This window comes from Flavobacterium amniphilum, assembly GCF_023634845.1.
GTDB lineage: Bacteria > Bacteroidota > Bacteroidia > Flavobacteriales > Flavobacteriaceae > Flavobacterium > Flavobacterium amniphilum.
This window is the reverse complement of sequence record NZ_JAMLJL010000001.1, coordinates 115,343-173,013: the sequence shown is the minus strand read 5'-3', so window position 1 is coordinate 173,013 and position 57,671 is coordinate 115,343. Positions and strand designations below refer to the sequence as shown.

Below are 57,671 nucleotides of genomic sequence, written 5' to 3'. Positions count from 1 at the left end.
TTGAATGGAATCGTCGTTTTCATTGTATCTTGCCAATGAGCCTATCGGTGCTGTACAGCCTCCTTCTAAAGTCCGTAAGAACTGACGTTCGATATAAGTACAAATTTCGGTTTCGATATGATTCAGTTGACTTAAGGCATCCAATGCATATTCATCATTTTCCATGGCAACCACCATCATTGCGCCTTGTGCCGGAGCAGGAATCATCCAGTCTAAATCGATATAAGTTTCGGGTTTTAAATTGATGCGTTCTAATCCTGCGGCAGCAAAAACAGCTCCGTTCCAGTCATTGTCCTGTAATTTTTGCATGCGGGTATTTACGTTTCCGCGCAAGTCAACTACCGTATGGTTTGGGTATTTGTTCAGCCATTGTGCCTGACGGCGAAGACTTCCGGTTGCAATGGTTCCTCCTTTTTCAAGGAACTCAAGGTTTCCTTTGTGGACTAAAATATCAACAGTGTTTGCTCTTTCCAATACTGCTGCCTGAACAATTCCCTTAGGTAGTGCCGTTGGTACATCTTTCATGGAGTGTACTGCTATGTCCACCTGTCCTGATATCATGGCGACATCCAGTGTTTTAGTGAATATTCCGGTGATGCCCAATTCATATAAAGGCTTGTCAAGAATGATGTCACCTTGTGATTTTACGGCAATGATTTCAGTTTTGTAACCTAAATCGTTAAGTTGTTTTTCAACCGTATGAGCTTGCCATAAAGCTAATTCACTGTCACGGGTTCCAATCCGGATGGTTGTATTGTTTGAATTGTTTTTAGCCACGTATTTTTGAATGTTATGGGTTCGGTTTGAATTAACAACCGACTCTACTTTTACAATTGAAATATTTTTTGAATCCATTCCACGCTTTCATCAACCGTAGTGTTTTCATCTTTCAAATGATTTGCAAAATGATTGGTTATTTTCTGTATAATCCTGTTACTGATGATTTCAGCCTGGGCCTCATCAAAATTATCCATTTTTTTCTTCTGGTAAGTTAACTCAACTTCTTTAATAGCATTCAGTTTTGCTTTTAAAGCATGAATGGTTGGGGCATATTTTCTGCCTTTTGACCAGGTTAAAAATTCTTCCCTGATTTCTTCAATGATGGCTTCGGCAGCCGGAACTTGTTTTTTACGGTTTTCAAGGGTTTCATCTGTAATTTGCGACAAATGATCCATGTGTACCAAAGAAACACCTTCTACATCCAACACATTCTCATTGACATTTTTCGGAATGGATAAATCCAGAATCAATAATGGCTTTTTCAGGTTTAAAATCGCTTTGTCAACCGTTGGGTTTTGGGCACCGGTTGCGACAACCAGAACATCTGCCTTTTGGATTTCAACTTGTAGATCAGTATAATCCTTGACAATCAAATCCAGTTTTTTTGCCAGTTTTTCAGCTTTATCCTTGGTTCGGTTGATTAGGGTAATTTGATCATGCTTGGTATGTTTAACCAGGTTTTCACAAGTATTTCTCCCGATTTTCCCTGTACCGAAAAGTAAAATATTCTTGTCCGAAATATCCGGAACGGTTTTAAAAATATATTGTACCGAAGCAAAAGAAACCGAAGTGGCGCCTGATGAAATCTCAGTTTCGTTCTTTACTCTTTTGCTGGCTTGTATAACTGCATTGACCAAACGCTCAATATATGCATTGATTAATCCATGCTTTTTTGAAATAACAAAAGCATTCTTGATTTGGGAAATGATTTCGAAGTCTCCTAAAATCTGACTGTCCAAGCCAGTTCCCACACGAAACAAATGGGTAATTGCTTCTTTGCTTTTATAAACGTAAGCTACTTTTTGAAAATCGTCCACAGTTCCCTGACTGTTGTCACACAGTAACTTGATTAACTGGTAGGGGTGTTGTGCAAAACCGTAAATCTCGGTTCTGTTACACGTTGAAGTTACAATTAAACTTTCTATGCCTTCATTCTTGGCCTGCATCAATAAGGTTTCCTTAGCCTGTTCATCCAAGCTGAATTTTCCCCTAATCTCTGCATCAGCCTTCAAATAACTTAATCCTATAGCGTAAAAAGTAGTGGTTTTGGCTTCCAAATTGTTTGTCATTCCCTAAAATCAATTGATTTGACAAAATTAGGAGGTATGCTTTTATAAAAATAACGCTAAAAGTTCTTTTTGTGTCGCTAAACGTTTTTTTGTTCCCAAAAAAGTTTTTAAACGTTATTTCTTTTATTTTTGCAGTAAAATAAGCACTTAACAAAATAATTATATAGAATCATTCTAAATAAAGAACTTCTTCTGTTTTTGTTCTGGCTTTAAAAAAGTATCGCTATGAGTACCCGGGAAACTTCTAATTTATCAGAAGAAATAAAAATCGATGATGAGTTTATTTTAATTCGTTTTCAGAATGATACTGCCGAAAATCTAACGTACAAGCGCCAGGTTAAGACAGGATTGATTCAATTTCATTTTGGATTAAAAGGCAAAGCCAAATTTATTTTCAATCAGGGAAATTATACTTTAGACCTGATGGAAGAAAAGTCATTGCTGTTTTATAACCCCGAAAAAGAACTGCCTTTGGATGTTATTCTTGAGCCTAAATCCTGGGTGATTTCCATCTTGATTTCCATTAAAAAATTTCATGGTCTTTTTACTGCCGATGCTGACCATATTCCGTTTTTGAGTGAACAAAATAAAGACCGGAAATATTATGGAGAAGAAAACATTACACCATCAATGGCAATTGTATTGAACCAGATGTTTCATTACAGTCTGAACCCTTCCATCAAAAATTTATACTACAAAGGAAAGGGTTATGAGCTATTGAGTTTGTTTTTTAATAAGAACGAAGACCCAAATGCTGAACAATGTCCTTTTTTAATTGATGAAGAAAATGTGCAAAGAATCAAAAAGGCAAAAGAAATTATCATAGCCAACATGGCCGAGCCACCGGGATTGGAAGAACTGGCACATCAGGTAGGCTTAAATCTCAAGAAATTAAAGGCCGGTTTCAAACAGATTTACGGAGATACGGTTTATGGGTTTCTGTTTGATTATAAAATGGAATATGCCCGAAATCTTCTGGATTCAGGATCTTATAATGTAAATGAAGTCGGACTTAAAATCGGTTACAGTACCGCGAGTCACTTTATTGCGGCTTTCAAGAAGAAATACAACACAACACCAAAAAAATATTTATTAGAAAAAAGTTTATAATGAAAGGAGTTTTATTAGTCAATCTAGGTTCGCCGGAAAGTCCGGACCCAAAAGATGTAAAGCCATATTTAGATGAATTTTTAATGGACAAATACGTGATCGATGTTCCGTATTTATTGAGGGCTTTTTTGGTTAGGGGACTTATTCTGAGAAAGCGTCCGGAAGAATCGGCTCATGCTTACGGAAAAATCTGGACAAAAGAGGGTTCCCCGCTTGTAGTGATTTCTAAAAATGTACACAAAAAAGTACAGGAAAGAGTGGAAGTTCCGGTAGCATTGGCTATGCGATACGGTTCAATGACCATTCAAAAAGGGTTGCAGGAATTGAAAGATAAAGGAGTTACAGAGGTCTTGTTATTACCGATGTATCCACAGTATGCCATGGCGTCGACCAAAACGATTCTTGTTTTAGCAGAAGAACTCCGTAAAAAGCATTTCCCGGAAATGAAGATTACGGTGATCAATTCGTTTTATAATAAAAAAGATTATATCCAAAATCTGGCTGATTCGATTAAAAGACATCTGGAAGGATTCGAATACGATCATCTTTTATTCTCTTACCACGGAATTCCGGAGCGCCACATCCGTAAAACCGATGTTACGAAATCACATTGTAAAATTGACAAAAGCTGTTGTGTGACTGCTTCGCCTTCCCATGAATTTTGTTACCGCCACCAATGTTTTGAAACTACACGTCAGGTTGTGGAAATTTTAAATATCCCGAAAGATAAATACAGTGAAACATTTCAGTCAAGACTGGCGGGAGATAAATGGCTTGAGCCTTATACGGATATTGAAATCAACAACATGCCTAAAAAAGGGATTAAAAACTTAGCAGTTGTAACTCCTGCATTTGTAGCCGATTGTCTTGAAACCCTTGAAGAAATTGCCATGCGTGCCAACGAAGATTTTGTGGAACACGGTGGTGAAAAATTTAAAGCGATTCCTTGTTTGAACGACGATGAGGCCTGGATGGATACTTTGGCTAACTGGATAAAAGATTGGGCTAAAAACTAATCATAATGGAACTCTATAACTACATCAAATCACTGCATTTAATTTTTGTGATTACCTGGTTCGCCGGATTGTTTTACATTGTGCGGTTATTTGTTTATCATGCCGAAGCAAAGCAAAAACCAGAACCGGAACAGCAAATTCTAATCAGGCAATACCAGTTAATGCAATACCGCTTGTGGTATATCATCACTTGGCCAAGTGCAATTCTGGCTAGTTTTTTTGCCTATTGGATGTTGTTTTTCACAGATGCCGGAGGCGTTTGGTTGTCACAATCCTGGATGCATGTTAAGCTGGGTTTTGTTTTCCTTCTTTACCTGTATCATTTGAAATGCCACCAGATTTTCCTTCAGCTGCAAAAGGATGAAGTAAAACATACTTCCGGCTTTTTCAGGTTATGGAATGAAGGTGCAACGATCATTTTATTTGCGGTCGTTTTTTTGGTTATCATGAAAAATGCCATCAATTGGATTTATGGAGTTATCGGAATTATACTTTTTTCTGTACTTTTAATGCTGGGTTATAAGTTCTACAAACAAATCAGAGAAAAAAAACAATAAATGGAAACCCTTTTTAAGGTAAAAAACTGGTCCTTACGGGTAAGAATCTTCTTGGCGATGATTCTCATCACGATTATTTCTTCAGTTTTGATTTTGGGTGTTTCATTAATCCATTTTCAGATTGAAAACCAGGAGTATCATAAAGACCGTTTGATCCGAAAGGAAAATCAGATCAAGCAGCACATTCAATATGTTCTTGAAGTTACGCCTCACCCTTTGGCAACCTTCAATTTACAATCTATCTTTCGGGATAAGATTTTTGAAATTGCAGATATCCATAATATTGAAATAGATATCTATGATTTAAAAGGACATTTGATCATTACTTCCAAAGCACCCATAATAAAAGGACAGATTTCGCCTAATTTACCGGAAGCAATCATTCATAAAATCAAAGTTTCCGACAATAACCGTTATGTTTCCATTGCCGAAGGCGAGTTGAATACCTACCGTTTTTCATACACCTATCTGATGGATTATATCGAAAATAAACCCATCGGGATTATCCGTTTGCCTTATGTGGAAGAGGATAATTTTTATAAAGAAGAAATTATCAGTTTCCTTAAAATCTTCGGAATGGTGTATCTTGGAATGATTGTGATTTCAATTTGGATTGCTTATTATTTATCACGTTATATAACGAAATCACTTAAAACCATTTCGGATAGATTAACCGAAACATCGTTAACCGAGAAAAATGAAAAGATAGATCTGGTAACTAACAGTTATGAAATTGACCGGTTAATTCAGTCTTATAACAAAATGATTGATGAGTTGGAAGAGAGTGCTAATAAATTAGCTCAAGGAGAAAGAGAAGGAGCGTGGCGTGAAATGGCGAAACAGGTTGCGCATGAAATCAAAAACCCATTGACGCCAATGCGTTTAACAGTACAGAGTTTTGAGATGCGTTTTAATCCCGAAGACCCTAATGCGAAGCAAAAACTGGCTGATTACTCGAAAACATTAATTCAGCAAATTGATACTATGTCAGCCGTTGCGTCTGCGTTTTCTAATTTTGCTTCTATGCCGGCACAACAGAACGAAACTTTGAACGTTGTAGATGTAGTCGATTTGGCCTTGGATATTTTTAACGAAGATTATATTCAATTTGATTCGGAATCGGAAGAAATTATTACCAAAATTGACCGTACACAGTTAATCCGTATCATCACAAATTTGGTTAAAAATGCCATTCAGGCCATCCCGGAAGAACAGGAAGTAAAAAAGATTGAAGTTTCGGTTAAAAATGAAAACGGCAGTGCAGTAATTAAGGTAAAAGATAACGGAAAGGGAATTGCCGAAGAAGATTTTGAACGGATTTTTGAACCTAAGTTCACCACAAAAACAAGCGGAATGGGTCTAGGATTGGCCATCATTAAAAATATTATAGAAAATTATAACGGAACCATTACCTTTGATTCTACCTTAAGGAAAGGAACTGTTTTTAAAGTATCATTACCCATCATTAACCAATAATTTAGTTATGACATTTGAGAATATCTTAGTAGAACACGAAAAAGGAATTGCGACTGTTACGATCAACCGCCCTGAAAAATTAAATGCTTTGAATAAAGTGACCATTTTGGAATTGCACGAATTATTAAAAGATTTGGATGCGAATGAAAATGTTCAGGTGGTGATTATTACCGGAAGCGGTGAAAAAGCTTTCGTAGCCGGAGCCGATATTTCAGAATTTGCTAATTTCTCTGCTAAAGAAGGAGCACAGTTAGCGGCTAAAGGACAGGAATTATTGTTCAGTTTTGTTGAAAATATGAAAACGCCTGTAATTGCTGCGGTTAACGGATTTGCTTTAGGAGGCGGATTAGAATTGGCAATGGCTTGTCATTTCCGTATAGCTTCTGATAATGCCAAAATGGGTTTGCCTGAAGTTTCATTGGGTGTGATTCCGGGTTATGGAGGAACACAGCGTTTACCGCAATTAATCGGAAAAGGACGTGCAATGGAATTGATCATGACAGCCGGAATGCTTTCTGCAGATGAAGCATACCGCACCGGATTGGTAAACCATGTGGTGACTCAGGAAGAATTGCGTCCAACATACATGACGATTGCCAATAAGATATTGAAAAATTCACCTGTTGCAATATCCAAAGCAATTCAAGCCGTTAATGCGAATTACAAAGACGGTGTTAATGGTTATGAAACCGAAATCAATAAATTCGGGGAGTGTTTTGCTACCGCCGATTTTAAAGAAGGAACAACGGCTTTCCTGGAAAAGAGAAAAGCAGAGTTTACAGGGAAATAAAACATAAAAAAAGAGAACCAAATTGGTTCTCTTTTTTTATTTCTGACCCTCCCATTCGGCATAAAACTGATTCAGGAATTGCTCCATGTAATGGTGGCGTTCTTCGGCAATTTTCGAACCGGTTGAGGTGTTCATCTTATTTTTTAAGAGTAAGAGCTTTTCATAAAAATGATTGATTGTGGGCGAATCACTTTTTTTGTATTCCTCTTTGCTCATGGTAAGGTTAGGCTTAATTTCAGGATTGTATAACGCTCTGTTTTTAAACCCGCCATAATTAAATGCCCTCGCTACACCAATTGCACCAATCGCATCCAGACGGTCTGCATCCTGAACGATTTCCAATTCAATTGAATTGAACTTCTTTTCAAAATTTCCACCTTTGAATGAAATGTTCTCGATAATGTTAATCACATGTTGGATGGTAGCTTCATCAGCATTTTGTCCTTCCAGAAATTCCCGGGCCACTTTCGGTCCTACGGTTTCATCTCCGTTATGGAATTTACTGTCAGCCACATCATGCAATAAAGCACCCAGTTTGACTACATCTAAATCGCAATCTTCTCCCTGAGCAATCAATAAAGCATTTTTATATACACGTTCGATATGAAACCAGTCATGACCACCTTCTGCATCCTGTAATTGATTTTTAACGAAGGCAATGGTATTGTCTATTAAACCCATATTAAACCGTGATCGAAGGTTGTACCCATTTGAATAACTTCTCTTCCGCAGGAACGATTACTCGGTCTGCTAATTTGGTCATTCTGCCGGGTAATTTCATTAAATAATCTCTTGCTTTTTCTGCTTCGTCTGTCAAATTACCAATCTTGTCAATTTCCCACTTGTCAATCAGTTTCTGCATGATATCCACATAATCCATCGCTGTATAAACCCCGATGCGTTGTGCAGATTCAGAGAATTTCTCGAAAGCAGTTCCAATGGCTTCACCGGATTCACGGATCAAATGGGCCGGCATGGTGATTTTCTGCTTCATCATGTAATGGAAAGCCAGCATCATTTCACTTGGATCGATTTTGAAAATTCGGTCTACAAATTCGGTATAAGCATGGTGGTGACGCATTTCATCCCCGGCAATCAAACGGCATATTTTTGACAATTTATGGTCTCCGAAACGTTTGGCGATCTGTGCCACACGGTTATGGGAAATGTAAGTAGCCAATTCCTGAAAACTCGTAAAAATGAAGTTTTTATACGGATCCCTGTCGGTTCCCGGATCAAATCCGTCATTGATTAAATGCTGTGTCGTGATTTCCACTTCTCGCATATTAACTTTTCCCGAAAGATATAAGTACTTGTTTAGTAAATCGCCGTGACGGTTTTCTTCTCCGGTCCATTGACGAAGCCATTTGGCCCATCCGTTGTCGCCGCCTTCACCTTTTTGTGAAACACCTTCCACATCCATTAACCAGGATTCGTAAGTCGGTAAGGCTTCTTCGGTAATGGTATCACCAACTAAAACCACCCAGAAATCATACGGTAACTCTTTGGCAATCTCTCTCAATTCTGTTACTTCCTCCAAAAATGTCTCCTTTTCAGAGTTAGGCAGTAAATCACTTGGCTGCCATATTTTTTCCACAGGCATCAGATACGTTTCCACAAAAGAATCGATGTTCTTTTCTAAAAACTGCATCACTTCCCTACGCACATTTTGTATAGACATAATTAATTTATTTTAACGTTTTGGGTGATGATACTTTCGGTCTTTTCAAGAATTTCTTCGAAAGAATAATCACTTATTTTTAATGGTTTATGAATAGAAAATGATAAACGGTTCCCTAAACCTAAAGGGAATTGTCCATAACGTGTCATTTTCCATGAATTGTTTATGGTTATCGGCAAGAAATAAGCATCAGGCGCAAACTTGTATAACATTTTTAAACCGTTAACCGCGAATGGTTTTGGTACGCCGGTTTTACTTCTCGTTCCTTCCGGAAAAATTACTACCGAATAATTGTTGTTGTTGATATACTCTGCGACACGCTTAATTTCAGGTAAGGCCTGCTTAGGATCTTTTCTGTCAATTAATGCGGAGCCTCCATGGCGTAAATTGAACGATACACTTGGGATTCCTTTTCCTAACTCCTTCTTACTGATGAATTTAGGATGGCATTTTCTCAAGAACCAAATATACGGCGGAATATCATATAAACTCTGATGATTACTTACTATTATTAACGGTTGGTTGTCCGGAATATTTTCAAAACCGTCAATAGAATAGGTTGTCCCTAATACATGAGTGGTTCTGACTAAAAAGCCATTCAGGACGGCAACGCTTAAACGGTGGGCGTTATAACCAAATACCTTAAGGCATACCCATTGAACAGGATGAAATATGACCAGCCATAATCCGAATAAAAGATAATAGATCAGGGAAATAGGATAAGATATAATTTTTTGCATCACGTTAAAGTTTGCACAAAATAAATAAAAAAATGTCATTCTGATTAAAGGTTATCCTTCTTTCAGAATGACATTCGCATTGTAATAAATTTAATTAACAGAATTCGCTGTAGGCGTCTGTTAGATTTTCAGCTATAATTTCAGCAGGACGGCCTTCAATGTGATGACGTTCTAACATGTGTACTAATTCTCCGTCTTTGAACAAGGCAATGCTTGGAGAAGATGGTGGGAATGGGAACATGTGCTGGCGTGCTGCATCAACTGCTTCTTTATCAACACCTGCAAAAACAGTTACCAAATGGTCTGGTTTTTTAGCTCCTGCCAAACTCATTTTAGCTCCCGGGCGTGCATTACGTGCTGCACATCCGCAAACTGAATTTACCACTACTAAAGTGGTTCCTTTTTGAGCCAAAGCACTTTCTACCGCTTCAGCACTATATAAATCCTGAAAACCCGCTTCTGTTAATTCAGCGCGCATCGGTTTTACCATTTCTTCTGGATACATAATTCTTTGAGTTAAAAATTAACGATGCAAAGGTACAAAGTTGTCAGGTTATCTGATAAAATGTTTTACTTTTTTTAACGAATCACTCTTTTACGTCTTTTATTTCAAAATCGTTGACATGGAGTTTCTTGATTAAATCAAACATAGGACAGCGTTTACATCGCTTGCTTTCCTTTTTTTTATATTTCTCACAACATTTCGACTTACAATCTTTAGCGATTTTAAGTTGCTTTTGTAACACTTTTTCGTGTTTGTCCTTTTTTTTATGTTTCTCTTTTTTACTCAAAACATAATGCAATTCATTAATTTTTTCCTCCTACAGAACTTTGGACATTCAATTGCTGAATATCTCTGTCAAATAAATACAATCCGCCTTTATCATCACCGATAAGGTTGATTTTATCAAGGATTGTTTTAGCCTGTGCTTCTTCTTCGATTTGTTCGGCAACATACCATTGCAAGAAATTATGGGTGGCGTAGTCTCTTTCTTCCAAAGCGATATGAACTAAATCATTAATGGATTGGGATACAAAAAGTTCATGTTTGTATAATTCTTCAAACATTTCCTTAAAGTCGCCAAATTTGGTTTTCGGAGCTTTTAATTCGGTTATGGTGGCATGTCCGCCTCTTTCATTCAGGTATTTAATCAGTTTGAGCATGTGGGTTCTCTCCTCATCAGACTGTAAATACATAAAACTGGCGATTCCTTCAAAACCTTTAGTTTCGGCCCAGCAAGCCATGGATAAATAAATTTGTGAGGATTCGGCTTCAATGCGGACTTGTTTGTTTAATGCTGTTTCGATACTTTTAGATAACATAACTTTACTTTTTTCATAAAGTTACGAATTTTTTTATTGCATCTCAGCCTTCATCCGTTCTAAAAATAACCCTACATGATAACCGTCCATTAGTCCGTGATGGGCATGTATGGAGAAAGGCATTGTTTTCTTCCCATTGTCTTCCGTCATTTCACCAAAGGCAATTTTCGGACAACTGTCAGGGTAGGAAAATCCGCGGGCATGCGAAACCCCACTGAAGTTAATCCACGGAACTGCCGAGAAATGAATCAGATTAACATCGTTGAATTCACGGGTAAACAATCCTGTGGTATTTTGTATTCTTTCAATTTCATTTTTGGCATTGAGATTGAATTTTTGGATGTCTTCATCAAATTCAATGAACGAAAAACCAAAGGTTTTATCTTCACGCATAATCGTGGCCGATACATTGATTTTATCATACACAAAAACTTCCCCGTTTTCAATACGGTATCTGAAGCATTCTATCGCGTTTACCGATACAAGGGTTTTATGCAGGTAATAAATGAAAAATGACATATCAAGATCCTTTGCTTTCTGGTAAGCTTCCGTACAATCCAACGGTATGGTAAAACCGAAGAAAGGTTCCTCCATCTGACTGAAGAATTCAAAATGTTCTTTTCGGTTCCAGTTGTTTACATCAAGTTTGTGTTTCATGATACCAAAGGCAAAATATCGGTGATTTGTTCTACCGCTTTAAAGTTGGGATGATTGATTTCAAAATCTATTTTTTCATATTCCCAGGTTGTATGATAAGGGATATGAATCGCGTGTCCTCCAATATTCAATACCGGAAGGACATCTGATTTCAATGAGTTCCCAATCATCAAAAATTCAGATTCTTTTATATCTAAACGCGACAACATTTTTTGATAGTCAGCGTCTTTTTTATCACTCATAACTTCAATATGGTGGAAATATTGCCCTAACCCCGAATCATGCAATTTACGGTGTTGGTCTTTTAAATCACCTTTGGTGGCCACAATTAATTTGTACCTGCCGTTTAAATCTTTTAATACCGATGCAACATCAGGTAATAATTCAACCGGTTTTTCCAATAGTTCTTTCCCGATGTTGAGGATTTTTTCAACCGATTTTCCGGATAACTGATGATTGGTCAACGACAACCCGGTTTCAATCATCGAAAGGGTGAAAGCCTTTATCCCGAAACCATATAACGGCAAGTTTTTCACCTGATGGGTCAAAATCAATTGCAGCAATTCCTGACGTGACGCAAAGTCCTGGAATAAATCACAAAACCGAGCCTGGGCCTCATCAAAATAAGGTTCGTTGTGCCATAAGGTATCGTCGGCGTCAAAAGCAATTACTTTTATTTCCATTTGTAATGAATTTTGGAAACAACTCTTTTGAGATGTTTTTCAGATAAGTACTAAGTTAAAAATCTTTTGAGAATTTAAAAAGGGAGATGGCTCAAATCTGACTGAAAACTATAAATTAATAAATCAGGGGTTATCTGTTTTTTTAAAATAAGATAAGCAGTCTTAATTCAAAAACTGCTTATCTTAAAATAATTGCAAGGTTCTTTTTAGAATTTATAAATGTTAAGAACCTTGTTTTCTTTGTCATATCCTGAATACATCAGGTCTTTTCCGGAAATAAAAATGTGCGGGTAAGCATGTGGAACGGTCCCTTCAATGAAAATTCTTAATCTTTCAAAGTTTGATTCTTCCGTTTTTTCGCTTGTTGGATTAAAGTTCTCATCCATAATGCATTTTAACGAAACGATATTTTTATTTGCATATGAATCTATAGTCGGGCTGTACATCGCGCTTGTTACGAGTGCACCAACCAAAGCACCGGCAAGACCACCTACCATACCGCCAATCAACGCCCCGTTACTTTGTTGCGGATATGAAACACCGCCAATGGTCATCGTATATTTACCATTTTCGTAAACACCTGTTATGGCAGGGTTTAAATTGCCTACTTTCCGTACAAACTGAATTGGTTTTTCAAGTGCACGTCTGCTTTTTATACTGCCTGCTTCCTGAACAACTTCTGAATTAACATATTGGCCCAAATCTGTAGCGGTATAACTGATTTTTTTCAATACGTTATTATCAAGATCTTTTATAGTAACAAAGACTTGTTGGTCTCCCGTTTTTATCAGGAAAACTTTGTTGTTCACCATGAATGAATTGGATTGTAAATCAGTCATGTCACTTTTTGGGATAATGTTTTCCTGTTGCAAAACTTTCTGGGTAATGCTGTAATCATTTAGGTTAATAATCAGATTTTGGTTGAAATTGTAATTATTATCAAATGCAAGAATAATGGAATCACCGTTTATGTATGATTTCTTTTTTTGGGTACTCAAAACAATTGAATTATGGATCGAGGTATTAACGCTTTTTATGCCGTCACTGTAAACACGGCCGTCATATTCTGAATACAATTTCCAGAAATTAACCGGTTTGCTTTCATGATTTATGAATTTCAAATGCGAACAATCAATGCTTTTCTTTTCTAATTGTCCTTCCTGTAATTTATAAACATTTAAGGTGTTGGTGTTTTTTAAAATCGATAAGATGTAAAATGAATTCTTTACCGTCACACAATTAAAGATGATTTCTTTTTCTAAAACGAATGGTATTTCAGAAGAACCGGAAGTATTGTCACTTAAGTTTAAATGCTTAACTTCTATTTTTCCTTCTTTCGGATTTTCCCAATACGTATAATAATTTTGCTGGTTTTTACTGTATCCAAGATACTGGGATTTTTCGTTAACTTCTTTGGCCAGTGTTATTTTTCCGGTTTGTTTGAATGTTTCATCTAACACCAAAACATCAGTCTTGGATTTGTCGTGAAGTAACAAAAGGGTTTTGTTGTCTTCCTGGTCAACAATTGAGTTAATGCCTTTAAGGCTTTCTCCTTCATAAGCAACAGTACTGATTTTTTCCTGTGCAAAAGCAACAGAAAAACTGCCTATAAAAATAGGCAGTAACATTTTTTTTAAAAACATATAATTTTGGGGGCTTTTGTATTTATTTAATTAAGCAATCGTCGCTCCGTTTTCCACACCTTCTTTTTCAGGACTTACGAAAACCAATTTACCTTCAGCATTGTTAGTCAGTAATAACATTCCCTGACTTTCCACACCACGCAAGGCTCTTGGCGCAAGGTTGACTAAAACGGTTACTCTTTTCCCGATTACTTCTTCCGGTGTGAAATGCTCGGCAATACCTGAAACGATTGTACGTACATCCAATCCGGTGTCAACTTTCAATACTAATAATTTATCAGCTTTTGGCATTTTTTCGGCTTCGATAATAGTCCCTACACGCAAGTCGATTTTTGAGAAATCATCAAAAGTAGCTGTTTCTTTTTGAGGCATAATGGTATTTTTTGTGGCTACCACATTGGCTTTTTTGGTAGCTTCGAGTTTATCAATCTGTTTTTGGATTTCAGTATCTTCAATCTGGGCGAATAAAACATCAGTTTTTTCAGTAAGAATCTGATGACCTGACGGTAATAAATCTGATGTTTCAGTTACCTTGTTCCAATCCAATTCTTCTAATTGTAAGATGTTGGCCAGTTTGTTTGCGGTAAATGGTAAAAACGGTTCAGCCAGTACACGCAAAGCTGCAGCAATCTGTAAAGCCACATACATTTGTGTTTTCACGCGCTCCGGATCGTTTTTCACCATTTTCCAAGGCTCTTCATCGGCTAAATATTTATTACCCAAACGGGCAACATTCATCATCTTTTCTAAAGCTTCCCTGAAACGGTATCTTTCTACTGAAGAAGCAATTACGGCCGGATAGGCTTTTAATTCAGTCAGAGTAGCTTCATCCACTTCATTGTATGCATTCGGAGCCGGAACAATTCCGTCATAATATTTATTGGTCAATACCACCACACGATTGATAAAGTTTCCGAAGATGGCCGCTAATTCATTATTGTTTCTCGCCTGAAAATCTTTCCAGGTAAAGTCGTTGTCTTTGGTTTCAGGTGCATTGGCAGTCAAAGCATAACGCAAAGCATCCTGTTTTTCAGGAAAATCAAGTAAATATTCATGTAACCAAACGGCCCAGTTTTTAGAAGTCGATAATTTGTTGCCTTCTAAATTCAGGAATTCGTTTGCGGGAACGTTATCCGGTAAAATGTAACTCCCTTCTGCCTTTAACATCGCAGGGAAAATCACACAGTGGAATACGATATTGTCTTTTCCGATGAAGTGCACTAATTTGGTGTCATCTGATTTCCAGTATGGTTCCCAGTCTTTTCCTTCACGGGCAGCCCATTCTTTGGTGGATGAGATGTAACCAATCGGTGCATCAAACCATACATATAGTTTTTTGCCTTCGGCTCCTTCTACCGGGACATCAATTCCCCAGTCTAAGTCACGGGTTACCGCACGTGGTTCCAATCCGCCGTCGATCCATGATTTTACCTGTCCGTATACATTCGGTTTCCAGTCGTTTTTGTGACCTTCCACAATCCATTTCTGTAGAAAATCTGAATATTCATTTAAGGGTAAAAACCAGTGCTTGGTAGATTTCAAAACAGGAGTTGTTCCTGTGATTGTTGACTTCGGATCAATTAAATCGGTAGCATTTAAAGAAGAACCACATTTTTCGCATTGGTCTCCATACGCTTCCGGATTTGAACACTTTGGACAAGTTCCGGTTACAAAACGGTCTGCTAAAAACTGATCTGCTTTTTCGTCATATAACTGATCGGTAGTTTCTTCGATGAATTTGCCTTCATCATATAATTTTCTGAAGAATTCTGATGCCGTTTCATGATGGATCTTTGCAGAAGTTCTTGAATAATTGTCAAATGAAATTCCGAAATCCTGAAAAGATTGTCTGATGATTCCGTCATATTTATCGATAACTTCCTGCGGTGTAATGCCTTCTTTTTTTGCTTTCATCGAAATTGCCACACCGTGCTCATCGCTTCCACAAATGTAAGCCACGTCTTTTCCCTGTAAACGTAAAAACCTTGCATAAATGTCACCCGGAACATAAACACCGGCTAAATGGCCAATGTGTATGGGACCGTTGGTATAAGGCAAAGCTGCCGTAATCGTATATCTTTTCGGATTTTGTACCATAATTCAATTAAATTGAGTGCAAAAATAAGGTTTTTTCATCCAAGAATACATGAATACTATTCGTAATTTATTACTTTTGAAACTATAACTTATAAGTAATGCTTCGCTATTTAATCGTTTTAATACTTATTCCGAATTTATCCTATTCACAAAAAATGATGATAACACCTCCTTTATTAAAGAAAGGCGATACGGTGGCTATTGTGGCTACAGCGCGTAAAAATGTTGATGATAATCTGAAAGCAGCAGTCGATTTGATGAAAAGCTGGGGATTGGAAGTTAAAATGGGAAGTACAATCGGTCTGGATTTAAACCAGTTGGCCGGAACAGATGATCAACGCGCCAAGGATTTTCAGGAACAACTCGATAACCCGAATATTAAAATGATCTGGTGTGTACGTGGAGGATACGGTACAGTGCGCATGTTGGATTTATTGGACTTCACCAAGTTCAAACAAAATCCGAAATGGATCGTCGGTTTCAGTGATGTAACGGTTCTGCACAGTCATTTGAATACGATGGGGTATAAATCCATCCACGGGATTATGCCGGTTACAGTGGCCAAAGCTTCTAAACCGGCAAAGGAAACATTAAAGATAGCCTTGTTCGGAGAAGAAAGACTGGAATATGATATTGCGTTCCATGCTATGAATAAATTGGGTAAAGCCAAAGGAGAACTGGTAGGCGGAAACTTATCGATTTTATATAGTTTGTTCGGATCGCCTTCGGCAATTGACTGCAACGACAAAATTCTTTTTATCGAAGATCTTGATGAATACCTGTATCACATCGACCGTATGATGATGAACCTGAAACGAAACGGATGTCTGGAAAGTATCAAAGGGATCATGGTGGGCGGAATGACTAAAATGCGTGACAACGATATCCCGTGGGGGAAAGATGCCTTGCAGATTATTGAGGATGTGACCAAAAAATACAATATTCCGATTGTGTATAATTTCCCGGCCGGACATATCCAGGATAACCGTGCCCTGATTTTCGGTTCGCAAATTGAATTGGATGTAAATGCCGAATGTACTAAAGTCTTTTTTGAATACAAGTAATGGCTGAACATAACGATCTGGGTAAAATAGGGGAAGAGCTTGCCGTTGACTATCTGCAACAAAACGGATATCAGATTCTCGAAACTAATTTTACGGCACACAAAGCGGAAATTGACATTATTGCTAAAAAGAAGGACTGGCTGATCGTAGTGGAGGTGAAAACCCGTTCCTCAATTGATTTTGGTTCTCCGGAAGATTTTGTCAATAAAAAGAAAATTAAACTACTCGTTAAAGCCATCGATGAGTATGTCCAACAAACAGGACTCGATCTGGAAATCCGTTTCGATATTATAGCAATTGTAAGAGAAAACGGTAAATTTAACATCGAACACTTAGAAGACGCCTTTTATCACTTTTGAAAAAAAATATGTTGTTTTTGTAACAAATTGTTTTATTTTGTATGTTTGCATCCAATTTAAAACAAGATTGTAATGAAAACAATTTCTTCTGTTGTAGAAAACTACATTAAGACTAAGCCTTTCTTACTCAATGCCTTGTCTCAGGGTATCATTAATCTGACGTCTTTGGCCAGAAACATTTCTGACGAATTGGAGACAGAATTGGGTAAAGATGTCAAACAGGGTGCTGTGATTATGGCTTTGAAACGTCTTTCGGAAGATTTGGACTTTCAGGTGAACCATAAAGTAACAAAAGTCCTGAAGGGAATAGGGGAAATTACCGTTCGTTCTTCACTGACGGATTATACTTTTTTGGTGTCTGATACGATCTTTGCCAAACAGGCTGAACTGATTGCAGAAATCAACGACTTGCCGGATGTGTTCTTTACATCATCACGCGGTGTCCATGAAACGAATATCGTGTTGAGTGATAGTCTGACACACTTGGTTGAGAAATATTTCAAAGGGGAAAAGCTGACGCAAAAACTGGATAATTTATCTTCGGTTACGGTGAAGCTTCCTAAGGAAAACACAACGGTTTCAGGAATTTATTATTTTATTTTCCAGCGCCTGGCCTGGGAAGGGATCATCATCTACGAAGTAATCTCAACATCTAATGAGTTTACTGTGTTGGTAAGTGAAGATGTAGTGGATAAAGCGTTTAAAGTGATTAAAGACTTGAAATTGACGAAATAAAGAAAAAGCCCCTAAGAAGAGGGCTTTTTTTATATCATTTTAAAATTCAATATTTTTTTGTTTTTATTGGATTATAACTCAGATAACAGAGTAGTAATGTTGTTTGTTACAAGTAATTCATTAATAGATTTCACAACTAGTTGAACTTCGTTTTTTGTTCCTGAATTAAGTATTAAATAAGCATTTTCAATATCAAGATATAAATGTCCATCCCATTTCCGGGAATGCTCAGGAATAGAATGGATTTTTATATTAAATAGAAATTGATTATTCTCTTCACCCTGATAAATTAAGTCAAAATCCGGGAAAGAATTAGTATTAATAATATTGACTAATTCGGGTAGTTCTTTCCTGATTTCATTGCAATTGTGCTTTATGTTAAATTCGTAGCCCATCTCATGAATTAATGATTATATGTTCTGGAAACCGATAGCACGGGTTTATTTTGTCAGTTCGCTTCGCTCGTGTGCAATACGTGCTGATAATTAAATCATCTCCATTAACTCCAACCCTTTTTTCACTGACTTCACATTTTCAAATGTTAAGAGTAAACGGAGTCCGTTCTTGGTCTCTTTTTCTTTCATCTTGCACAAATTGCTGTTTTGCTGTACAAATTGTAAAACTTTATGGAAACGTCCGGATTGGTAATACGTGCTTTGCTGGTCACCAATGAAATAGCATACCATTTTACCTTGCTTTAAGATGACTCTTTCCACACCAATATGAGTCGCTTTCCACTTAATACGCAAACTGTCCAGTAAGGCTAAAGCCGGTTTTGGCAATTTTCCGAAACGGTCTTCCAGTTGTTGTTGGTATTCCAGTAATTTTTCTTCGGTTTTAATGATGGCCAGATCGTTGTATAAACTCAATCGTTCGGTCACACTGTTGATGTAATCGTCCGGGAACAATAATTCAAAATCGGTGTCAATCTGTAAGTCTTTGACATACTCTTTGGTTTCCACATCGCTTTCTTCGGGATACAAATCCTTGAACTCGTTTTCCTTCAGCTCCTCAATGGCTTCCTGCATGATTTTCTGGTAGGTTTCAAACCCGATTTCATTAATGAAACCGCTCTGTTCGCCACCCAGTAAATCTCCGGCACCCCTGATTTCCAAATCTTTCATCGCAATGTTGAAACCGCTTCCCAGTTCACTGAATTGTTCCAATGCCTGGATACGTTTTCTGGCTTCTTCGGTCATGGCCGAATAAGGCGGCGTGATAAAATAGCAGAAGGCTTTCTTGTTGCTTCTTCCCACACGGCCGCGCATCTGGTGTAAATCGGATAACCCGAAATTATTGGCATTGTTGATGAAAATGGTATTGGCATTCGGTACATCCAATCCGCTTTCAATAATAGTAGTTGCCACCAAAACATCAAAATCACCTTCCATGAACGAAAGCATGACTTCTTCCAGTTTTTTACCGTCCATCTGCCCGTGACCGATTCCTACTTTGGCATTGGGTACCAAACGTTGGATCATCCCTGCAATTTCTTTGATATTTTCGATGCGGTTGTTGATGAAGAAAACCTGTCCGCCGCGCTCAATTTCAAAGGAAATGGCATCACGGATGATTTCTTCGTTGAAACCTACTACCTGTGTATCGATAGGGTAACGGTTGGGTGGTGGGGTGTTGATCACCGATAAATCCCTCGCTGCCATTAATGAGAATTGTAAGGTTCTCGGGATTGGCGTAGCTGTAAGTGTCAAAGTATCCACATTGGTGGCAATGGTCTTCAGTTTATCTTTAACGTTTACGCCAAATTTCTGCTCTTCATCCACAATCAACAATCCTAAATCCTTAAAAGCAACATTTTTGTTGACCAGTTGGTGTGTGCCGATAAGGATATCAAGTTTTCCGGATTCCAGGTCTTTTAAAATTTCTGTTTTTTGCTTGGCCGTACGGAAACGGTTGAGGTAATTAATGTTGACCGGTAAATCTTTCAGTCGTTCCTTAAACGTTCTGTAATGCTGATAAGCTAAAATGGTTGTAGGGACTAAAACCGCAACCTGCTTACTGTTGTCAACGGCCTTGAATGCCGCACGGATCGCCACTTCGGTTTTCCCGAATCCTACGTCTCCACAAACCAAACGGTCCATCGGACGCTCGTTTTCCATGTCGGCTTTTACATCCTGTGTGGCTTTTACCTGATCAGGCGTGTCTTCATAAATGAAGGAACTTTCCAACTCAAGCTGCAAGTAACTGTCGGGTGCAAAGGCATATCCTTTGTCGAGTCTTCTTTTGGCATACAACTGGATTAAGTTGAAGGCTATATGTTTGACTCTTGCTTTTGTTTTTTGTTTCAGGGCTTTCCAGGCTCCGGAACCCAATTTGTAAATCTTGGGCGGTGCACCGTCTTTCCCGTTGTATTTCGATATTTTGTGCAGGGAATGGATGCTCACATACACAATGTCGTTATCGGCATATACCAGTTTGATGGCTTCCTGGGTTTTACCGTCAACCTGTATTTTCTGTAATCCGCCAAATTTTCCGATTCCGTGATCGATGTGGGTTACATAATCCCCAACAGATAAGGCATTGAGTTCTTTTAAGGTGATATTCTGTTTTTTGGAATAGCCGTTTTTGATGGAAAATTTATGGTAGCGCTCAAAGATCTGATGATCGGTATAGCACGCAATCTTATTTTCTTCATCAATAAATCCCTGATGCAAGGGGAGAACCAGTGTTTCATAATCCTTGGCAAAGTCTCCGTGGTTTTCTTCGTCCATCGACTCAAAAATATCATGAAAACGTTTGGCCTGCTGCTCATTGGCGCAAAACAGGTAGTTTTTAATACCGTTCTGGCGGTTTTCCTTCAGGTTGTCCATTAACAAATCAAACTGTTTGTTAAAGGAAGGCTGGGGCTTGATGGCAAATTCGAAACTTTCCGCGGTTTTGAAAATAGGCTTGGTGCTCAACTCAAAAATCGAAAAGTTGAGGGCCTGTTTGACAAAAGTGGTCTGGTTAACGAATAATTCTTCGGGCGAGGCATGCTTGATGTCCTTGGACAGTTTTTCAAAGCTTTCTTCGGCTTTGCCAAACAGTTTGTCCAAATTGGCTAAAAGCAAGTCGGTATTCTGTATAAAAAGCGTGGTTCTCGGATTGATGTATTCCAGAAAACTTTCTCTTTTTTCTTTTAATTGCTTGTTCTCAAAATTGGGGATGATGGTAATCTTGCTTTTCTTTTCTACCGAAAGCTGTGACGCCACATCAAAGGTCCGGATGCTGTCTACTTCGTTTCCGAAGAATTCAATACGGTACGGATTGTCATTGGAAAATGAAAACACATCCAGGATTCCCCCACGTACCGAAAATTCTCCCGGCTCTGTAATAAAATCAACGCGTTTGAAGTCATATTCAAATAATACTTCATTGATGAAGTCAATCGAAAGGTTGTCGCCAACCGCTATTTTCAAGGTGTTTTTCTCAAGTTCTTTTTTGGTTACGACTTTCTCGAAAAGTGCTTCGGGATAGGAAACAATAACGGCCGGTTTTTTGCGGGAATTGATGCGGTTCAGTACTTCCGAACGCAACAATACATTGGCATTGTCGGTCTCTTCAATCTGGTAGGGTCTCCGGTACGAACTCGGATAAAACAATACGTCTTCTTCGCCTATCAGTTCTTCAAGGTCGTTGAGTATATAAGCGGCTTCTTCTTTCTCATTGCAAATCAACAGAAAGGAATTTTCTTTTTTACGGAACAGGCTTTCCACCACAAAGGAAAAGGAGGAACCAATTAATCCTTTCACATGGATTTTGGCATCACCCTGTAGGGCACCGGCAATGGAATTGACTTTAGACTGTTCTGTAAATAACTGCTTGATATAATCGGTACTCAATGGGTATTATTTTATTTCTTCAAATGACTCTACTTCTTCTTCTAACGGCGGATGGGCCGGTGCGGTTGGTGCGGTAACGGTTCCGCCTGCACGCTTTATCATTTCGGCTTCTCCGGCTTCTAACTGGATTTGGCTTCTTCTTACAATTTCTTCAATCTGATCCTGAAAGGCATTGACTTCTAAATTCAGATCGCTTACTAACGCCAATACTTTTTTCTCCGGGATACGGTCCAGACTGATGAAGGTATTCAACGCTTTTACTTTGGTAATCAAGGCAGATAAACGGCTTCTGATCTGGGTTTTGTCCAGCTTGGCCGGAATCGTATTCTGCAGCGCATCAGTTTTAGTTACTAAACTTTTGGTTTTACGCTGGAAGGCCCCGATGGTACTCTTGGGTTTCTGGTATAATTCATCGGTAAACAAACGCCATTCGTTCCAGTTGGAAGCAATGCTCTGTGATTCGGGAGTCAGGTTTCTCTTGTTGAAATTCCAGGCTTTATTGATGTTGTTAAATACCAGTTCTTTTTCCTTTTTGGCTCTCGTAATCTCAATTTCATGCTGCTGACTGTCGTCTTTGCATGAAATCAACATAAAAAAGATACCCAATAAAACCGTCAAAAATGATTTCATATTCTGTTGTAAAAATGTAACAGCAAATGTAAGGTTTTTTGTTTTTGGGATAATAATAAGTAAGTGTTAATGAAATTAGAAATAACGAAAACCGTATCTTTGTGGCACAACTTTTCTCAAAATGGATACGAAAATTTTAATTATAGGCGCCTGCGGTCAGATAGGCACCGAGTTAACTCAAAAATTAAGGGAAACTTACGGAAACGAAAATGTAATCGCTTCCGATATCAGAAAATTAAATATCGATGTAGTCAATGACGGTATATTTGAAGTAGTCAATGCTTTGGATTATAACCAGATCGAGCATTTGGTGGAAAAATACCAAATTACCGATGTGTACCTGATGGCAGCTTTGCTTTCGGCGACTGCTGAAAAGAATCCTGCTTTTGCATGGGACCTGAACATGAATTCGTTGTTCCACGTCTTGAACTTGGCCAAAGCGGGAAAGATCAAAAAAGTATACTGGCCATCGAGTATCGCGGTTTTCGGACCTACAACACCTAGGGACAATACCCCGCAATATACCGTGATGGAACCGTCAACGGTTTACGGTATCAGTAAACAAACCGGTGAAAGATGGTGTGAATACTACCATGTACAATACGGAGTGGATGTGAGAAGTATCCGTTATCCGGGCTTGATCAGCTGGAGTACGCCTCCGGGTGGAGGAACAACAGATTATGCCGTGGACATTTACCACAAAGCAATCACGGAAGGAAAATTCACGTCGTTTTTATCTGAAAATTCAGCTTTGCCGATGATGTACATGGATGATGCCATTAAAGCAACTATCGGAATTATGCAGGCACCTGCCGAGCAGATCAAAATCCGTTCGTCGTACAATTTATCGGCCATGAGTTTTACCCCGAAAGAAATCGCGGATGAAATCAAAAAACATTTCCCTGACTTTACAATTGATTATGCACCGGATTTCCGTCAGAAAATCGCCGACAGCTGGCCGGCAAGTATCGATGACTCAAGAGCTAGGGAAGATTGGGGATGGAAGAATGATTTCAACATGGATAACATGACCGTTGAAATGATCAGTAAGTTAAAAGAACATATTTATAAATAATAAAAAGGAACGGTTACCGTTCCTTTTTTTATGAAATTATTCTTGAAAAAGAATGTCACCAACACAATAAAGAGATCGGGTTCCGGTTGGAGTTACGTACTATGTAAGGCGTAGTTGACCCGTAGTTGACCCGTAGTTGACCCGTAGTTGACCCGTAGTTGACCTGTAGTTGACCCGTAGTTGACCCGTAGTTGACGCATACTAAAGCCATACTAAAGCAGTATCAAAGTAATATCAAAGTAATATCAAAGTAGTATATGGCTAAACTACGGTTGCTGAACTGTGGTTACGCAACATGATAATAAAAAAGGAACGGTTACCGTTCCTCTTTTTATTTTCCCAATACCAGTTTTGTTCCAAAATACGCCACCAGAAAGGTTACTATAAATATAATGATTTGCAATACCAGTTTATTCTTGGGCTGGTTCTCATTCTTGTTTTCCATCCGTAATTAGTTCGGTTTGTAATTAGCTTTTAATTTCTCGATCAGTGGATCTTCCAACGCTGATTTGGCCTTGATGACTTCATTGATATTGTCATTCGGAACAGTCATCGATAATACATAATGCTTGATTTTCCATTCCTTGCCTTCTTTTACGATAACACCGCTTCCACGGCAAATCTTCATCTGTGTGTTTAACAATTCGTCAAACCAGGCTATTTTCCCTGATTTGTCAAAATAGATGTTGCGCTCGATAGCAGTAAAGTTCCACGCCCGACCTTTGTCAAAATAAGGCTTGGCAAAATCCATAAACTGTTTTTTGTTCCAGTTCTCGGTGGCATCGGTTCCTATAAATATCGATTCCTCCGATAAATATCCGAAATAGACATCAAATTTAGCTTCAGCGGCAGCCTTGTGCCAATTATCCAATAACGCATTGATGGCGGTTTTTTCCTTGGTCTGGGCATTCGCCAATGCCGTAAAAAGAAAGAGTGAAAGCAGTAGTTTTCTCATAATTGTCAAATTGATAGGTACTAAAGTACTTAAAAATCGGAAAGGAATGTAACGGCGGTGCAAATTAATGGCCTACCCCTTGTTATTCCTGTATTTTAATTGTCAAAGAGAAAAACACGTAAAAATTAACAGGAAAAACACCCTTAAAAAAGTAAGGTTTTTCCGTACCACAAATCCAATTTCTTTTCATTTATTTGTAATACAATACCTACGTTGTGTTTTTTATAGCATTGAATATCAGTGCTTTTTTTGCAGTGTAAATCCTGATTTAATCAAAGTGAATGAATTTAAAAACCGTTATTGAGAAGCTTAGAAAACTGGTTGATCCCAGTGATTCGGATATTGAAATTACTAATATCGCAACCCTTAATGACGGTGACGATTTTCTCCTGAATAAAACCACAATCGTGATGTCCATAGTGAATATCGAAGAAGATAAAACACTGAGAAACCAATCGGTTTACATCAAAGAAACAAACGACCACACTCAAATCTCCCGTTATAAACAACCTACCCAACATCTGATCTTATCAGTTCTCTTTGCCTCTTACAGTAAAGATTTGTCTAAGTATCTGGATGGAATTGACCGACTTAAAAATGTCATCAGTTACTTCCAGCAAAACAACTCTTTTTATTACAAGGATGACGACTCAGAACTGATCGATTACGATACGTATTTGGGAAAAACTGAAGTACAGCAGGAACACTACCAAAAGATTACAATGGAGTCGGTCAGCTTATCAAATGACCAGCTCAATCAAATGTGGTCTTATCTGGGGTCACGGTACATGCCGTCGGTTCTTTATAAACTCCGCTTCTGTATTATTCAGGAATCGCCTGTTTCTCAGGAAAATGTTGTTAAGAAAATTAAAATCAATTTATGGGAAAACGATAAGAAAAGCCCGGTAGGATTCATAGAATCGGGCGAATTTGACGCGTAACAATCAAAACAATACAAACAAATAAATTAACTAATCATGAATGTAAGTTCACTCAAAACACCGGGGGTTTATATCAATGAAATTGATGCCTTTCCTCCTTCTGTTGCCCAGGTTGCAACTGCAGTACCCGCTTTTGTGGGTTATACCCAAAAAGGATCTACGGTTCCAACCCGTATAACTTCTTTTATGGAGTTTGAACAAATTTTTGGCGGTGCACCTGACCCGGATAACCTAACCATTAACTTAGGTACCGATACGTATGATGTAGCTGAAAGTAAATTCAAATTGTACAACAGCCTTCTTTTATTTTACCTGAACGGTGGCGGTGTATGTTACATTGTATCATTGGGTAAATTCTCGGACAACCCTTCTTTTGGAGCGGCAACCGAATTTATCAACGGTATGAACCTTCTTCGCAATTTTGATGAACCTACCTTATTGGTGGCTCCGGATGCCGTGAACTTATCTGCTGATAACCTGGCGTCCCTACAACAGCAAATGCTGATGCAATGCAGTGATCTGATGGACAGATTCTCTATATTCGACATCAAACCGGTAACCGCGGTTAGCAAAACAAACCTGATCGCAAGCAGTGAAAGTTTCAGGGACAAAGTAGGTAACATGAACCTTAAATACGGTGCGGCTTACTATCCTTTCTTAAATATCAATTCTACCTATAAATTCAGATTCAGTAAAATAGATGCACAGGTCAACTTTGCCAGTATCTATGCTTCTGACCCTGTCGTTTTACCTTTGATAACCAAGTTCAAAGCGCAGTATGACCTGGTGTATAAATCAACCGCTCCAAAAGGAATTGTATTCCAGTGGAATGAAGCGGCTTTCCAGGCGAATAAAGACAAAACGGTCATCGCAAATGATTTCTCAAATACCAATGCTTATTTTGCAAAACTGGTTGCCTTATTAGGAAAATTAGGGAAAACGTCAACGATTACGGATGCCGATTTAAAATTGTATGCTGAAAACGTAATCGCTACTTCATTACGTCCTTACCTGCAAAGTTTAATTGATTTTAAAGCGGTATATAATACCTTAAAAGATCCGGGTACCAATGCTGTTTTTGCAGGTGGTAAGGTAATCTCTGCCACTATTGTGGTTGCTGATTTCGAAGCCATTTGGGGACCATTGACCGTATCGGGCGTTAATCCTTATACAGGCGTATTGGAAACATCAACTCCTTTAATCGCCGATTTAAATAAAATACAATCGGCACTGGATAAATTAAGAACATCGATTCTTAATGCCATGAACAACGGATTGACTTCCATTGAAAATTATATCCAGCAACAGGAAAGTACTTTGGTAGCAAATATGCCTTTGTATGCTGATATCGTTGCTAAACTGTCGGTTTCCCTGAATACCGTTCCTCCATCAGGAGCCATTGCGGGTATCTATGCTAAAACAGATGCCACCAGAGGGGTATGGAAATCACCTGCCAATGTGAGCATCAACGGGATCATAGGGTTAACCGATGATATCAATGACGCTAATCAGGAAGACATGAACATTCATGAAACCGGAAAATCAATCAATGCCATCCGCAAATTCACCGGAAAAGGATTCATGGTCTGGGGTGGAAGAACTTTGGCCGGAAACAGCAACGACTGGCGCTATGTTAACGTAAGAAGACTGGCTAACATGATTGAAGAATCAGTTAAAAAAGCCTGTATGCAGTATGTTTTTGAACCTAATGTGGCACAAACCTGGGTTAGCGTAAAAGGAATGATCGATAACTACCTGACAACGCTTTGGAATGACGGTGCTTTGGCCGGAGGAAAACCGGAACATGCATTCTTTGTATCGGTGGGATTGAAAGAAACCATGTCGGCACAGGATATCCTGGAAGGACGTATGATTGTGAAAATAGGGTATGCCCCTTCAAGACCTGCTGAGTTCATTATATTGGAATTCAAACAAATGCAACAACGTTCATAATCAATTACTAACACTTAAAAGATAAAGATATGCCAAATATGGATTTCCCACTACCAAAGTTTCATTTTAGTGTGAGCTGGGGTGGCAGTAAAATAGCCTTTACAGAAGTTTCAGGCTTGAATAGAGAAATGGATGTTATCGAACACCGCGTTGGTTCCAGTCCTGAATTCTTCAAAAGAAAAATGCCCGGATTACAAAAATTGAGCAACATTACCCTAAAGAGAGGTGTTTTTATAGGCGATAACGAATTCTTCCAATGGTACAATACCGTGGCACTGAATACCGTGGAGAAAAGAACGATTACGATTTCTTTATTGGACGAAAACCAACAGCCAAGAGTGGTGTGGACAGTAAAAGACTGTTTTATCGTTTCCCTGAAATGCACCGATATGAAATCGGACGCTAACGAAGCAGCAATCGATACAGTGGAAATAGCTAACCACGGATTTACAGTCGAATATAAATCTTAGTTTTTATGCCAGGCAGTAATCCTTTAGTTGGATTTTATTTCTCGGTGGTTTTTGAACTGGTTCCTCAATTTTCAATTGATACCACTTTTCAAAGCGTTACCGGATTGAAAGTAACTATGGAAACAGAAGCATATACCGAAGGAGGGCAAAACCGCTTTAAGCATAATTTGCCCCTCCGGTCGGGATATCAGGATCTGGTTTTGAAAAGAGGGGTAACCTCTGATTTGTCAGGGTTGTCCATGTGGTGCACACAAGCCTTGGAAAGTTTCATTTTTTATCCGGCAAACCTGGTGGTTTCATTACTGAATGAAAATGGGGTCCCGGTTAAAGTATGGTATGTATCACATGCTATTCCCTTGAGTTATGAGTTTAGTGATCTCAATGCAGAAGAGAATAAAATTGTGATCGAAACCATAACGCTGCGCTACAATTTTTTTAAAGAGATTCCTGTACCTAGTTTTTAATAACAGTATCCATGGCTATAGAAATAAAAGAACTACGCATCAAAGTCAGCGTAATGGAAAACCCGGATGAACAGTTCAACGCAACACAAAAGATCAGTCCGTTGAAATTGCAGGAAATGAAAGCTGAAATCGTAAGGGAATGTACCCAGAAAGTATTGGAAAAAATTAAAGAAAAAACGGAAAGATGATTGAAGGAATATTTGGAATAATCGATAAAATGCGTATCGAGGTATTCACGAAAAAAGAATACACCGAACCTCCTGAAAAGACCATTTTTGTCCAGTTGAATCCTGAAAAGTATACCATCAAACAAAATGTGGCTTTTTGTGAAGGACAGGCAATGGGAACTACCGGCAGTGATCTGAAGTTCAATAAAATTGAAGGGGAAGAAGTCAACTTTGAATTTTTATTTGACAGTTCAGGAGTTGTTCCAAAAGGGAAAGTCGTTGACGGAAAAGCACCCGAGATGGATCTGGCAAGCGCAATTGGCGAAACCATGAAACCGGCGGTGGTAAACCCTTTCGGTGAAGTGGAAACTGTAGAAAAAGAAGTCGAAGAGTTTAAAAAACTATTGATGAGTTATAACAGTGAAACGCATCAAACCCCTTATTTAAGATTACTCTGGGGCGGCTATACTCTCGATTGCCGGGTGAAAAGCATGGATATCGAATATTCCCTCTTCAGAAAAGACGGAAGACCCATTCGTGCCAAAGTGAAATGCGGATTCAAGGGAACCATCAATTACAAACTGATGGTGGCTAAAGAAAACAAGAATTCACCGGATTTAACACACCAGAGAACGGTAAAAATGAATGATAAATTAGCCTTATTATCAGAAGATATTTATCAGGACAATAATTACTATATCGATGTTGCTAAAAACAATAAACTGTTGAGTTTCAGACAGCTTCAGCAAGGAGACAAAATAAATTTCCCACCAATCAAATAATCAGATGCCAACTGTAAAACCTTATTATCCTTCCGAAACATTACTCAAACTGGAGTTTCTAATTGACAATGAAAAAACCGGTTTGGACAGCTTGTTAAAAGATGCAACGGTTCATTTTGAATTGAATAAGATTTCTTTTGCCAAGTTTTCATTTATTTCGTCCAAAAGAGATAAGGATAAAGAGGAAAAGTTACCCATCGATGTTTTAATCAAAAAACCGGAGGACCCGCTTCTGGAAATTGAAGTAAAAGTAAGTTTCGAAGGAAAAGCGGAAACATTATTTAAGGGAATTATAAAATCATTGGATACACAGGAAGAAAATGATCTGTGTATTATCAAAATTGAATGCAAAGACAAGGGATATAATCTTACACTTCCAACTAAAGAAGCAGAAAACAATAATCAGACCTTTGAAGATAAACTGACTCTTTTTACCAAGAATCTGATTTTAAGCGATAACCTGCAGGGACAGGAATGGGGAAAAGAAAAGATTACACATAACACATCAACACCACCCTGGGATTATCTTGTAGGGTATTTGGATGCAGTTGGTATGCCTGTGGCTCTACGAAACGGAAACTTCACCGGAATCGATATTCTTAAGGAGAAAAAAGAAATTGTATATATGGCTGAAAACGGAATCAATGTTTTTTCGTTTTCGGGTAAAACGGATCCGCAAAAAATAAAATCATCCGTTACAATAGAATCATGGGATATCGAGAAGCAGGAAACACAAAAGGCAACAAGCACTAACCCGAAGAAAGGTCCTGAGAATGATCATGTAATCAAACTGAACCAACCGGTAAGTAAACCCACAGAAAAAAGAATAACTGATGCAGGTGTTGAGAGAAGTAACATCGCATACATTCAAGGGAAAGTGACCACATTCGGTAACCTGAAAGCAAAAGCAGGTGATTACATCGGTTTTAATAAGGTAAATCCGACTATCGATACAACAGATAAGGATTCCAGACCCTTGTTAATTACTCAGGAAACCCACAATATTGAAGGAGGCTGCTGGAAAACTGAATATGTTTTCGGATTGGAAAGTGATAAGCCATTCACACAAAATACGACGCCCGGAAATAATAACGGACATGCCGAAGCCGGACAGTCAAACAAAATTAACGGCTTACAGATTGGTGTGGTAACCCAAATTGTTGAAGATCCAAACAATCAATTCAGAATAAAAGTCCGCATGCCGCTTTTATCCGAAAAAGGGGAAGGAGTGTGGGCAAGATTAGCGACACTGAACGCGGCTAATGAAATGGGAAGCTATTTTATTCCCAGCATTGGTGATGAGGTAATTGTAGGTTGTCTTGGTAATAATCCCGATGCTCCCATCATTCTCGGAAGTCTTTACAGCAGTACTAAAGCCATGCCTTTTCCAATTAAAGAAGAAAATTACCTGAAGGGTTTTGTGACGAAGGAAGGAACAAAAATCATCATGGATGATGAAAAGAAAAGTATCGAAATCAGTACTAAAAAAGGGAATGTCTTAACTATCAGTGACGACCTGAAAGGGTTTGTACTGGAAGATGAAAATAAAAACAAAATCACCATGAACGATCAGGGAATTACAATTGAAAGTTGTAAAGACCTGAATCTGAAAGCTAAGAGCAATGTCAAAATCGAAGGCATACAAATATCAGGGAATGCCTCGAGCACAATGGAATTAAAAGGTTCAGTGATCAACTTAAATTAAAATGGGAGCAGCAGCCAGAGCAACAGATATGCATACATGTCCGATGGTAAACGGAACCGTACCACATGTGGGAGGCCCTTTATTACCGGGAGGAAATACAACGGTATTAATTGGTGGTGTTTTCGCATCAGTGGTGGGAGACAGTTGTGTATGTACCGGACCAACAGATTCTTTGGTAGCCGGATCATCAACTGTCATGATTGGCGGAAAACCCGCTGTAAGAATGGGGGATTCCACAACGCATGGAGGTGTCGTGGTTGCAGGTTGTCCAACGGTTATCATTGGAGGATAAAAAAACAAAAACTATGAAAGATAAATCATTTTTAGGAACAGGTTGGGGATTCCCGCCCACTTTCAATAACCTGAAAGGTGGGGTGGAAACTGTTTCAGATGAAGAAGATATTTTCCAGAGCCTGCACATACTTCTTTCCACCCAGTTAAAAGAACGTGTGATGCGGTCTGACTACGGGTGTGACCTGAGTGCCATGCTGTATGAAAATATTACAGTCACATTATTGACGAAAATGAAAGGAATCATTCAAAATGCCATCCTTCACTATGAACCAAGGATTGATTTAATGGATGTTGAATTCCATACAGAAAATGTCAATAACGGTGTCGTTAAAATCGAAATTATATATAGAATCAGGACAACAAATTCGAGAAAGAATTTTGTATTCCCATATTACATGGAAGAAGGAACATTCGTAAAATCTCCTTAATACATAAGAGACAAACGGATTACCTTAAAACAACTATGAATTTCTACAGATTAAACCATAATCAGGGAAAATGAAAAACTGCAACACAATATTATCCATACATGAAGGAATGGGGACAACCCAGACAGAAAGACTGCGTCCTGCACTTCAGACCAACTTTTTCCTGATCGACGAAAGAAAAGAAGAAGATTTTATCCTGTTTATTCAACGTCTCTCCAAGTATGTGTCCTTTTATAACGAATTTGATATTTCAGACGGGGATTGGTCTGCCTTTTTCAAAAAGGAATCAACAGCCATATTGATTTACATCGCGGGATGGAATATTGAAATGCAACAAAGTCTCTTCGAAGTCAAAAAGAATGAAATACTGCTCAATGCAAATCCTGTAACCCAAAAGGCGAAGCTTCATGAGTATTTTAAGGATATTGAAACAGAATTTGAAAAATTAGTCAAAAGCGCGGAAACATTGGATAGCGAAATTCCGGAAAAGGAAAATCTGATTTCATCTTCTTACGCAATCAAAAATCAGTTCACAACGGTTCTGGATTTGATTACAGCTTCTAACGATATTCCTGCTTTACTTCAAAACTATGTTTTTGTCAAAAGTATGCAGCAATTGTTCGGACTGTTGCTTTCATGGAAAAGATTTTCGGCAAATGCAATTACTTTTCAATTAAACAGTTATACGAAGCATACACCGCATTACGCACTCTTTCTCGCTTTTATTAAACTGATGAAAGTGGCTGCAAACCATTTTAATGAGTTTACAAAAAGACATTTGGACTTTTATTACAAGGATGTTTTGCATACCGAAAACCAATCGGCTTCACCGGATTATGTGCATCTTGTATTGGAACCATTCAACACCAAGCCTTTTTTAGTACCTAAAAACACTATTTTTCTGGCCGGTAAAAACAGCATCGGACAAAAGAAATTTTATGCTTCAACTGCTGATCAGACTGTTAACGGGATAAAATTAAGTTCGTTTTGCAGCTATCATAGGGAAACGGATTCTTTTTACAGCGTTCAGGATTTATTGAAAGTAAACGGGAAAGGGAAAAGTTTCGATTGTTTTACTACCAAAAAAGAAGAATTCAAGGAAGGTTTGTTTATCGCCAGTCCCATTCTTTTCCTGCAAAGCGGTGAGCGTATCATAACGCTTCGTTTCAACGACAAGAATCACAATGCGGCTGATTTTGAATTTTACCTTACCGGAGAGAAAAAACTGATTCAGGTAACGGAAAAGAAGGATGTTAAAGATCCCAAAAATCAAAGCAAAACCCATATACAATTAATCATCCCGGCAACGGAAAAGGCTATTATACCTTACAATGCCAAGCTACATCCTGAAATTTTACTGAATACGGATTATCCGGTTTTAAAGATTATCCCTAAAAACAAATCCATCATCGCTTCGGTTAAAACGATAGCAATCAGGATAAATGTGAACCAATTTAAATCTTTTGTACTGGAATCTGATTTCGGAGGTATTGATGTTGAAAAACCATTCTATCCTTTCGGGGAATTCCCGAAAAACGATAACGGAATTATATTGGCATCCAATGAATTTTTCATGAAAGGAAAAGCATCAGCTTCAATCCAGATTAAAACCGATAAAGTAATAAGAATAGGCAGAGGGCAAACACGTGAAAAAAAGAAAGACTGGATTTTCGACAAGGTGAATATTTTCAATCTGGACGACGGAAAGTGGATTGTAACCCAGGATAAACTAAGCAGTATCACAAATGCTTATCCATTGAAAGATCTCCATTTTGATGAAATCATAACAGATGAAATTGTTTCTAACGGCAAATTCAGGATCGAACTTGATTATAAAGATTATGAGGGAGAAAAATACATCCAGCAATATATAAAAGCCAGTGCCGATAAAGAGCATGACGAACCTTTTCCTTACAAACCAAGGATTAAAGAATTTGTGTTCAATTATTCGGTGGAAGAAACCATCAATCTGGCTGCAAAGGCCGATGGTCAGCATAATAAAGTGGAATTGTACCACATTCTGCCTTTCGGCTATGCCCAAAAAATAAAAGGAGCCATCAGTTTTTCAGCATTTGCATCACAACAGGGATATATTTATCTGGGATTTGATAAAGTGCAACCACAGGACGGACTTACATTCTTACTCCAATTGGAAGAAGGGACGGCAAATCCGCAATTACAACCAGCTTCCATTTCATGGCATTATCTAACCAAAAATACGTGGACCGAATTTGAACCGAATGCCATTGGTGACGAAACAAGATCACTTACACAATCAGGTTTGGTTGCCGTGAGTATTCCCGAATTTGAAGCATCAAAGAATACTATACTGAAAGCTGATTTATTTTGGATACGTATTTCCGTTTCCAATATCCAGGCAGTTTGTAAATGGATGGGTATACATGTGCAGGCATTGAAAGCGGTACTGACTGATTATGACAATATCGGAACTGAATTCCTGGAAGTGACACCAAAGGAAACCATCAGTAAGTTATATTCATCAATCGACGGAATTAAAAAAATCCAACAGCCATATGCCTCTTTCGGAGGAAGGCTCAGAGAATTGGACAATTCTTTATACACACGTACAAGCGAGCGTTTGCGCCATAAAAAAAGAGCCATAACAACATGGGATTATGAACGGATCATATTGCAGGAATTTCCGGAAGTATACCGTGTAAAAGCGCTCAATCATTACCGTTACGATACAAAGATTTCAAATGTGGCAGCCGGTTATGTGACGTTAATTCCGATAGCTAAATCATCTCCTTCAGAAAATATTAACTGGAAACCTTTGTTAAGTCTTTCAAAGATGTTGGCGATTAAGGAGTTTCTGATGCAAGTCAATTCACCGCATGCCCGCATTAATGTGAAGCCTCCAAAACCGGAAATGGTTAAGGTTAATTTTAAAGTAAAATTCCACGTACAGGAAGGCATGGATACCCGATTATATATTCAGCAACTCATGACGACTCTTAACCAATACCTGAGTCCGTGGGCTTATGATACTGCTGAAGTCAGCTTTGCAGGAAGTATTGAGTTCTCATCTGTCATTCAATTATTGGACAACCAGCCTTATGTAGATTATATAACCGATTTTAAGGTTGATCAATATCTTTTGGATGAAAACTACAAAATTAAGGGAAGCCCGATCCAAAATCTGAATAAGATAACACCACAAACCGATTTTACACTTTTTGTACCAACCGAAACACATCAGATAAAGGAAATTTAAAAGACAGGCCATGCAAACAGAATTTTACATATCAAAAGACAGACAGCTACTCCCGTCACAGGATTTTCAATACCTGTACAAGGCAGGTATGCAGTATATTGAGCAGTTGGGACAACAGTTTTGGACTGATTATAATCCGCATGATCCAGGGATAACTATATTGGATGTTTTATGCTATGCCATAACCGAATTAGGCTACCGTGCCGATTTCGACATCAAGGATATCCTGACCAATAAAGACGGTTTAATCAGTAATAAAACTTTCTTTTCCCCAGCCACTATTTTTACCAATGCACCACTAACAGTCATGGATTACCGCAAGATGCTGATAGACATCGAAGGAGTTTCAAACGCTTGGTTGCTGGCGGTTAAAAAAGAGAAAGATGCTTATGGGTATTATTTACCAAATGATGCCGAAGCGAACTTATATATCAATAAACTGGAGGATAAATTAAGTCTGAAAAATAAAGATAAAAAAAATAATATCCTTCCGAAATTAGCTTTACGCGGTTTAGGAAAAGTTAAAATTGAACTGGATGAAGATCCTATCCTGGGCGATTTGAATACCTTACTTTTGGAGTATGCTTTCTGGAAAGATAACCGTTGGGTGAACTTTAAAATTATCCCGCAGTTTACAGATTGGAACCATCCTGGTTCACAGTTGTTCAAAAAGATGAACAAACCTTCTAAAATTACAATCGACAGCGTGAAGAAGGTTCAGGATATTGTGATGCTGATTGTGAACCGGTATACAAAACCGACTGATTCACTGCATTTCAGGATTTTCCCTGAAGATCCGGCAGAAGCTGATTTAATCGTACAGCATTTCAGTACCGAAGCTCCTGTTTGTGAAGTGATTTCCCTTTTTGAACAGAAGAAGAATAAAATCCAGAAAATTTTCTCGACAATTGCGCTTAAACTGCAACAAAATAGAAATCTGACCGAAGATTTTTTGTGTACGGAAGTCATTGAAAAAGTAAACATTGCTGTTTGTGCCGATATTGAACTGGAACCGGGAGCCGATCCGGTTGAGGTAATGACCCGTGTCCAAATTGCGATTGACAATGTGATCAGTCCGAAAATCAACTTCTATACCTTGATGCAACTGGTAAACGAAGGTTGGCATTCGGAAGATATTTTTCTCGGACCAAGGCTTGTTCACGGATTCTTAAAAGATGAAGAAGTAGAAAAAGCAACATTGGCAAAAGAAATCCATGCTTCAGATATTATCGCAATCCTAATGGAAGTGGAAGGTGTTCATTCGGTGAAAAACCTATTGATGACGGCTTATAATAATTTAGGGAAACCCATTACGGGAGCTATGAATAAAAGTTGGGTACTGGAACTTTCGGGAGAAGTAAAACCGGTATTCAGTATCGCACAATCCAAACTTTTATTATTCCAGAAAAATATTCCTTTTCTTCTTTCTGAGAACCAACAAATGCTGGTTGAACAGAAAGTAATCTTATACAAAGCACAGTTCCAGCAGAAGAAATTGAAAAATACGCAAAATGATTTTACAATCGAAAACGGGGATTATTTTGAACTTAAAAAATACCAGAGTATCCAGGATGAATTTCCGGCAACTTATGGTTTGGGTAAAAATATCATTTCCGAAAAAGATACGACATTACGTAAAGCACAGGCTAAACAGTTAAAAGGTTACCTGTATTTTTATGAACAGCTTTTGGCCGATTTTTTTAGTCAACTCTATAATGCGAAAGATCTTTTGGACACAAATACACTGGATCGAACTTATTTTCCAACTTTCCTGGAAAAAAATGACTGGACAGGAGATGAGTTTTATTCGAAATCGTTATTTACCAATGCATTAAAAGATGCTTTGTTAAAAGGAGAATTTATCAATGATGAAGTTTCGTTGTATGAATCCAAAACTACTTTTTACGATCGCAGGAACAGGGCTTTAGATCATCTTATCGCCCGTTTTTCAGAAAGTTTCAATGATTACGTGTTTATGATGTATCAGGTTACGCAGGATACTTCCGGAATGGGTTCGCTTGCTTTTGATAATGTCGATTTAATCGAAGACAAACAACGTTTTATCAGCGACTATGCTGATATCAGCAGCAACCGCGGACTCGGAATAGACTATCTGAATGCAGGTTTGAATGGTACGACCGGCGCATTGGAATTTAATACTTTCTGGAATTCTGATCATAGGGGCGGTTATGAAAGAAGGGTTGCCCGTCTTCTGGGTATAGATGAAATTCCGTTGCGGGATATCGTGACCGAAGAAGGTCCGCAAACGCAATGGACCGTGGAGACAACTTTAGAAGATTATTTGTTCAAAATTGTCTCACCGGGTGTAGATCTGGCAGCAAAATGGGAGTGGGCCCAATTGCACTTTCTGGATCAGAACCTTTACAAAATTGATAGTTATGCCGGTAAATTTTACTTGTATCTGATGAACGATACTTTAAAAGTAGCCCGTTTTGAAAAGAAATTTGATACACCGGAAGAGGCTTATGACTATTTGGAATACCTGATAAAAAAGCTCAATCTCTACTATGAAAACTTTTATTGTTTGGAGCATATTTTATTGCGACCGTTTAACAATTCGAATTTTTCGGATGACGATTTGCTTACGGTTTGTCTGAATGATGATTGTGATGATGAAGCCAGTAATGATCCATATTCGTTTAAAGCTACCATTGTGTTGCCGGGTTATTTATCACGCTTCAAGAGTTTAATTTTCAGAAAATATGCCGAAAAAGTATTCCGTCAGGAAGCGCCTGCTCACGCTTTACTGAAAATATGCTGGGTAAATGCAAGTGACATGCTTGGATTTCAGAAAACCTACAAGAAATGGCTGGAGGATTACCGTCATTACCGATTGAAATATTGTGAAAACACACTCACAAACAGCGATCAGCTAAAATATAAAAACTCGCTGCATGAATTGGTTGTCGCCTTAAAAGAGCTCAATACAATTTATCCGGAAGGTAACTTATACGATTGTCAAATCAGTGAAACTAAAAACCCAATCATCTTGGGAAGTACATCATTAGGAACTTTATAAAAAAATAATATGGAAGCATATAACACTTTTACTTATCCCGTTTTTGAAGCCGATCAGGTTTTAAGCCAAAAGGAATTGAACATGGCGGTAAGCCATCTTGAGGAACAGGACCGTATTACAAGAAAAAACCTGACCGGAATAGGTATTGTCTGTGGTTTGGATTTAATTTTTCCAAATCAGAACAGCGTCAAAATAACGTGCGGAACGGCAGTAACTTCACTAGGATTCCAGATTAACTGGAAGGAACAGTTGTTAACGCATTATCAGGATTATGACTTGTCAGACCAGTTTTTACAACCTGATTACACAAGAGAACCTTATCTTGAAAATATTTTCAAATATTCTGCTAAATACGCTCCTATCAAAAGCTGTTTGGAATTGCTTCCTTCAAACTCGCCTGTAGTAGGAAAGAAAAATATTCCTAATGACTTTTTTGATGATAAAGTAATCATGATGCTTCTGGAAGTTACACTAATCGACCAGAAAAATTGTGTGACCACAAACTGTGATGATAAAGGGAAAAGGATGGAGTTCAATTTACGTCCTCTGGTAATTCCGGTGAACGCTTTCACAGATGAATTAGTGGCCGAATACCCGCTAACGGAATGGTATAAGAATTTAAGTTTTCCAAGATATAATGTTCCGTTTAAAAATACGGTTACCGCTACACAGGTTTTGGATGGATTCAATAAAGTGTATACTGATGCCTATCTTACAGAAGTTTCAAATGCCATAAAAACGATTTATGACGCACATCAGAGCAGCCTGCCTGCCAGTACGGTTGTTTTAGGGAATAGCAAACCAACCCTGCAGAATTCGGTTAATGTGTACAAATCAAGTGTTTCGGTTCAGTATTTATGGGACTGGATTTCTGATATCGTATCCGCATACAATGAAATCGTGACGTTCAGGAAAATTAATCCTGCTTTGTGTTGTGTTGACGAAAATCTGTTTCCGTTCCACGTTATTTTAGGTGGTGATACGCCCGAAAGTATGGTTTACCGGACGCCTTTTTTTGCTACGCTGAACGAAAAACAGAAGGAAGATGCCCAACTCAAAAAGTTAATCATGCTTTTTGAAAAACTGGCATTACTGGTTACAACTTTCGATATCGAAAAAGGGATTAAAATAAAAGTGACACCTTCCGCTTACGGAAATGTTGCTTTATCCGAAAAAGCCATTCCGTTTTATTATGACCAGATTCTGGAACTGAATAAAAAATGGAATCCGGAACTAACGCTGAAAAAACAAAACGATACGATTTTATCTTATTACTCGGAACTGCCTAATTATACTACTAAAACAGAAGTGACAAAACCGCTTTTGTACGATATCGAACCGTATAATTTCTTCAGGGTGGAAGGCCACATCGGCATGGAGTATAAAAAGGCGCTCAAAGACCTGAACTTAATCCGTGACAGTTACAATCTGCCGTTTAAAATAACAGCGCTCAATGCAGTTGACTTTATCAATAAGGATGTTGATATCATGAAATTCAACGGCCGTTGGGATGATTTGGAAACCGATTATGATTTAGCACGTAAAAGAGTTTATAACATCACCGAATTTGTCATCAAATGGATGGACCAGAGAAGAAATGTGCTCGAGCAGAATAATATCATGACCAAACAGAATATCGATAATTTTAAAAATATTCTGACGCAACTGAAAAACCTGCTGACAAACGACTTAAAACAGTTTTTACCAAATTATAAGTCATTCTACGAAATCTTCAAACAGTTAAATCTGGTATTTCTTTTCCACCGCTGGTGTATTCAGTTGTTCAATCCGGAATTGTCAACACTTGCGGAAGACCTTATCGACCGTATGGATGATATCAACGAATTATTTTTAGAAGATCCGTTTACCGTGATTTATGAAGAAGCAAATCTGAGATGGCAAAAGCTGTACAAAGATTTATTCTTTACTACTTTCCTTAAAAAACATCCGGGATTGGAGCATAAAGGCGGCGTAACCAAAGGCGGAACATTCGTGGTGGTTTACGTGGATACGACTATTTTTAAAGCGGCTGCACCACTTCCGGTTTATACCAATCTTCTGAATGCGGTTAAAGCGTATAAAGACAATATCGCAATCGACCAAAGTGTCAAAGATGATTTGGCCAATAGTGTCAAATTCACCGATTATAAATCCCAGTTGAAGAAAAAACCGGGACAAACAGCTGCTACAAAATGCCAGGCAGAAGCTGATAATATCAAAAATGACCTTCTGGAATTAGCTCAATTCAACATGGAAGCACATTATACTGCCGAAATGAGTGGTTATATCCTTGAAAATATCAAAGGCGCCCTGGAATATGAAATTGGTTCTGCCAATCAGGGAATTCCTTTTCAGCAAACGGTTATAGCCGATTTCTTTCTTCCGTATGTATGCTGCGGGGAGGGCAGCACGATTGAAGTAAAAATTGAAGCTTCAGAGCCATTGGTTATTTCCCTTGATCCCCATGTTTTCTGTCAGAATGATACCGATGAATATGAAATAACCATTAAAGGAAGTTCCGAAGGAATATTTAAAGGAACCGGTAAAGATGCCGTGACGAAGAGCGGTGATAAATTTTACTTACATCCAAATCATCTTTCGGTCCAACAGCCAAAAATTTATACGCTTCAATATGAAGTTGACGGGGAAGTAAGTAATACGGCCGAGTTTGAAATTAAAGCGCCAACAGGTTTGCAGTGGAGTGCCACAAGAAATCCGAGCAGCCCTAATTTATTTGTTTTCACAAATGCAGTTGCCGGCGATACACACGATTATGAGTTTGACTTCGGGGATAACACTGCCGATGTTATAACCCATGCCGGTACAATTTCGCATTCATTCGCCTTTGATGATGCAGACAAACAATTTACGGTTACGATTAAACAATTAGGCGAAGTGTGTGCCAATACCCAAACGATAATCGTCAAGGTGATTGGGGATTTTAAAGCATCCGACTTCAATTCGAATGATTTTTATACTGAACAATAACTAAATAAACTAAAAAACTATGGCAACTTACCAACAAATAGTGACCAAGATCAACGGGATTACCGATAACGGAAACAACACAGCCGCTGAGGTGCGGAGTGTGTTAACAGATATGCTGAATTTCAGTGGGGAAGGATTTGAAATTTCTACTCCTGATTTAGTGGATAAGGAAGGATATCTGTATCATTTTTCTTTTAAAGGAATCAAAAAGCAATGTTGTAATTTGTATTTTATGATCAATTTAAAAGCATCAAGTACAGGAGCACCACAATCTTTTACACATATAATCAATGAAGAAGAGTTTGAATTATTGAGACCATTTATGCCTCTTTATACTTTCCGTTCAGGTACTAGTGACAGTGCATTTTTATCTTATGTAGTACCGGGGGTTCAGGGAAGACCAATAAACATGCTTTTGACTTTGGGAAGTTATCAAGGCATGAAATTTTTACTTTTTGGATTGGAACTTGAGCCTGGAGAAACTGTTTCAACCGCTGTTGCAGTGAATTTCAAACCATTCACAGCGCCATCTGCAGCTACAGGAAATACCAAAAAAGATACTGATGCTTTCCTGAAAAGTATGAAAAACAACTTTAACCCTGAAAATCTTAAATAACAATGTATTTAATCCGGCAAAATAGTTTTGACATCCGTTGTTCCACCCAGGATTTTGGGATGGAACTGCAATCGCAGTTAAGCTCTTTGCTGGAGAAATCATTTTATCCCCAACTGGAACAATTACTGATGAAGTATGATGTTCCGGGGACACATTGGATTGTTGATGAATTGCAAATTGAACTTCCGGATATTCCTAAAAAGTACTGGAAAGAACAATTGATCCAAAAAACACTTGCGCAAATTGAAGATTATTTAATCCGCAATAGCCCTAAAACGGAACTGAGCATTGCCGAATTATTGGGCAATGATACACATACGGTTCCATCAGATATAAAAATAGCTTCGCTGCTATTCGGTTTTTTAAGAAACGGTTACCTGGAGGTAAATGCATTTTCGGACAAACTTGAAAAAATCATGGCTGCCATGGTTATTGACAAAGATTTTGTAAATCAGCTTTCCGAACTTTTTGAAGCCAATTTGGATGCATTGATACGGTGGATATTTTCCGCCCCGGGAGAGTATAAGACCAAAGCGCTGAAATTTCTTCCCGATACATTCAACGGTGACCGATTTGTCCGTACAATTCTGAATCACCCCGCTTTTCAGAAAGGAAAAGAAAAAAGTATAGCGGAGAAGCTGTTTTATAATCAGAAATATATACAGCAATGGCAGGAACTCATTCAATGGGTTGATCATTTAATACGGAAAGGAGTTGCATCCCAGAAATTGTTTTCTTTTCTAAGTTATGCAATCGAAAAATTCTGGAATGTTTCCAAAGCAGAGATGGCTTTGCTGTTAGATCTTGTGCTTCGCGAAAATAGTTCAGTCGATTTGAAGGTTGACTTTTTTATGGCATGGCAAAAGCAAGTAACGGATAGTAAAGGAAATGAATCTACTATAGGCATCAGCGAAGAAATGCAGGTGGAGAAAGAAACCGGACATATTCAGGAACGGAAAACATTTACCGATGATCCTGTTTTTTACGTCAACAATGCCGGACTGGTACTATTGCATCCTTTCCTGCCCATGTTATTTGAGAAACTGGGACTAACCGAAAAAAATGAATGGGCTTATGAACAGGCAAAACAAAAAGCAGTGCTACTGACTCATTTTCTGGTTTTCGGCGAACAGGAAATCGAAGAGAGTCAACTGGTTTTAAATAAAATTATGTGCGGCTTGCCAATATCGGAGGTAATCAATACGCAATTGGTTTTGCAAATTGAGGATAAAGAAAAGTGTAATAGCTTGTTAGAGGCTGTACTGGAACATTGGACAATCATGCGGAATTCTTCAAAAGAAGCACTTCAGGGAACATTCCTTCAACGGGAAGGTAAACTTGAAATTCAGATGAATGGTTTCGAAATGTGGATGGAAGAAAAAGGATACGATATTCTGTTGGAACAACTGCCATGGGGAATCAATATGATCAGAACACCTTGGATGGAATCGTATTTAACCTGTAACTGGAATCAGTAAGGAAGATTTCAAAAAGTATACAACTGAATGGCAAACGGCCAGGATGTATAACATTCCGGTGAATTATTTAGAGCTAGAAAATGGGTGGACAAACTACAACCAAAAAAAGAAATACGCAGCCTAAAAAGGTTAAACCATTTTTTGGGCCAAAGAAGAAATTGGACGTAAAAATCAATAAACCGGCCAAGAAAGGGAAAGCTATGGCCAAACCTTTGAAAAAAGCACTCAAAAAAGAAAAAACCGAAGCACAGAAAATACAAATCGCTTCGCTGAAAAAACCGGTTAAGGAAATTCAGGGAGCATCTAAAAATTACCAAAAACACAAAGCATCCGATCAGGTACTCAAAGAAGCACAGGATTCTGCTATCCTGCCATCTCAAAAAGCAAATGAATCAGCGGCCAACCGAAGTCATGTGGAAGTGATGGATGCGCAAACCAAAGATACCAAGTCATTTGATAAAGAAGGTTTCAGAAAGAAACTGAAAGAACAGATTAATGACACCATTAAAAGTAATGAGGACGCTAAAAAGATTGGAAAAAACGGAGTTGATGAAAATGTAACCAAAGAGATCAGCGAGACTGTTGGGGATGAAAAATCCAAAGCCGGAGGGAAAGTTGAAGCCAGCTCTATTGTCCCACCAGCATTACCGGAAACACCGGCAGACGAAGCAACTACACAAGAGCCGCAAAAGCTGAATGTTGTAGCTCCCGGGATGAAAACACTTACCAAACAAAGTAAAGATCTGGCGCCGGTAAAACATCCAGATGAAGAAACAGATTTAACGAAAGAAACGAAAGTTTTAGACGACGATTACCAAAAAAATAACCTGTCACAGGACAAACTCCAAAACAGTAACGAACCCCGTTTTATTGCTGCCGATAACCAAAAACAGGATTCGGAAGCCAAGGCTCAGGAATTGACAGACAAAACCCGGACTGACGAGACAAAAAAAATAAAGGGTACACAATGGAGCAATGCTAAATCCATCAATGACGGCTATAATGCCATGCTGCAAAAGCAGGATGCAACAAACAAAGGAAGATTTGACCAGCAAAACCAGAAAAGTAAAGAGGAAAATAAAATAAGGTCAGACGTTCATAAACAGCTTACTGCTATTTTCAATGGGGCCAATTCAACAGTCCTGTCCTGTTTTGCAGCCATAGATTTCTATATAGAAAAGATTTTTGGCTTGAGTATTACCAAAAACCTGGACAAATTCAGTGAACGAGTTGCTAAATTACTGGATGATAATGACGGTTGGGAATGGGTTGGAAAGAAATTGACCGGAAGCCACGTTCAGGATGAAACTGAAATTTTTGATGTGGCGAAGAAAGAATTCATTGAGCACATGCAAAAACCGTTGGATGATCTGGTTAATTATGTTGATAAAATGCTGTCCACAGCAAATAAAGCAATTCAGGACGGACGCAAAAGAGCCGATGAATTCTGGAGCAAGCAATCGGATGAAACTAAAAAAATTGCAGGTGACATCTATGATGAAACCAATACAAAATTTGAAGAGCTGGAAAGTTCGGTTGAGAGCAAGGAAAGTTCCGTTATCGATACTGTAACTGAAAAATTCAGTTCCGCTTTGGATGAATTGGATGAACGTTTCGAAAAGGCCAAGATAGAGAATATGAGTTGGCTGGACCGTGCCATTGCCGCGGTTAAATCAGTAATCAATACCATTATTGAACTTAAAAATGCCATTCAGCGATTAGCCCAAAAAGCAGCTAAATATGCCGAAGCCATCATCGACGATCCAATCACTTTCTTCGGAAACCTTGCTGATGGTATCGGACAGGGATTTACGAATTTCAAAAACAATATTGACAAGCATTTGATCAAAGGTGTTCTGGAATGGTTGACGGGTTCCATGGCAGGTTCTGAAATTGTATTGCCCAAAGAACTGAATTTTGAAGGGATAACCAGTCTCGTTCTCCAGATTCTGGGAATCACCATGAAGAAAATAAAAGATCTTGTCATTGGTGTTATCGGAAAAGAACGCTTCGAATTCATTGAGAAAGGGGTCGACGCCACTATGGCAGCCGGAAATAAAATCCTTAATATTTTTAAAATCCTCAACGAAAAAGGACTGGCCGGATTGTGGGAATTCATTATGGAGGAGTTTGACAATCTGAAAGAAATGCTAATCGAGAATGTCAAAACTTTTGTGATTGAAACTATTGCGATGAAAGCCATGGAGTACCTGCTCTCGCTCTTGATTCCCGGAGCCGGATTTATACGAGCTGCCCAGTTGCTGATCAAGTTTGTTATTACGTTGTTCCAGAAAGCAGCGCAGATTATCAAAATCCTGGATGGTATTCTGGATACATTCGGGGATATCCTGAACAAAAATTTAGGAGCTGTGGTGGCAAAAGTCGAATCGGTTTTGAGCGGATTCCTGAGTTTGGCCATCAGTTTCCTGGCAGCCGTTTTAGGCTTGGATGGTATTGTAGGTAAGGTACAGAAATTCATCCAACAGAAAATCCGTCCTAAAATTGACCAGGTTCTTAAAAACATCGCCAATAAAATCAAAAAAGTGGTTGAGAAAATCGGTCTGACTAAATTAATCGACAAATCGATGAAAGCTGTTGAAAAAGGAAAGGCTTGGGTTGACAGTAAAAAGAAAAAAGCAAAAGAAACAGCTAAGAAATACGGAGAAAAATTTCTGGATATACTGGGCATCAAAAAGCGTTTTAAAGGTAGTGACGGAAATAACCACACCCTGTTTTTTGAAGGAAGCCATGAAAATCCTACATTGATGGTGGCCAGTGAGAAAATGACCTATCAAAAGTTCCTGGCCGAAGTGGTTCCGGATTCGAATAAAGACAAATATTTTGCCATCGACATTGCTAAAAAAATTGATGAGATAAAAGGCAGTAAGTATACCAGTTCGGCAGATGATAAAGCGGCACGGAAAGCTGAAGAAGAAAAAAGAGAAAAAGTTATTAAATTCCAATTGGACAGACTGAGTCAGGTAACGGCATCTTTCTTTGGCGCCATGGAAGTGGGAGATGTGAAACACAACTCGGCAACACGCGGGGGCGCAACTGTTGGGCAGAGCGTGGAAGCAAAACATCTTTCGAAAAAAGGAAGGGCAGACGGTATTAAAGGTTCCCAGCCTAAAGATACACCTAACGCGCTTTGGGATATTTTGAAAAAACGTAAAAAAGGAAACGGAACCTATTACATCAGGGGGCATTTATTGAATGATAATATTTTCGGACCGGGTACTTGGGATAACATGGCGCCAATACCAGGTTCATTTAATACAGGCGAAATGGAACCGGCGATTGAAAGTCAGGCCAAAAAAGCAGTACAGTCCGGAGGTACGATAGATTTTGATCTGACATTTAATTTCGGAAGGGGTAAGTCGCCAATTAAAACCGGTGATTCAGCCGAAGTACAGCAGATAAAAAATGCCGAAGAACATGTTCCGTTAGGTTTAACAGCCAGTTTATCTGTTAAGCTCAATGAAAAAAGCAAACCGATTTATGGTGGTAAATCACTGCCGATAACCATTGACGATAATTATGAGGCGGATAAGATTGAAAAATCGTATATCTTAGATAAAAAAACATTTCAGGAACATGTGCAAAACGGAATACCATTAAAGTATGCGGTTCGGATAGCCGATCATTTTTCATCATCGACCAAGACCCAATTAAATAATTATAAAGGACAAATAGGATGTGAGAAAGATGATTTACTTCATTTTGTCCAGGCCAAAGATCCAAGTTACACAGCGGTTGAACAATTATATAATTCTGCAGGAGATTACAGTTAACAGATGCCATTTAAAACATTAAAAAAATACATTATAGCCCAACTTTCCGATAAGGAAGAAGCAGAAGATTTTAACTTTCAAAATTCCTTCTCGGAAGCATTGAAACGGGAAACTTCCCATTATGAAGGAGTCATTCTGCTAATAGCATTGGTTCCTCATGTCCTGCCTCATTTTTTTGATGAGGTAATCAAAAAACTGCATCCGGAAGGAGGGGAACTGCCTGAATTCGGCGGAGTACGGGAAGGCAATCACCGTGGGATGATGCCTACCGGGGAAACGGTGCTTCATATCTTGGCTAAAAATAATTTGGACAGCCGGCTTGAAATCCAGCAGTTATTTTCTCCCGATCATTGGTTTTTCAAAGAAAACGTATTGCTTCTCGAAGAGGTGAAAGACGGAAATCCCATCATGAGCGGCAGGATAGTACTGCCCAGAGAAACGGTTCATCTGCTTTCTTATGGAGAAATCATAAAACCTAAATTCGGAATTAATTTTCCGGCGAAGGAGGTTGGTACTTTGATGGACTGGAGTGATTTGATTGTCAATGAAGCTGTACTCGGGCAAATCAATCAGATAAAACTATGGATCAGGCATAACCAGGCACTTTTGGAAGATTGGGGAATGAAAAAACAAATTTTGCCCGGATTCCGTACCTTATTTTATGGTCCTTCGGGAACAGGTAAAACATTAACAGCTTCTCTTTTGGGAAAAGAATTCAACCGGCCGGTCTACCGCATTGATTTATCGCAGGTGGTTTCCAAATACATCGGTGAAACCGAACAAAATTTGGAAAAGATCTTCAACCTGGCTGAAAACAAAGACTGGATTTTACTGTTTGATGAAGCCGACGCTTTGTTCGGAAAAAGGACGAGTACAAAATCATCGAACGACCGTTATGCGAATCAGGAAGTAAGTTACTTATTGCAAAGGGTAGAGCAGTTTAACGGATTGGTGATTCTGACGTCGAATTTTAAAAATAATATTGACGATGCTTTCCTGAGAAGGTTTAACTCCATTGTGAAATTTTCAAAACCGACGGTTCAGGAGCGGATACAGCTTTGGGTTCTCAACCTTCCGAAAAAAGTAATAGTCGAATATGCCTTGATAGAACAATTGGCCACCTATTATGAATTAACCGGGGCACAGATTGTTTCGGTGATCATGCATGCTTCACTTTTGGCATTGGAAGAACAATCGGAATCGTTTACCAAAGAAAATTTACTGGCAGGGATCAAAGCCGAATTTGAAAAAGAAGAACGACATTTTACCGCTATTTGATATAAATCATTTTAGTTTAGTAAGGGCAATACTTTTAGTGTTGCCTTTTTTATTGACTAAAGGCCAGTAAAAGCGTGGCAATTTCGTTTTCAATTTTCTTTTTGCCACAAAAAGTGTGGCAATTACTTTTTTTAAAACCAATTTGCCACAACCTTCCATGTTACTTTTTAATCTGATTTCAAAACATAATCACGTATAATTACCTGTAAAAGATAGGCTTAGTGTTCTTACTTTCGTCACCTTAAACAAACTAAGGCGATTTCCGAAAAGCCAAAACAGAGTAGGAAAACATCCAAAAAACTAAAATTATGACAGCACCAGAAGTTATTACAGTACCTATTACAGACCAGCAACATCTTTTGTTTTTATTTATTCCGCTGAAAAAAGGAATGTTGGAACAGGCAATGGTTAACGCAGAAGAGGTTAAAACAGCTGCGAATACAGCTATCCAAAGTGGAGACCCACGCAAAACGACAGGAGTACACTATTTTACGATTTATGCACAAAAAGACGGACAGGCCACTCCGGGAATTCCGGTTCCGGGATTTGTGTCGTTTCCCGGAAAAGATGTGTTGGTTGTAATGTCTATTTATGACGGGCAGTTTGATGCTTACATCAGCGCTTTCTTTGAAATTGATGCCGTGGTAAACGGTTTGAATAATTTATTGCTCCTGATGGATGAAACAGGAATCCCGACGGTTGATCCTAACGGTCCTACCTCTGCAAACCATATTGCAAAAATGGGCGGGGTGAAGAAAAATGCATTGGCGTTTTACTGCATGTTAATGCGTTATAATTTCGGTGATCCTGTATTATGCGCCGGTGATAAAGGGGGAAAGTACATGTTCGGAACTAATTTTCCCGGACTTACTGTCGCTAAAATAATCGATAATTATCCTGATGCGGATAAAAACTGGCCGGCAACTCCGGGACAGGTTAGCTATGATTTTCCGAAATCCAAAAAACCGGATTGTAAGTAATTTCAGTTTTCACTAAAACCATTCTTATGGATAACAACAATCAGATTGCCATGGATGATATCCAGGGGTTGATACTGCGGGGCTATAATTTCCCGAATATACGGTACATCATCCTGAGTATAAAAGATGTTGACGGAGCAAGGAAGTTTTGTGCCGATCTGGCTTCGGGTGAAGGCGTTGGCGGACTCCAGATTACGAATGCCATGCCTTGGGAGAATAAAGTAAAGCCTGAGTATTGCCTGAACATCGGGTTTACCTATTCAGGGCTGGAACAACTGATTGGTACCGATAACTGCAATACGGTTTACAATAATTCAAGCATGGAAGTTTTTAATTCCTTTAGTGTGGGTGCGGTTACAGATGCCCCATACATAGGGGATACCTGTGAAAGCAGCCCGGAAAACTGGTGGAAGAACGGCGGATGGATCCCCAAGGGAGAACCAAGCGCTGATAATAGTGAACTGCACATTCAAATTACACTTTACACCTTAACACCGGAAAACCGTGAGCTTTACTATGAAAAGCTGCTGAAGATGATTCCGGAAACTAAGTCGGGATCCTCTGTGGTTCCTGTTTATTTCCAAGATTCTGATCCTATTATTGTAGACGGTGACCCGGAGTATATTCATTTTGGTTACCGGGACAGTTTATCACAGCCACGTATTGAGGGTGTGATATGGGATGATCCGATGGTGAAACGGTTAATGGGCGTGAGTACGGTTGATGACAGACCACTGGTTCCGGCAGACCGTTTTGTGATCAGTTGCCAGTCGGCGCCTGATTATTATGCACATCCCTTGCTGGCAAACGGTTCTTTTGCTGCTTTCCGTTTGTTGTATCAGGACGAAGCGAAGTTTAATGCATTCATCAATTCTGATCCGGAAACTTCTCCGGAACTCATGGCTGCCAAAATGTGCGGACGCTGGCGGGACGGAACTCCACTTGTAGTGTCTCCTGATAAAGAAGATAAAAGTCTTGGTAAACCGGGATCACGCAATTTTAGTTTCACCAATTTCGATTACCTGACTCCAAGTCCGAACCAGCCGGGCGATCAGTCTTCTGATAATCTCGGGTTGAAATGCCCTTATGCGGCACACATCAGACGATCCAATCCGCGTGATGATTATTATGTTACCGATAATAACAACAATGCACAAACCCATCGCATTGTCCGTAGGGCTTCCCCTTACGGTCCTGTTTATGATCCTACTGAAAAAGAAGGGATACAGAGGGGTTTGGTAGGTTTGTTTATAGGGGCGGTTCTCGATTTTCAGTTTAGGTTCATTACAAAAACCTGGCTGGAACTGGGAGGATTCCGTAATCCTGATGCATCACCCAATCAGAGTGGTATCGATCCGTTGTTCGGGCCACAGGCCGATGATGTGAATCCGGCACACGATACGGTTTTTGCATACAATAAGGAAGGAACGTACAGGCAAATACCAAGCATGACCCGTTTCATCCGAACCGATGGTAGCATGTATTTGTTTTTGCCGGGGATGCAGGGGTTGAAATATATTTCACAGGGTATTATTCCGCCAACTTCGAATTAAAATCTCCTTACATTAAAATTTATTAGATAAAGGCATTACTGAAAGGTAGTGCCCTTTTTTTAATGAAAAAGTTGTGGCAATTTTTTCAGTTCTGGAAATTTTGCCACGGAAAGTGTGGCAAAAAAATTTACAAAAAATATTTTGCCACAGGAAGAGTTGTGGCAATTTTTTCAACTCTGATTTTTTTGCCACACTATTTTTGAATGCTTTTTTAGTTTAATCGAGATAGTCTTCAGGATATGATTTGACACCATATTTTTCGGAAAGCATCATCATTGTTTGTTTTATTTCGGTATCGTTTGGAGCTGAGGTTATGAATGCATAAGCTTCCTGAAAGAAATCATCCAGATGGGCTATTATAACTTTCATGTGACTGTAATATAGTAAAATAGCTTAATTTGTTTTTGTCTGAATGATAATTTGTCTGTATAGGAGAACCAGAATTATACTTTACTAACTTGACGGGTTTTCAGAGTTTGCTAATATAACAAAACCCAGCGATAGCTGGGTTTTGTTGTTTTTATCTTCTACTCAACAAATAAAATGAAAATATAAGGTTAGCTATAATAAGTAAACTAATAATTGTAACAATAATTGTCCCTTTCTTATTATAGTTTGAGGATAAATTATCAAATTCTTTTTTATAAATTTTCCATTTCTTTGTATCTGTAAAAAAATATATTTTCAAAGAAACTATAATAAATATCGGAATAAATACAATTGGCTTATTTATAGATAAATGCAAATTATTATTTGTGATTACAGTATAATAGTTATAGGTAGATAAAACCAACCAAAATTCTAAAGCAATTAATACAATACCTGCCTTCATTTCTGACAGAAAAGCCCCTCCTAAAAGTTTAGAAGTATACTCTATAGAATTATATATCTTATAATAAAAATATAAATAATAAAACTTTAACTTTTTCATATGCTATTAGAATTTTTGTGAACCATAAGGGAAAATATATTGTGGTGCCATTCCAGAATTCTTATTTATAATTCTATCAAACTCAACTTGCCTTTTTCCTGTATCTTCCATTGCTTTAGCAGCCCCGCCCGGGTAAAAAGCTTCGAGAGCGCCATATCCTAAAGATAAGGCTAATCCACCTGGACCTCCCCACAAACCATAAGCTGCCATACCTGTGTTCAAAGATGCTTTTGCTGGGCTGACAGCATTTGGGTCATTAGGGTTTTGATAATAATTATAAACACCTATGCCATCAAAAACCAAACCTGCACCAGCACCTAAATATCCTAATCCTGTACCTATTTTTGATAAACCAAAAGTACTGACATATTGATTGCCATAAAATACTCTACCAGAAGCTGTAGCAGTATAAAATGTAGCATTTGTACCTATACGAGTTATACCGGAACCATGTTCTAAAGCAGTAAAGCCAATACCTGCATTAAAATTATAAAAACCATAAGCTCCCAAAGGATTAGATGCTTTTATGGAAGTTCCGCCAAGTGTATTTAAATCAAATCTATTATCCATTGTATAACCTTGCCCATTAGTTACACTGCCATCAGCATTAAGATTATAAGAATAACCATAAGTATCATTCCATACTCTATGAGATTCAGTTACACCAACAACATTTTCAAACCCTGCATCTTTTGCTTGTTGTGCATTATCTATATCACTCCTATATGTAAAGGTAGAATTGCCTCCACTGTTCAGTTGCTCGATCCAACCATCAGGAGCCATTCCTGTCGGGTCCACAAAATAAAGAGGATTGTTATTACAGAACGTATATGGTGACATACTGAAAAACTTTTCCGCAAGTGGATCAATATTCATCCATCTGCCCAATGCAGGGTCATAATTCCTCGCGCTGTAATCGTACATGTTCAGTCCTAGTTCTTCTTGTAACTCCTTACCATTATATTTATATTTTTGAGCATTCGTGTTACCTATTGGATTATAAACATTATTGTAACCCTTATGCTTTAACCCAAATGAATAATAATTATTTTCTTCTATTATAACTAGATTACTAGCATTCTTCTTATAGCTTAATCTGATATTCCCCAGATGATCTTTGTACTGATAAATATAAGAAAATGTACCAGTACTATGCGCTACATATCCTTCAGGATGACTAAAAAACTGTAAGACATTATTCTCATAAATGAAACCATTAGCATAATCTGTACGGGTAATTGTTGTAGGCAACCAAGCGCCAGATTGGTTTTTTTTGCTTTCGTGAACAGTTTTGGTAATTTTATTTCCAAAAGCATCATACGTATAACTTATGGTATTAGGATGACTGGCATCGGGTTGAAAAGTGATTTTCTCCGGAAGGTTAAGATGATTATAAGTAATAGCTGTTATGCCTTTGTTTATATCAGTTATCATATTTCCGTTTGCATCATAGGTATAATCAATATTATTTGGAGCATTCAAATCTTTAAAACCATCTATAGCACCACTGTCTGTAACTTGTTTCAATTTATCACTTCCCGGCTCATAAATATAGTTAAGATTGTCAATTTTATCGATAAGATTTCCGGTGCTTTTTAAACCATAGCGTTCTAAATGGGTTATATTTCCATTTTTATCATATTGGATATTCCCTTCTGAGTAATTTTCTATTTGCGAGCTATTTGCTACAAGAGTGTAATTTCCTATATAGCTGGATTGTGTTAAGCGGTTAAGGGCATCATAAGTATAATTGTATTTTCTGATTTGGTTATTCGCATTACTTTTTGTTTTCCAGGAAGTTTCAGAAATGTTTCCGTTATATAAAGCAGTTGCTCCTGATTCCGGTTTGTTATAGTTAAGTTTATATGCAAACAGACGACCGCTATTGTTTATATTATCTGCAGGATTATTAATAGTAGTCAGCCATCCCCTTATATTAAAACTGTAATCAATTGTTTGTAGCATTGTTGTTACTGAATTATAAGTGTCAGTCAGGGATGGTGCCGGGCCACCTACTTTTTTCTGAATAAGGGTTCCTAACTCATCATACTTATTAAATACGATTAATTCTTCAGGATTATTTCCACTTTTTTGTGTTGATTTTAACAAACGGTTGGATTTATCATACACGTATTTATTGATGACAACCAAATTAGTAGATGTGACGGCATTGGTATGGGTCATTTTGGACTCTATTACATTTCCTGTGAAATCATGTTTACTTTCTGTAAGATCTTCCGTTTGTAGAAAAGTGTTTTTTGATTTATGCCATACCTCTCTCCCAAGATTGTCAAATGCTCCTAAATCAAAAATCCAGTGATTTTGGCCTAACACCCTGGTTAAAGTTGCGGTTGACAATGTTTTCACATTCGTAGCTATAGTATTCACATAACTGGTTTGGGTTGGTATTATTACCGATTGTCCATAAGGCTTGAAATTATAATCATCATAATAATTTACAGTAAAAACAGTAAAGTTTGAATTACTGGCGTTAGGAAAATTGGCATTTGTGTAATTGATGGCGATACCTCCATTTTGAAAAGTCTGTGTAGTACGCGTTTCATTTAATCCAATATTGTTATTAATCAGTGATTGAAGCTCTTCTCTTAATGCTGTATCAATATTTCCTGAAGGACTATTGTAAGTAAACTGACCTGAAAAAACGGCTCTATCGTACACATCATACTTTATAAAATTCCATTTGTTAGCCGTTCTTAGATTAGGGCTTTGAGACAATACCGGTCTGTCATGTTTATCATAAATGATATATTCCCATCCTTTTCCCGGGATCTTTTTTTCAACAATCCTCTTGCGTTTGTCATGTCGGTATACATAGCATATATTTTGTACTAAGGTATTGGGTAATGTAGCAGTAGGATTTGTATTAATCTGTGCCTCAATTGTATCACTTGCGGTAGGTGGAATTACATAAGATAAGTTACCATATATATCATATACATAGTAGGTATTATGTGCAAGACCTCCGTTAAATTCTCTTTGTAGTATGGTTTTGTTATTTTTATCTTTAAAAATTTCTATTGTCTTATTTTTACCATCAGCCAATGTCCAATTTTCATTTTTTGTTGTAGTCTTGTACAACTGACCAATGTCATAAAAAGAGTTTTCATCCAAATTATGAATATTTGTATTTGAATTTGGGAAGACAACATCATATTTACGGACCTCCTGGCTCAGGTTTGTTTGAAAGTCAAATTTTACGGTGTGACCATTGTTTCTTGCCCAATCTTTACCCGGATATGCGCTTTCTATCACTCTGTCAAGAGAAGATGCTTCATAAAATTTTTCTGTATAAGGATTTACAGAATTAATATCTGCCCAATTTTCCTGAGCCTGAAAACGATTGTGATAAAATGTTGAAGCTTCATTAATACTGTTGGGCCTATATTTTCCATCCCCAGTATTGGAAGTTGGATAGGGCAGAAATTCTTTTTTAAGACGCCCATATTCATCATATTGAACTTGTGAAATGATATCATTGTTCTGAGTTCCTTGTCGAACATCAATGGTTTGTGATAATTTCCCCAACCCATTATAATATTTGACATTTTCAATCTTATCATCTAAGACTGGTAAATGATTTTCTATTTCAAGCTTCGTGAATGGTTTTGTGAATATTGAATGAAGAATATAATTTTCATTTACATTTAAAACGTTATTTTCAGAAGGATTTGGATCTGCATTCGCACATAAATCATATGTATATGAAATATTATTGATTATGTAAGGTTCTTCAAAAGAACCCCCTGTGACATTTATTCCGGCAGCAATAAATAAATAATTATTCTTAATGGAAAAAGTAAGGCCTTCATGGGTTCCCAGTGTAATATCAGGCAAAGTAACACCCGATCCTATTGGGAAAATATTTCCTAATTTTATGTAGTTAACACAAAAATAATTTGGTGTAAAAACTAGAACTCCATTGGTGATTGTTATGCCTATCTGACCATTTACAGATCCTTGATGTGCAGGATCCAGGAATGCATTCATTTCCGTTCCTGACCAGACTTTATTATAATTTACAGAACAAAAATCAGTTGTGTCATCAGGATTTGGATCTCCATTCGTACATAAATCATAAGTATATGAAACATTATTAATACTGAAAGGCTCTTCAAAAGATCCTCCTGTGACATTTGCACCGGCAGCGATAAATAAATAATTATTCTTAATTGAGAAAGTAAGTTGCCCTCCATAAGTTCCAAGCTCAATATCTGGTAAATTAGCGCCAGATCCTATTGGGAAAATATATCCTAACTTTACGTAGTTAACACAAAAATAATTTGGGGTAAAGGTTAGATTACCATTGTTGATGGTCAGGCTTATCTGTCCATTTACAGATCCTTGATGTGCAGGGTCCAGTAATGCATTCATTTCTGTTCCAGACCAGACTTTATTATAATTGAGCGAGCAAAAATCTGTAGAATGAGATTTGGTTTTTATATGTTCGGTTGAATAAACATTCGAAAAGACAACTAAAAATATGACCTTTAGCAAAGTTATTCTGAATTTACAAGACGCCATATTAATTAATTTTATTATTGTATTTGAATTCTTCTATTACTTTTTGATTATTATCTTTTATAAATCTTAGCTTTCCGCTATTGTAGTAATTATAAAAGATAGATTTTTGAAGAGGATTTGTAATACTTTCCAATTTATACTTGGAATACCCATCAAAACTCCTGTCAAAATAATTGTACGTTGTTATCATCGCATCGGGTAAGCCTGCTCTTATGGCATCAAGTTGTATTTTTAATGCACTGCCGGTTGCTGTTCGTAAGCTGCTGAGGTTGGTTGATGCCCCTACTTGAGAATAAGTGCCGTTTAGTATTGAAGCTACCAATAGTTTGTCATCATAACCAAATATGAAAGTGTTATATTTTGTTCCGTAATCTGTTTTGAATTCAAGGCAGTTGCCAAAAGCGTCATATTGTAGGTATTCCGAAAACAATTCATATGAGGGATCAAATGCTATGTTTCCGCTACCATCTATCGATAAATTTTTGTAATAACCGGTCGCAGTATAATTGAGGTCAGAAAGCTTACGGGAAATTTTTTTGTCAGAGTTCAATTTGTAGTGTTTGGCAATTAAATTGTTAGTATAATTGAATATTTCTCCTCCTGTTACAATAGAATGGGTTGCATCTTCCGGAAGTGTTTTTTCATATACTATTTCAATAGGATTGCCAATTGCTGTAGTCCCTAAATAAGAATTGTTGGCAAAATCAGTAATGTGCTTGTAGCGTACAATATTTTTCTCCCCGTTGCTACTGCTAGATGTTGTGATGTTCTTTATTTGTAAATCGGTCCCATATCCATTTTCTTTGGTAGTAGTTATCTGTCCATTATCCATATAATTTATCTCTTCCGTTTTTGTTAGGGATTTGAAAGCAAAGAGGTAATATGGTTTTGTGTAATAATAATCATAGGTTCCTTCTTCAAACAGGTAATGCTCAAAATACGAACTTGTTACACCAAGAGTATTAAAACTAGTATTTTCACCAGTAATATCATTGGAAGGAGAGGTAGTTACACTGGATCCTGGACGGAATTGATGTGCATATGAAATTGCTGTTTTGAAATAATAGTTTTTTTCAATCCCGCTTATATCATAGGTATTTATAATACTTCTTATTTTTTGCCCGGCAGCATTATAGGTATGCTTTTGAAGCAATTGTCCTGTATTCCATGAGTAATTTGGCACAGATGCAAAAGGGAAATAATCTAAAACCTCAAAAGTAGAATAATGTTCGTGATAGTTACTTGTCCCATTACTCATATGGTAAACACAGTGCTCAGGATGAATTTTAAATTTTGGGAAGCTAATATCAAAAACATATCCAGAACTGGTGTTAAAGTGTCTTTTTTGTCCAATTTTTAAGGGTACATCAAAAACATATTCCTCTTTTCCATTTCCGACAGTAGAAACTGTTACTGTACTATAATCGACAGAATGTGTTCTTCCTATACTATTATTTGTGCTGTAAAATATTGCTTTACCTCTAAGTTCTGAGGCAAGATCTCCAGCTGAAGAACCATCAGAAGCTATTGGATTTC

Annotated in this window: 46 protein-coding genes (2 of these 46 running past the window's edge); 27 read left to right on the top strand and 19 right to left on the bottom strand. The window is 38.0% G+C overall.

Annotation, left to right across the window (positions count from 1 at the left end; all coding sequences use genetic code 11):
* Both hemC and hemA read right to left on the bottom strand, forming a co-directional pair.
* Positions 1 to 855 carry the 5' portion of a hydroxymethylbilane synthase gene (gene hemC / locus NAT51_RS00750; RefSeq protein WP_250594083.1) on the bottom strand. Its footprint begins 165 nt before the window's first position, so the window shows 855 of its 1,020 coding nt (coding positions 1-855); the start codon lies at positions 853 to 855; its stop codon lies beyond the left edge, outside the window.
* Positions 828 to 2,069 carry a glutamyl-tRNA reductase gene (gene hemA, locus NAT51_RS00745; protein WP_250594081.1) on the bottom strand — a complete coding sequence of 414 codons (1,242 nt, stop codon included), beginning with the start codon at positions 2,067 to 2,069 and terminating at the stop codon, positions 828 to 830. The genes hemC and hemA overlap by 28 nt, the downstream gene beginning before the upstream one ends.
* 225 nt (positions 2,070 to 2,294) lie before the next feature.
* Between hemA and NAT51_RS00740 the strand changes: the two genes are divergently transcribed.
* The 5 genes from NAT51_RS00740 to NAT51_RS00720 are packed head-to-tail and all read left to right on the top strand — an operon-like array spanning position 2,295 to position 7,018.
* Complete coding sequence (locus NAT51_RS00740; protein ID WP_250594079.1) at positions 2,295 to 3,179, top strand: AraC family transcriptional regulator; 885 nt, start codon at positions 2,295 to 2,297, stop codon at positions 3,177 to 3,179.
* A complete protein-coding gene (hemH, locus tag NAT51_RS00735; protein ID WP_250594077.1) occupies positions 3,179 to 4,195 on the top strand; it encodes a ferrochelatase in 1,017 nt (338 codons plus the stop codon). The genes NAT51_RS00740 and hemH overlap by 1 nt, the downstream gene beginning before the upstream one ends.
* A 5-nt stretch (positions 4,196 to 4,200) precedes the next feature.
* Positions 4,201 to 4,752, top strand: coding sequence for a CopD family protein (locus tag NAT51_RS00730; protein ID WP_250594075.1), 552 nt, complete (start codon positions 4,201 to 4,203; stop codon positions 4,750 to 4,752).
* Positions 4,753 to 6,228, top strand: coding sequence for a sensor histidine kinase (locus NAT51_RS00725; RefSeq protein ID WP_250594073.1), 1,476 nt, complete (start codon positions 4,753 to 4,755; stop codon positions 6,226 to 6,228).
* A gap of 7 nt (positions 6,229 to 6,235) precedes the next feature.
* Positions 6,236 to 7,018, top strand: a complete 783-nt coding sequence (locus NAT51_RS00720; RefSeq protein ID WP_250594071.1) for an enoyl-CoA hydratase/isomerase family protein — start codon at positions 6,236 to 6,238, stop codon at positions 7,016 to 7,018.
* A gap of 36 nt (positions 7,019 to 7,054) precedes the next feature.
* Here the strand turns inward: NAT51_RS00720 and NAT51_RS00715 are convergent, their stop codons facing one another.
* The 9 genes from NAT51_RS00715 to metG form a co-directional block, all read right to left on the bottom strand.
* Positions 7,055 to 7,699, bottom strand: coding sequence for an HD domain-containing protein (locus NAT51_RS00715; protein WP_250594069.1), 645 nt, complete (start codon positions 7,697 to 7,699; stop codon positions 7,055 to 7,057).
* A gap of 1 nt (position 7,700) precedes the next feature.
* Positions 7,701 to 8,699, bottom strand: coding sequence for an acyl-ACP desaturase (locus NAT51_RS00710; protein ID WP_250594067.1), 999 nt, complete (start codon positions 8,697 to 8,699; stop codon positions 7,701 to 7,703).
* A gap of 2 nt (positions 8,700 to 8,701) precedes the next feature.
* Positions 8,702 to 9,439, bottom strand: a complete 738-nt coding sequence (locus tag NAT51_RS00705) for a lysophospholipid acyltransferase family protein (RefSeq protein ID WP_250594065.1) — start codon at positions 9,437 to 9,439, stop codon at positions 8,702 to 8,704.
* A gap of 94 nt (positions 9,440 to 9,533) precedes the next feature.
* On the bottom strand, positions 9,534 to 9,944 hold the full coding sequence (locus NAT51_RS00700) for a BrxA/BrxB family bacilliredoxin (RefSeq protein ID WP_250594063.1): 411 nt from the start codon (positions 9,942 to 9,944) through the stop codon (positions 9,534 to 9,536).
* A gap of 302 nt (positions 9,945 to 10,246) precedes the next feature.
* Positions 10,247 to 10,762: a ferritin gene (locus tag NAT51_RS00690; RefSeq protein ID WP_250594059.1), complete on the bottom strand. Its 516-nt coding sequence runs from the start codon at positions 10,760 to 10,762 to the stop codon at positions 10,247 to 10,249.
* Between the two features lie 33 nt (positions 10,763 to 10,795).
* Positions 10,796 to 11,419, bottom strand: a complete 624-nt coding sequence (locus NAT51_RS00685) for a chloramphenicol acetyltransferase (protein ID WP_250594057.1) — start codon at positions 11,417 to 11,419, stop codon at positions 10,796 to 10,798.
* Entirely contained in the window at positions 11,416 to 12,102 is a 687-nt protein-coding gene (locus NAT51_RS00680; protein WP_250594055.1) for an HAD family hydrolase, read from the bottom strand. Before NAT51_RS00680 ends, NAT51_RS00685 begins: the two co-directional genes overlap by 4 nt.
* Before the next feature lie 206 nt (positions 12,103 to 12,308).
* Positions 12,309 to 13,730, bottom strand: a complete 1,422-nt coding sequence (locus NAT51_RS00675; RefSeq protein WP_250594053.1) for a hypothetical protein — start codon at positions 13,728 to 13,730, stop codon at positions 12,309 to 12,311.
* A 45-nt stretch (positions 13,731 to 13,775) separates the two neighbouring features.
* Positions 13,776 to 15,842, bottom strand: a complete 2,067-nt coding sequence (gene metG / locus NAT51_RS00670) for a methionine--tRNA ligase (protein WP_250594051.1) — start codon at positions 15,840 to 15,842, stop codon at positions 13,776 to 13,778.
* Positions 15,843 to 15,940: 98 nt separating this feature from the next.
* On the opposite strand from metG, the gene NAT51_RS00665 reads away from it, so the two are divergent.
* The 3 genes from NAT51_RS00665 (at position 15,941) to NAT51_RS00655 (ending at position 18,000) form a co-directional block, all read left to right on the top strand.
* Positions 15,941 to 16,906, top strand: a complete 966-nt coding sequence (locus NAT51_RS00665) for a S66 peptidase family protein (RefSeq protein WP_250594049.1) — start codon at positions 15,941 to 15,943, stop codon at positions 16,904 to 16,906.
* On the top strand, positions 16,906 to 17,265 hold the full coding sequence (locus NAT51_RS00660; protein ID WP_250594047.1) for a YraN family protein: 360 nt from the start codon (positions 16,906 to 16,908) through the stop codon (positions 17,263 to 17,265). The genes NAT51_RS00665 and NAT51_RS00660 overlap by 1 nt, the downstream gene beginning before the upstream one ends.
* Positions 17,266 to 17,337: 72 nt before the next feature.
* Positions 17,338 to 18,000, top strand: coding sequence for an aspartate kinase (locus tag NAT51_RS00655; protein ID WP_250594045.1), 663 nt, complete (start codon positions 17,338 to 17,340; stop codon positions 17,998 to 18,000).
* A gap of 71 nt (positions 18,001 to 18,071) precedes the next feature.
* Here the strand turns inward: NAT51_RS00655 and NAT51_RS00650 are convergent, their stop codons facing one another.
* The 3 genes from NAT51_RS00650 to NAT51_RS00640 all read right to left on the bottom strand — a co-directional run bounded on the left by NAT51_RS00650 (position 18,072) and on the right by NAT51_RS00640 (position 22,469).
* Positions 18,072 to 18,395: a hypothetical protein gene (locus tag NAT51_RS00650; protein ID WP_250594043.1), complete on the bottom strand. Its 324-nt coding sequence runs from the start codon at positions 18,393 to 18,395 to the stop codon at positions 18,072 to 18,074.
* A gap of 90 nt (positions 18,396 to 18,485) precedes the next feature.
* Positions 18,486 to 21,785, bottom strand: coding sequence for a transcription-repair coupling factor (mfd, locus tag NAT51_RS00645; RefSeq protein ID WP_250594485.1), 3,300 nt, complete (start codon positions 21,783 to 21,785; stop codon positions 18,486 to 18,488).
* Positions 21,786 to 21,845: 60 nt separating this feature from the next.
* Complete coding sequence (locus tag NAT51_RS00640; protein WP_250594041.1) at positions 21,846 to 22,469, bottom strand: hypothetical protein; 624 nt, start codon at positions 22,467 to 22,469, stop codon at positions 21,846 to 21,848.
* A gap of 121 nt (positions 22,470 to 22,590) precedes the next feature.
* Here NAT51_RS00640 and NAT51_RS00635 point away from each other — a divergent pair, with 121 nt between their 5' ends.
* Complete coding sequence (locus tag NAT51_RS00635; RefSeq protein WP_250594039.1) at positions 22,591 to 23,544, top strand: L-threonine 3-dehydrogenase; 954 nt, start codon at positions 22,591 to 22,593, stop codon at positions 23,542 to 23,544.
* 451 nt (positions 23,545 to 23,995) lie between these two features.
* Here the strand turns inward: NAT51_RS00635 and NAT51_RS00630 are convergent, their stop codons facing one another.
* A complete protein-coding gene (locus NAT51_RS00630; RefSeq protein ID WP_250594037.1) occupies positions 23,996 to 24,499 on the bottom strand; it encodes a nuclear transport factor 2 family protein in 504 nt (167 codons plus the stop codon).
* 281 nt (positions 24,500 to 24,780) lie between these two features.
* Here NAT51_RS00630 and NAT51_RS00625 point away from each other — a divergent pair, with 281 nt between their 5' ends.
* The 18 genes from NAT51_RS00625 (at position 24,781) to NAT51_RS00540 (ending at position 50,662) form a co-directional block, all read left to right on the top strand.
* Positions 24,781 to 25,440 carry a DUF4255 domain-containing protein gene (locus NAT51_RS00625; protein ID WP_250594035.1) on the top strand — a complete coding sequence of 220 codons (660 nt, stop codon included), beginning with the start codon at positions 24,781 to 24,783 and terminating at the stop codon, positions 25,438 to 25,440.
* Between the two features lie 36 nt (positions 25,441 to 25,476).
* Complete coding sequence (locus NAT51_RS00620; RefSeq protein WP_250594033.1) at positions 25,477 to 27,393, top strand: phage tail sheath C-terminal domain-containing protein; 1,917 nt, start codon at positions 25,477 to 25,479, stop codon at positions 27,391 to 27,393.
* Between the two features lie 29 nt (positions 27,394 to 27,422).
* Positions 27,423 to 27,863, top strand: coding sequence for a phage tail protein (locus NAT51_RS00615; protein ID WP_250594031.1), 441 nt, complete (start codon positions 27,423 to 27,425; stop codon positions 27,861 to 27,863).
* Between the two features lie 5 nt (positions 27,864 to 27,868).
* Entirely contained in the window at positions 27,869 to 28,327 is a 459-nt protein-coding gene (locus NAT51_RS00610) for a phage tail protein (protein WP_250594029.1), read from the top strand.
* 11 nt (positions 28,328 to 28,338) lie between these two features.
* A complete protein-coding gene (locus NAT51_RS00605; protein ID WP_250594027.1) occupies positions 28,339 to 28,515 on the top strand; it encodes a DUF5908 family protein in 177 nt (58 codons plus the stop codon).
* Positions 28,512 to 29,276, top strand: a complete 765-nt coding sequence (locus NAT51_RS00600; RefSeq protein WP_250594025.1) for a CIS tube protein — start codon at positions 28,512 to 28,514, stop codon at positions 29,274 to 29,276. Before NAT51_RS00605 ends, NAT51_RS00600 begins: the two co-directional genes overlap by 4 nt.
* A gap of 4 nt (positions 29,277 to 29,280) precedes the next feature.
* Positions 29,281 to 30,981: a phage baseplate assembly protein V gene (locus NAT51_RS00595; protein ID WP_250594023.1), complete on the top strand. Its 1,701-nt coding sequence runs from the start codon at positions 29,281 to 29,283 to the stop codon at positions 30,979 to 30,981.
* A gap of 1 nt (position 30,982) precedes the next feature.
* The gene (locus tag NAT51_RS00590; RefSeq protein ID WP_250594021.1) at positions 30,983 to 31,273 is read left to right on the top strand and encodes a PAAR domain-containing protein; all 291 of its coding nucleotides are present in this window, start codon (positions 30,983 to 30,985) and stop codon (positions 31,271 to 31,273) included.
* 13 nt (positions 31,274 to 31,286) lie between these two features.
* Positions 31,287 to 31,703, top strand: coding sequence for a GPW/gp25 family protein (locus NAT51_RS00585; protein ID WP_250594019.1), 417 nt, complete (start codon positions 31,287 to 31,289; stop codon positions 31,701 to 31,703).
* Between the two features lie 70 nt (positions 31,704 to 31,773).
* Positions 31,774 to 34,938: a baseplate J/gp47 family protein gene (locus NAT51_RS00580; RefSeq protein WP_250594018.1), complete on the top strand. Its 3,165-nt coding sequence runs from the start codon at positions 31,774 to 31,776 to the stop codon at positions 34,936 to 34,938.
* Positions 34,939 to 34,948: 10 nt separating this feature from the next.
* Positions 34,949 to 37,978 carry a hypothetical protein gene (locus NAT51_RS00575; protein WP_250594016.1) on the top strand — a complete coding sequence of 1,010 codons (3,030 nt, stop codon included), beginning with the start codon at positions 34,949 to 34,951 and terminating at the stop codon, positions 37,976 to 37,978.
* 9 nt (positions 37,979 to 37,987) lie between these two features.
* Entirely contained in the window at positions 37,988 to 40,966 is a 2,979-nt protein-coding gene (locus NAT51_RS00570; protein WP_250594014.1) for a hypothetical protein, read from the top strand.
* A 19-nt stretch (positions 40,967 to 40,985) separates the two neighbouring features.
* Complete coding sequence (locus NAT51_RS00565; RefSeq protein WP_250594012.1) at positions 40,986 to 41,582, top strand: hypothetical protein; 597 nt, start codon at positions 40,986 to 40,988, stop codon at positions 41,580 to 41,582.
* 2 nt (positions 41,583 to 41,584) lie between these two features.
* Positions 41,585 to 43,060 carry a contractile injection system tape measure protein gene (locus NAT51_RS00560; protein ID WP_250594010.1) on the top strand — a complete coding sequence of 492 codons (1,476 nt, stop codon included), beginning with the start codon at positions 41,585 to 41,587 and terminating at the stop codon, positions 43,058 to 43,060.
* 80 nt (positions 43,061 to 43,140) lie between these two features.
* Positions 43,141 to 46,851 carry a phage tail protein gene (locus tag NAT51_RS00555; protein WP_250594008.1) on the top strand — a complete coding sequence of 1,237 codons (3,711 nt, stop codon included), beginning with the start codon at positions 43,141 to 43,143 and terminating at the stop codon, positions 46,849 to 46,851.
* Between the two features lie 3 nt (positions 46,852 to 46,854).
* Positions 46,855 to 48,129 carry an ATP-binding protein gene (locus tag NAT51_RS00550; RefSeq protein ID WP_250594006.1) on the top strand — a complete coding sequence of 425 codons (1,275 nt, stop codon included), beginning with the start codon at positions 46,855 to 46,857 and terminating at the stop codon, positions 48,127 to 48,129.
* Positions 48,130 to 48,437: 308 nt separating this feature from the next.
* Complete coding sequence (locus tag NAT51_RS00545; protein ID WP_250594004.1) at positions 48,438 to 49,109, top strand: hypothetical protein; 672 nt, start codon at positions 48,438 to 48,440, stop codon at positions 49,107 to 49,109.
* A gap of 26 nt (positions 49,110 to 49,135) precedes the next feature.
* Positions 49,136 to 50,662 carry a Dyp-type peroxidase gene (locus tag NAT51_RS00540; RefSeq protein ID WP_250594002.1) on the top strand — a complete coding sequence of 509 codons (1,527 nt, stop codon included), beginning with the start codon at positions 49,136 to 49,138 and terminating at the stop codon, positions 50,660 to 50,662.
* Positions 50,663 to 50,878: 216 nt separating this feature from the next.
* Here the strand turns inward: NAT51_RS00540 and NAT51_RS00535 are convergent, their stop codons facing one another.
* The 4 genes from NAT51_RS00535 to NAT51_RS00520 all read right to left on the bottom strand — a co-directional run.
* Entirely contained in the window at positions 50,879 to 51,031 is a 153-nt protein-coding gene (locus NAT51_RS00535) for a hypothetical protein (RefSeq protein WP_250594000.1), read from the bottom strand.
* Positions 51,032 to 51,182: 151 nt separating this feature from the next.
* Positions 51,183 to 51,593, bottom strand: coding sequence for a hypothetical protein (locus NAT51_RS00530; RefSeq protein WP_250593998.1), 411 nt, complete (start codon positions 51,591 to 51,593; stop codon positions 51,183 to 51,185).
* Positions 51,594 to 51,599: 6 nt separating this feature from the next.
* Entirely contained in the window at positions 51,600 to 55,985 is a 4,386-nt protein-coding gene (locus NAT51_RS00525; protein WP_250593996.1) for a DUF6443 domain-containing protein, read from the bottom strand.
* A 151-nt stretch (positions 55,986 to 56,136) separates the two neighbouring features.
* Positions 56,137 to 57,671, bottom strand: partial view of a hypothetical protein gene (locus NAT51_RS00520; protein WP_250593994.1) — the final stretch only. It continues 2,020 nt past the right edge of the window; only the last 1,535 of its 3,555 coding nucleotides appear in the window; its start codon lies off the right edge, out of view — the gene reads right to left on this strand; the stop codon is at positions 56,137 to 56,139.

What these genes read in the sequence shown, in the direction of transcription:
- hemA (WP_250594081.1), bottom strand. Translation starts at nt 2,069, where the DNA reads ATGACAAACAATTTGGAAGCCAAAACCACTACTTTTTACGCTATAGGA.
- NAT51_RS00740 (WP_250594079.1), top strand. Translation starts at nt 2,295, where the DNA reads ATGAGTACCCGGGAAACTTCTAATTTATCAGAAGAAATAAAAATCGAT.
- hemH (WP_250594077.1), top strand. Translation starts at nt 3,179, where the DNA reads ATGAAAGGAGTTTTATTAGTCAATCTAGGTTCGCCGGAAAGTCCGGAC.
- NAT51_RS00730 (WP_250594075.1), top strand. Translation starts at nt 4,201, where the DNA reads ATGGAACTCTATAACTACATCAAATCACTGCATTTAATTTTTGTGATT.
- NAT51_RS00725 (WP_250594073.1), top strand. Translation starts at nt 4,753, where the DNA reads ATGGAAACCCTTTTTAAGGTAAAAAACTGGTCCTTACGGGTAAGAATC.
- NAT51_RS00720 (WP_250594071.1), top strand. Translation starts at nt 6,236, where the DNA reads ATGACATTTGAGAATATCTTAGTAGAACACGAAAAAGGAATTGCGACT.
- NAT51_RS00715 (WP_250594069.1), bottom strand. Translation starts at nt 7,699, where the DNA reads ATGGGTTTAATAGACAATACCATTGCCTTCGTTAAAAATCAATTACAG.
- NAT51_RS00710 (WP_250594067.1), bottom strand. Translation starts at nt 8,699, where the DNA reads ATGTCTATACAAAATGTGCGTAGGGAAGTGATGCAGTTTTTAGAAAAG.
- NAT51_RS00705 (WP_250594065.1), bottom strand. Translation starts at nt 9,439, where the DNA reads ATGCAAAAAATTATATCTTATCCTATTTCCCTGATCTATTATCTTTTA.
- NAT51_RS00700 (WP_250594063.1), bottom strand. Translation starts at nt 9,944, where the DNA reads ATGTATCCAGAAGAAATGGTAAAACCGATGCGCGCTGAATTAACAGAA.
- NAT51_RS00690 (WP_250594059.1), bottom strand. Translation starts at nt 10,762, where the DNA reads ATGTTATCTAAAAGTATCGAAACAGCATTAAACAAACAAGTCCGCATT.
- NAT51_RS00685 (WP_250594057.1), bottom strand. Translation starts at nt 11,419, where the DNA reads ATGAAACACAAACTTGATGTAAACAACTGGAACCGAAAAGAACATTTT.
- NAT51_RS00680 (WP_250594055.1), bottom strand. Translation starts at nt 12,102, where the DNA reads ATGGAAATAAAAGTAATTGCTTTTGACGCCGACGATACCTTATGGCAC.
- NAT51_RS00675 (WP_250594053.1), bottom strand. Translation starts at nt 13,730, where the DNA reads ATGTTACTGCCTATTTTTATAGGCAGTTTTTCTGTTGCTTTTGCACAG.
- metG (WP_250594051.1), bottom strand. Translation starts at nt 15,842, where the DNA reads ATGGTACAAAATCCGAAAAGATATACGATTACGGCAGCTTTGCCTTAT.
- NAT51_RS00665 (WP_250594049.1), top strand. Translation starts at nt 15,941, where the DNA reads ATGCTTCGCTATTTAATCGTTTTAATACTTATTCCGAATTTATCCTAT.
- NAT51_RS00660 (WP_250594047.1), top strand. Translation starts at nt 16,906, where the DNA reads ATGGCTGAACATAACGATCTGGGTAAAATAGGGGAAGAGCTTGCCGTT.
- NAT51_RS00655 (WP_250594045.1), top strand. Translation starts at nt 17,338, where the DNA reads ATGAAAACAATTTCTTCTGTTGTAGAAAACTACATTAAGACTAAGCCT.
- NAT51_RS00650 (WP_250594043.1), bottom strand. Translation starts at nt 18,395, where the DNA reads ATGGGCTACGAATTTAACATAAAGCACAATTGCAATGAAATCAGGAAA.
- NAT51_RS00640 (WP_250594041.1), bottom strand. Translation starts at nt 22,469, where the DNA reads ATGAAATCATTTTTGACGGTTTTATTGGGTATCTTTTTTATGTTGATT.
- NAT51_RS00635 (WP_250594039.1), top strand. Translation starts at nt 22,591, where the DNA reads ATGGATACGAAAATTTTAATTATAGGCGCCTGCGGTCAGATAGGCACC.
- NAT51_RS00630 (WP_250594037.1), bottom strand. Translation starts at nt 24,499, where the DNA reads ATGAGAAAACTACTGCTTTCACTCTTTCTTTTTACGGCATTGGCGAAT.
- NAT51_RS00625 (WP_250594035.1), top strand. Translation starts at nt 24,781, where the DNA reads ATGAATTTAAAAACCGTTATTGAGAAGCTTAGAAAACTGGTTGATCCC.
- NAT51_RS00620 (WP_250594033.1), top strand. Translation starts at nt 25,477, where the DNA reads ATGAATGTAAGTTCACTCAAAACACCGGGGGTTTATATCAATGAAATT.
- NAT51_RS00615 (WP_250594031.1), top strand. Translation starts at nt 27,423, where the DNA reads ATGCCAAATATGGATTTCCCACTACCAAAGTTTCATTTTAGTGTGAGC.
- NAT51_RS00610 (WP_250594029.1), top strand. Translation starts at nt 27,869, where the DNA reads ATGCCAGGCAGTAATCCTTTAGTTGGATTTTATTTCTCGGTGGTTTTT.
- NAT51_RS00605 (WP_250594027.1), top strand. Translation starts at nt 28,339, where the DNA reads ATGGCTATAGAAATAAAAGAACTACGCATCAAAGTCAGCGTAATGGAA.
- NAT51_RS00600 (WP_250594025.1), top strand. Translation starts at nt 28,512, where the DNA reads ATGATTGAAGGAATATTTGGAATAATCGATAAAATGCGTATCGAGGTA.
- NAT51_RS00595 (WP_250594023.1), top strand. Translation starts at nt 29,281, where the DNA reads ATGCCAACTGTAAAACCTTATTATCCTTCCGAAACATTACTCAAACTG.
- NAT51_RS00590 (WP_250594021.1), top strand. Translation starts at nt 30,983, where the DNA reads ATGGGAGCAGCAGCCAGAGCAACAGATATGCATACATGTCCGATGGTA.
- NAT51_RS00585 (WP_250594019.1), top strand. Translation starts at nt 31,287, where the DNA reads ATGAAAGATAAATCATTTTTAGGAACAGGTTGGGGATTCCCGCCCACT.
- NAT51_RS00580 (WP_250594018.1), top strand. Translation starts at nt 31,774, where the DNA reads ATGAAAAACTGCAACACAATATTATCCATACATGAAGGAATGGGGACA.
- NAT51_RS00575 (WP_250594016.1), top strand. Translation starts at nt 34,949, where the DNA reads ATGCAAACAGAATTTTACATATCAAAAGACAGACAGCTACTCCCGTCA.
- NAT51_RS00570 (WP_250594014.1), top strand. Translation starts at nt 37,988, where the DNA reads ATGGAAGCATATAACACTTTTACTTATCCCGTTTTTGAAGCCGATCAG.
- NAT51_RS00565 (WP_250594012.1), top strand. Translation starts at nt 40,986, where the DNA reads ATGGCAACTTACCAACAAATAGTGACCAAGATCAACGGGATTACCGAT.
- NAT51_RS00560 (WP_250594010.1), top strand. Translation starts at nt 41,585, where the DNA reads ATGTATTTAATCCGGCAAAATAGTTTTGACATCCGTTGTTCCACCCAG.
- NAT51_RS00555 (WP_250594008.1), top strand. Translation starts at nt 43,141, where the DNA reads ATGGGTGGACAAACTACAACCAAAAAAAGAAATACGCAGCCTAAAAAG.
- NAT51_RS00550 (WP_250594006.1), top strand. Translation starts at nt 46,855, where the DNA reads ATGCCATTTAAAACATTAAAAAAATACATTATAGCCCAACTTTCCGAT.
- NAT51_RS00545 (WP_250594004.1), top strand. Translation starts at nt 48,438, where the DNA reads ATGACAGCACCAGAAGTTATTACAGTACCTATTACAGACCAGCAACAT.
- NAT51_RS00540 (WP_250594002.1), top strand. Translation starts at nt 49,136, where the DNA reads ATGGATAACAACAATCAGATTGCCATGGATGATATCCAGGGGTTGATA.
- NAT51_RS00535 (WP_250594000.1), bottom strand. Translation starts at nt 51,031, where the DNA reads ATGAAAGTTATAATAGCCCATCTGGATGATTTCTTTCAGGAAGCTTAT.
- NAT51_RS00530 (WP_250593998.1), bottom strand. Translation starts at nt 51,593, where the DNA reads ATGAAAAAGTTAAAGTTTTATTATTTATATTTTTATTATAAGATATAT.
- NAT51_RS00525 (WP_250593996.1), bottom strand. Translation starts at nt 55,985, where the DNA reads ATGAATGCATTACTGGACCCTGCACATCAAGGATCTGTAAATGGACAG.